The 57671-nt window shown below is 60.8% G+C and carries 52 protein-coding genes and 1 riboswitch (2 of these 53 cut by a window edge); of the genes, 33 read left to right on the forward strand and 19 right to left on the reverse strand.

Annotation, left to right across the window (positions count from 1 at the left end; genetic code table 11):
* The 5 genes in view from JNB91_RS12790 to JNB91_RS12810 are tightly spaced (at most 9 nt apart) and all read right to left on the reverse strand, a layout consistent with a single transcriptional unit that may run on beyond the window.
* A protein-coding gene (locus JNB91_RS12790) for an ABC transporter permease (RefSeq protein WP_220325899.1) crosses the window boundary here: on the reverse strand, positions 1-775 show its 5' portion. The gene continues 170 nt to the left of window position 1, outside the view; only the first 775 of its 945 coding nucleotides appear in the window; its start codon is at positions 773-775; its stop codon lies beyond the left edge, outside the window.
* Positions 772-1821: an ABC transporter permease gene (locus JNB91_RS12795; protein WP_220325900.1), complete on the reverse strand. Its 1050-nt coding sequence runs from the start codon at positions 1819-1821 to the stop codon at positions 772-774. Before JNB91_RS12795 ends, JNB91_RS12790 begins: the two co-directional genes overlap by 4 nt.
* Positions 1811-3328 (reverse strand): ABC transporter ATP-binding protein, encoded by a 1518-nt coding sequence (locus JNB91_RS12800; RefSeq protein WP_220325901.1) that lies wholly within the window; start codon positions 3326-3328, stop codon positions 1811-1813. Before JNB91_RS12800 ends, JNB91_RS12795 begins: the two co-directional genes overlap by 11 nt.
* A complete protein-coding gene (locus JNB91_RS12805; protein ID WP_220325902.1) occupies positions 3325-4728 on the reverse strand; it encodes an amidase in 1404 nt (467 codons plus the stop codon). Before JNB91_RS12805 ends, JNB91_RS12800 begins: the two co-directional genes overlap by 4 nt.
* Positions 4729-4737: 9 nt before the next feature.
* The gene (locus JNB91_RS12810) at positions 4738-5724 is read right to left on the reverse strand and encodes a BMP family protein (RefSeq protein ID WP_220325903.1); all 987 of its coding nucleotides are present in this window, start codon (positions 5722-5724) and stop codon (positions 4738-4740) included.
* A 576-nt stretch (positions 5725-6300) separates the two neighbouring features.
* On the opposite strand from JNB91_RS12810, the gene proV reads away from it, so the two are divergent.
* From proV to JNB91_RS12835, 5 genes are all read left to right on the forward strand, one after another.
* Positions 6301-7533, forward strand: a complete 1233-nt coding sequence (gene proV, locus JNB91_RS12815) for a glycine betaine/L-proline ABC transporter ATP-binding protein ProV (RefSeq protein WP_220325904.1) — start codon at positions 6301-6303, stop codon at positions 7531-7533.
* 44 nt (positions 7534-7577) lie between these two features.
* Positions 7578-8459, forward strand: a complete 882-nt coding sequence (locus tag JNB91_RS12820; protein ID WP_220325905.1) for an ABC transporter permease — start codon at positions 7578-7580, stop codon at positions 8457-8459.
* A 66-nt stretch (positions 8460-8525) separates the two neighbouring features.
* Positions 8526-9425 carry a glycine betaine ABC transporter substrate-binding protein gene (locus tag JNB91_RS12825; protein WP_220325906.1) on the forward strand — a complete coding sequence of 300 codons (900 nt, stop codon included), beginning with the start codon at positions 8526-8528 and terminating at the stop codon, positions 9423-9425.
* Between the two features lie 160 nt (positions 9426-9585).
* A complete protein-coding gene (locus tag JNB91_RS12830; protein ID WP_346269320.1) occupies positions 9586-10491 on the forward strand; it encodes a glycine betaine ABC transporter substrate-binding protein in 906 nt (301 codons plus the stop codon).
* Between the two features lie 64 nt (positions 10492-10555).
* Positions 10556-10813: a helix-turn-helix domain-containing protein gene (locus JNB91_RS12835; RefSeq protein ID WP_220325907.1), complete on the forward strand. Its 258-nt coding sequence runs from the start codon at positions 10556-10558 to the stop codon at positions 10811-10813.
* An 86-nt stretch (positions 10814-10899) separates the two neighbouring features.
* On the opposite strand, the gene JNB91_RS12840 is transcribed toward JNB91_RS12835, so the two are convergent.
* The 3 genes from JNB91_RS12840 to JNB91_RS12850 all read right to left on the reverse strand — a co-directional run bounded on the left by JNB91_RS12840 (position 10900) and on the right by JNB91_RS12850 (position 15980).
* Complete coding sequence (locus tag JNB91_RS12840) at positions 10900-11526, reverse strand: TetR family transcriptional regulator (protein WP_220325908.1); 627 nt, start codon at positions 11524-11526, stop codon at positions 10900-10902.
* Between the two features lie 92 nt (positions 11527-11618).
* Positions 11619-14765 (reverse strand): efflux RND transporter permease subunit, encoded by a 3147-nt coding sequence (locus JNB91_RS12845; protein ID WP_220325909.1) that lies wholly within the window; start codon positions 14763-14765, stop codon positions 11619-11621.
* Positions 14766-14777: 12 nt separating this feature from the next.
* Complete coding sequence (locus tag JNB91_RS12850) at positions 14778-15980, reverse strand: efflux RND transporter periplasmic adaptor subunit (RefSeq protein ID WP_220325910.1); 1203 nt, start codon at positions 15978-15980, stop codon at positions 14778-14780.
* Between the two features lie 487 nt (positions 15981-16467).
* On the opposite strand from JNB91_RS12850, the gene JNB91_RS12855 reads away from it, so the two are divergent.
* From JNB91_RS12855 to JNB91_RS12880, 6 genes are all read left to right on the forward strand, one after another.
* Complete coding sequence (locus JNB91_RS12855) at positions 16468-17679, forward strand: efflux RND transporter periplasmic adaptor subunit (protein ID WP_220325911.1); 1212 nt, start codon at positions 16468-16470, stop codon at positions 17677-17679.
* Positions 17680-17693: 14 nt separating this feature from the next.
* Entirely contained in the window at positions 17694-19643 is a 1950-nt protein-coding gene (locus JNB91_RS12860) for a MacB family efflux pump subunit (protein WP_220325912.1), read from the forward strand.
* Positions 19636-20262 carry a TetR/AcrR family transcriptional regulator gene (locus JNB91_RS12865; RefSeq protein WP_430736273.1) on the forward strand — a complete coding sequence of 209 codons (627 nt, stop codon included), beginning with the start codon at positions 19636-19638 and terminating at the stop codon, positions 20260-20262. The genes JNB91_RS12860 and JNB91_RS12865 overlap by 8 nt, the downstream gene beginning before the upstream one ends.
* Before the next feature lie 105 nt (positions 20263-20367).
* The gene (locus JNB91_RS12870; RefSeq protein WP_220325914.1) at positions 20368-21438 is read left to right on the forward strand and encodes an HlyD family secretion protein; all 1071 of its coding nucleotides are present in this window, start codon (positions 20368-20370) and stop codon (positions 21436-21438) included.
* A gap of 10 nt (positions 21439-21448) precedes the next feature.
* The gene (rbbA, locus tag JNB91_RS12875; RefSeq protein WP_220325915.1) at positions 21449-24232 is read left to right on the forward strand and encodes a ribosome-associated ATPase/putative transporter RbbA; all 2784 of its coding nucleotides are present in this window, start codon (positions 21449-21451) and stop codon (positions 24230-24232) included.
* A gap of 3 nt (positions 24233-24235) precedes the next feature.
* Positions 24236-25348: an ABC transporter permease gene (locus JNB91_RS12880; protein WP_220325916.1), complete on the forward strand. Its 1113-nt coding sequence runs from the start codon at positions 24236-24238 to the stop codon at positions 25346-25348.
* Positions 25349-25355: 7 nt separating this feature from the next.
* On the opposite strand, the gene JNB91_RS12885 is transcribed toward JNB91_RS12880, so the two are convergent.
* The gene (locus JNB91_RS12885; protein WP_220325917.1) at positions 25356-26201 is read right to left on the reverse strand and encodes a MurR/RpiR family transcriptional regulator; all 846 of its coding nucleotides are present in this window, start codon (positions 26199-26201) and stop codon (positions 25356-25358) included.
* A gap of 97 nt (positions 26202-26298) precedes the next feature.
* Here JNB91_RS12885 and JNB91_RS12890 point away from each other — a divergent pair, with 97 nt between their 5' ends.
* The 5 genes from JNB91_RS12890 to JNB91_RS12910 are packed head-to-tail and all read left to right on the forward strand — an operon-like array spanning position 26299 to position 31214.
* Complete coding sequence (locus JNB91_RS12890) at positions 26299-27039, forward strand: 5-formyltetrahydrofolate cyclo-ligase (RefSeq protein WP_223218165.1); 741 nt, start codon at positions 26299-26301, stop codon at positions 27037-27039.
* Positions 27040-27084: 45 nt separating this feature from the next.
* Positions 27085-28056, forward strand: coding sequence for an ABC transporter substrate-binding protein (locus JNB91_RS12895; protein ID WP_220325918.1), 972 nt, complete (start codon positions 27085-27087; stop codon positions 28054-28056).
* Complete coding sequence (locus JNB91_RS12900; RefSeq protein ID WP_220325919.1) at positions 28056-28826, forward strand: ABC transporter ATP-binding protein; 771 nt, start codon at positions 28056-28058, stop codon at positions 28824-28826. Before JNB91_RS12895 ends, JNB91_RS12900 begins: the two co-directional genes overlap by 1 nt.
* Positions 28816-30426: an ABC transporter permease gene (locus JNB91_RS12905; RefSeq protein WP_220325920.1), complete on the forward strand. Its 1611-nt coding sequence runs from the start codon at positions 28816-28818 to the stop codon at positions 30424-30426. Before JNB91_RS12900 ends, JNB91_RS12905 begins: the two co-directional genes overlap by 11 nt.
* A 20-nt stretch (positions 30427-30446) precedes the next feature.
* Positions 30447-31214 (forward strand): 5-formyltetrahydrofolate cyclo-ligase, encoded by a 768-nt coding sequence (locus tag JNB91_RS12910; protein ID WP_220325921.1) that lies wholly within the window; start codon positions 30447-30449, stop codon positions 31212-31214.
* A 37-nt stretch (positions 31215-31251) separates the two neighbouring features.
* Here JNB91_RS12910 and JNB91_RS12915 read toward each other — a convergent pair whose 3' ends face one another.
* Entirely contained in the window at positions 31252-31395 is a 144-nt protein-coding gene (locus JNB91_RS12915) for a hypothetical protein (protein ID WP_220325922.1), read from the reverse strand.
* On the opposite strand from JNB91_RS12915, the gene JNB91_RS12920 reads away from it, so the two are divergent.
* Positions 31394-32188 carry a MetQ/NlpA family ABC transporter substrate-binding protein gene (locus JNB91_RS12920; protein WP_220325923.1) on the forward strand — a complete coding sequence of 265 codons (795 nt, stop codon included), beginning with the start codon at positions 31394-31396 and terminating at the stop codon, positions 32186-32188. The genes JNB91_RS12915 and JNB91_RS12920 overlap by 2 nt on opposite strands.
* 44 nt (positions 32189-32232) lie before the next feature.
* Positions 32233-33282, forward strand: a complete 1050-nt coding sequence (locus tag JNB91_RS12925; RefSeq protein ID WP_220325924.1) for a lipoate-protein ligase LplAB — start codon at positions 32233-32235, stop codon at positions 33280-33282.
* A gap of 33 nt (positions 33283-33315) precedes the next feature.
* Here JNB91_RS12925 and JNB91_RS12930 read toward each other — a convergent pair whose 3' ends face one another.
* From JNB91_RS12930 to JNB91_RS12950, 5 genes are all read right to left on the reverse strand, one after another.
* Positions 33316-34044, reverse strand: a complete 729-nt coding sequence (locus JNB91_RS12930; RefSeq protein WP_220325925.1) for a GntR family transcriptional regulator — start codon at positions 34042-34044, stop codon at positions 33316-33318.
* A 117-nt stretch (positions 34045-34161) separates the two neighbouring features.
* The gene (locus tag JNB91_RS12935) at positions 34162-35286 is read right to left on the reverse strand and encodes an iron-containing alcohol dehydrogenase family protein (RefSeq protein WP_220325926.1); all 1125 of its coding nucleotides are present in this window, start codon (positions 35284-35286) and stop codon (positions 34162-34164) included.
* A gap of 183 nt (positions 35287-35469) precedes the next feature.
* Positions 35470-35859, reverse strand: a complete 390-nt coding sequence (locus JNB91_RS12940; protein ID WP_220325927.1) for a cupin domain-containing protein — start codon at positions 35857-35859, stop codon at positions 35470-35472.
* Between the two features lie 36 nt (positions 35860-35895).
* Positions 35896-37500 (reverse strand): L-lactate permease, encoded by a 1605-nt coding sequence (locus JNB91_RS12945; protein ID WP_220325928.1) that lies wholly within the window; start codon positions 37498-37500, stop codon positions 35896-35898.
* Positions 37501-37813: 313 nt separating this feature from the next.
* Entirely contained in the window at positions 37814-38326 is a 513-nt protein-coding gene (locus JNB91_RS12950) for a hypothetical protein (RefSeq protein ID WP_220325929.1), read from the reverse strand.
* Between the two features lie 269 nt (positions 38327-38595).
* On the opposite strand from JNB91_RS12950, the gene JNB91_RS31345 reads away from it, so the two are divergent.
* Positions 38596-39696 (forward strand): methyl-accepting chemotaxis protein, encoded by a 1101-nt coding sequence (locus JNB91_RS31345; protein ID WP_220325930.1) that lies wholly within the window; start codon positions 38596-38598, stop codon positions 39694-39696.
* Between the two features lie 15 nt (positions 39697-39711).
* Here JNB91_RS31345 and JNB91_RS12960 read toward each other — a convergent pair whose 3' ends face one another.
* Both JNB91_RS12960 and JNB91_RS12965 read right to left on the reverse strand, forming a co-directional pair.
* Positions 39712-40125, reverse strand: a complete 414-nt coding sequence (locus JNB91_RS12960; protein WP_220325931.1) for a type II toxin-antitoxin system VapC family toxin — start codon at positions 40123-40125, stop codon at positions 39712-39714.
* Entirely contained in the window at positions 40122-40382 is a 261-nt protein-coding gene (locus JNB91_RS12965; protein ID WP_220325932.1) for a type II toxin-antitoxin system VapB family antitoxin, read from the reverse strand. Before JNB91_RS12965 ends, JNB91_RS12960 begins: the two co-directional genes overlap by 4 nt.
* 126 nt (positions 40383-40508) lie before the next feature.
* On the opposite strand from JNB91_RS12965, the gene JNB91_RS12970 reads away from it, so the two are divergent.
* From JNB91_RS12970 to JNB91_RS12995, 6 genes are all read left to right on the forward strand, one after another.
* The gene (locus tag JNB91_RS12970) at positions 40509-40886 is read left to right on the forward strand and encodes a GFA family protein (RefSeq protein WP_220325933.1); all 378 of its coding nucleotides are present in this window, start codon (positions 40509-40511) and stop codon (positions 40884-40886) included.
* A 69-nt stretch (positions 40887-40955) separates the two neighbouring features.
* Positions 40956-41381: an HD domain-containing protein gene (locus tag JNB91_RS12975; protein ID WP_220325934.1), complete on the forward strand. Its 426-nt coding sequence runs from the start codon at positions 40956-40958 to the stop codon at positions 41379-41381.
* A gap of 71 nt (positions 41382-41452) precedes the next feature.
* Complete coding sequence (locus JNB91_RS12980) at positions 41453-42232, forward strand: SDR family oxidoreductase (RefSeq protein WP_220325935.1); 780 nt, start codon at positions 41453-41455, stop codon at positions 42230-42232.
* A gap of 212 nt (positions 42233-42444) precedes the next feature.
* The gene (locus JNB91_RS12985) at positions 42445-42903 is read left to right on the forward strand and encodes a MarR family winged helix-turn-helix transcriptional regulator (RefSeq protein WP_220325936.1); all 459 of its coding nucleotides are present in this window, start codon (positions 42445-42447) and stop codon (positions 42901-42903) included.
* Positions 42890-44590 carry an MFS transporter gene (locus tag JNB91_RS12990; protein ID WP_220325937.1) on the forward strand — a complete coding sequence of 567 codons (1701 nt, stop codon included), beginning with the start codon at positions 42890-42892 and terminating at the stop codon, positions 44588-44590. Before JNB91_RS12985 ends, JNB91_RS12990 begins: the two co-directional genes overlap by 14 nt.
* A 35-nt stretch (positions 44591-44625) precedes the next feature.
* Positions 44626-45693, forward strand: coding sequence for an HlyD family secretion protein (locus JNB91_RS12995; protein ID WP_220325938.1), 1068 nt, complete (start codon positions 44626-44628; stop codon positions 45691-45693).
* Between the two features lie 109 nt (positions 45694-45802).
* On the opposite strand, the gene JNB91_RS13000 is transcribed toward JNB91_RS12995, so the two are convergent.
* Positions 45803-46930, reverse strand: a complete 1128-nt coding sequence (locus JNB91_RS13000) for a glycoside hydrolase family 25 protein (protein WP_220325939.1) — start codon at positions 46928-46930, stop codon at positions 45803-45805.
* A 267-nt stretch (positions 46931-47197) separates the two neighbouring features.
* On the opposite strand from JNB91_RS13000, the gene JNB91_RS13005 reads away from it, so the two are divergent.
* From JNB91_RS13005 to JNB91_RS13020, 4 genes are all read left to right on the forward strand, one after another.
* Entirely contained in the window at positions 47198-48634 is a 1437-nt protein-coding gene (locus JNB91_RS13005) for a diguanylate cyclase domain-containing protein (RefSeq protein WP_220325940.1), read from the forward strand.
* Between the two features lie 224 nt (positions 48635-48858).
* Positions 48859-49071: riboswitch (cobalamin riboswitch) on the forward strand.
* A 103-nt stretch (positions 49072-49174) separates the two neighbouring features.
* Positions 49175-50152 (forward strand): DUF1852 domain-containing protein, encoded by a 978-nt coding sequence (locus tag JNB91_RS13010; RefSeq protein ID WP_220325941.1) that lies wholly within the window; start codon positions 49175-49177, stop codon positions 50150-50152.
* A 25-nt stretch (positions 50153-50177) separates the two neighbouring features.
* Positions 50178-51206, forward strand: coding sequence for a methionine synthase (locus tag JNB91_RS13015; RefSeq protein WP_220325942.1), 1029 nt, complete (start codon positions 50178-50180; stop codon positions 51204-51206).
* A gap of 26 nt (positions 51207-51232) precedes the next feature.
* Positions 51233-51733, forward strand: coding sequence for a flavin reductase (locus JNB91_RS13020; RefSeq protein ID WP_220325943.1), 501 nt, complete (start codon positions 51233-51235; stop codon positions 51731-51733).
* A gap of 182 nt (positions 51734-51915) precedes the next feature.
* On the opposite strand, the gene JNB91_RS13025 is transcribed toward JNB91_RS13020, so the two are convergent.
* Positions 51916-54255 (reverse strand): heavy metal translocating P-type ATPase, encoded by a 2340-nt coding sequence (locus JNB91_RS13025; RefSeq protein WP_220325944.1) that lies wholly within the window; start codon positions 54253-54255, stop codon positions 51916-51918.
* 229 nt (positions 54256-54484) lie between these two features.
* Between JNB91_RS13025 and JNB91_RS13030 the strand changes: the two genes are divergently transcribed.
* The 4 genes from JNB91_RS13030 to JNB91_RS13045 form a co-directional block, all read left to right on the forward strand.
* The gene (locus JNB91_RS13030) at positions 54485-55525 is read left to right on the forward strand and encodes an ABC transporter substrate-binding protein (RefSeq protein ID WP_220325945.1); all 1041 of its coding nucleotides are present in this window, start codon (positions 54485-54487) and stop codon (positions 55523-55525) included.
* A 230-nt stretch (positions 55526-55755) separates the two neighbouring features.
* Positions 55756-56580, forward strand: coding sequence for an ABC transporter permease (locus tag JNB91_RS13035; protein WP_220325946.1), 825 nt, complete (start codon positions 55756-55758; stop codon positions 56578-56580).
* Positions 56581-56585: 5 nt separating this feature from the next.
* Complete coding sequence (locus tag JNB91_RS13040) at positions 56586-57374, forward strand: ABC transporter permease (protein WP_220325947.1); 789 nt, start codon at positions 56586-56588, stop codon at positions 57372-57374.
* A gap of 18 nt (positions 57375-57392) precedes the next feature.
* Positions 57393-57671 carry the 5' end (the start) of an ABC transporter ATP-binding protein gene (locus tag JNB91_RS13045; RefSeq protein WP_220325948.1) on the forward strand. The gene runs 780 nt beyond the window's last position, so 279 of the gene's 1059 nt are visible here — the first part of the coding sequence; the start codon lies at positions 57393-57395; the stop codon falls past the right edge of the window.

Genomic DNA, 57671 nt, shown 5'->3' on the forward strand with positions numbered 1-57671 from the left:
GCGCAAACAGGATCGCGCCGAGCAGCGCCCGCTCCGGCTTCCAGGAGGCGAAGACCACGAGCGCGATGCAGATCCAGCCGCGTCCCTGCACCATGGTCGGGAAGAAGCTGTTGAAGGCGGAAAGCGTCAGGAAGGCACCACCGACGCCCATCAACGCGCTGCCGAAAATTACGGCGCCATAACGGATCGCCATCGGGTTCAGCCCCTGCGCTTCTGCCGCATGCGGATTTTCACCCGTCATGCGGATCGCCAGCCCGACAGGCGTGCGGGCGATCAGATAGGCAAGTGCAATCGCCAGCCCGATCGCCAGATAGGTCGGCGCCGTCTGGGTAAAGAATGCCGGGCCGAAGAAAGGCAGATCGGAAAGACCCGGAATATCGAGCGGCTGGAATGGCACAATCGTCGGCGGCGTGCCCGCCACCGGCACCATCAGCCGGAAAACGTAATAGGCGAAGCTCGAGGCAAACAGCGTCACGCCGAGACCCGAGACATGTTGCGACAGGCCAAGCGTCACCGTCAGCACCGAATGCAACAGCCCGAACATCGCCCCACCGAGAGCCGCGACCAGCAGTCCAACCCACAGGTCCGCGCCGTTATAGACCGCCAGCCAGCCGACCATCGCGCCAAACGTCATGATCCCCTCGATGCCGAGGTTGAGCACGCCCGCGCGTTCGGAAATCAGCGCGCCGAGTGTCGCAAGGATCAGCGGCGTGGCAATGCGCAGCACGGCGGCCCAGAGACCGGCAGAGGCAAGGATGTCGAAAAGCGCGCTCATCGGCGTATCCTGTATTGGGTGAAGAACACCGCCACCAGCATGGACAGCAGCGACAACGCCACCGTCACGTCGGCAATATAGGTCGGAATGCCCATGCTGCGGCTCATCCCGTCCGCACCGACAAACATCGTGGCGGTAAACAGCGCCGCCAGCACCACCCCGAGCGGATTGAGGTTTGCGAGCATCGCAACCACGATGCCGGAATAGCCGTAACCGGGCGACAGATCGGTCGTCACATAACCCTTGACGCCCAGAACCTCGATCGTGCCGGCGAGACCTGCCAGACCACCGGAAATCATCGCAACGATCACCAGCGTCCGCCCCAGTGGCACACCGGCGAACACGGCACCGGACGGATTGAGGCCCGCGGCGCGCGACTGCACGCCGAACACCGTGCGCGTCTGGACGAAATAGATCAGGAAGGCGATCACCACCGCAATGCCGAGGCCAATATGCAACCGCGAGCGGGCGAGCAGCTTCGGCAGGCGGGCGGCGGCATCCACCGCTTCCGACTGCGGCCAGCCGAATGCCGCCGGGTCTTTCAGCACGCCGTCGATCAGCATCGAGACGAACAGAAGTGCGACGAAATTCAAAAGCAGCGTCGTCACCACTTCATCGACGGAAAAGCGCAGGCGCAGCCAAAGCGGCACAAGCAGCAGAACCATGCCGGCAAACGCGCCGACGATGAAAAGCAGCGGAATCTGCAAGAGCGACGGCAGGCCGGCGAACAGATGCGCGCTGGCCGCCGCGGCCGCAATCGCACCGAGATAGAACTGCCCCTCCCCGCCGATATTCCAGAGCCGCGCACGGAAGGCGACGGCGGCGGCAAGTCCGGTCAGGATCAGCGGCGAAGCGCGTGTCAAAGTCTCGGTGGCGGAAAGCCGCGAGCCGAAGGCGCTGGTCAAAATCTTCCAATAAGCCTCGAAAACCGGCGCACCGGCAGCGGCGATCAGCAGGCCTGCAATGGCAAGCGCCGCAATCACGGCGAGGATCGGCGTTGCGATGACCAGCAATGTCGAGCGATGTTCGCGCCTCTCAAACCGCATCGGCTGAGCCTCCCCATTCCCCGGCCATCATCAGCCCGAGCCTTCGTGCATCGACATCCTCGGCATTGACGGAAGGAGACAGCCGTCCACCGACAATCGCCTGGATACGGTCGGCCAGCGCCATCACCTCATCGAGATCCTCGGAAATCAGCAGCACGGCAGTGCCCGCCTTGCGCGCCTCGAGAATACGTTCATGCACGGCCGCCACAGCCCCTTCGTCCAATCCGCGCGCCGGCTGCGCCGCAAGCAGGATTCTTGGGTGTTCGATCAGGTTGCGGCCAAGGATCAGCTTCTGCATGTTGCCGCCGGATAAGAGCCGGATACGGCTGGTCGGCGAACCACCGCGCACGTCAAACGCTGAAATGATCTTCGTCGCAAAGGCGATCCCCGCCTTGCGATCGACCAGCCCGGCCTTGGAAAATTCCGGCAGCCGTTCCAGCACCGCATTTTCCCAGATCGCCATCTCGCCGATCGCGCCGTCGCGGTTACGATCCTCGGGAATGCGCCCGATACCGGAAGACACGGCATCCGCCACCGTCAGGTCGCCGGCACCCTTGCCGAACAGCACCAGATCGCCGGCGCTGCGGCCGATCGTACCGCTCAAAAGCTGCGCCAGCACCGCCTGCCCGTTGCCGGAAACGCCGATAATGCCGAGCACTTCACCGGCCCTCAGCCGAAAATCGACGGATTTCAACCGGTCCACGCCACCCGAGCGCACGGTGATGCCCGCCGCCTCCAGGACGATTTCACCCGGCGTCGAAGCCTCCCGCACCGGCCGCGTCACCTTGCGGCCCACCATCAGCTCGGCAAGTTCGGCCTTGCTGGTCTCGCCGACGTTACGCTCGGCCACCAGCTTGCCGCCGCGCAGCACGACGATGCGGTCGGCCGTCGCCATCACCTCGTCCAGCTTGTGGGAAATGAAGATCAGCGACAGCCCCTGCCGCGCCATATCCTTCAAGGTCGAAAACAGCGTCTCGGCTTCCAGCTTGGTCAGAACAGCCGTCGGCTCGTCGAGCACCAGAATGCGCGCATCGTTATAAAGCGCCTTGAGGATTTCCACCCGTTGCTGCTCTCCGACCGAAAGATCGCCGAGCCGCGCATCCGGATCGACCTTCAGCCCGAAACGCTGCGAAATCTCGATCAGCTTTTTCCGCCCGGCAGAGACATTCGAACCGAGAGACCAGAGGCTTTCCGTCCCGGTCATGACGTTTTCGAGCACAGTCAGGTTCGGCGCCAGCGAAAAATGCTGGTGCACCATGCCGACACCGGCGCGGATCGCGGCACGCGGTTTGCCCGGCGGCAGCATCTGCCTCATCACCGAAACCGACCCCGTATCCGGCACATAATGGCCGAAGAGAATGCTCATCAGGGTCGTCTTGCCGGCGCCGTTTTCACCGAGCAGCGCGACGATCTCGCCTTTTGCGAGCGACAGTGAAATATCGTCATTCGCGAGGTTATCGCCAAAGCGCTTGCTGACATTTCTGATGTCGAGAACGGTATCCGTCATCGGTCGAGGCCTGTGATTGGGAAAGGGTGCGACCAGCGCTCTTCACCCTCAAGCCTTGCGGCAAGGGCCAGAAGCAGCGCCTCATGCCCCATAGGAGCTATCATCTGCACCGGCAAGGGCAGACCGGCCTTATCCACCCCGAAAGGCAAGGTAATCGCCGGAAAGCCGGAAATATTGGCGATCGCCGCAAGCGGGGCGAAAGAGCCCATGCGGGCAAAATGCAGGTCGGTATCGCGGCGATCGCTCGGGAAAGATCCGATCGGCCTTGGCGCTGAAGTGAGCATCGGCGTCAGCAGCACGTCAAAACGGTCGAACAGCGCATGCAGATCGCGGCTGACATAAACCATCGCCTGCACGAGGTCCCAGACCGCAACGCCGCTCATCAGCCCGCCTTCATCCGCAACCGCCTGCGTCATCGGCTCCCAACGAGACGCATCGATACCTGGCAAATTCGCCAGCCTTGCAAGATTGATGGCAATCACATCGCGAAACGCCTTGCCCGAAGCTTCGATGATCGCGCGGATATCGCTCCAGCCAAGCGAAACGATCTCATGTCCCTCCGCATCCAAGGTACGGGCAGCATCCGCAACGGCCTCGGCACGAACCGGATCGATCGCATAATCCGATCCAAGATGCGTCAGCAGCCCTATCTTAAGCCTACCGGCCTTGACTGCGGCCTGCTCGACCGGCGGATAAGGCCCGCGCGCCGAGCCGGAGAGCACCGAAAACACCCGCTCCGCATCGCGCACCGAGCGGCAGACGGCAAGTTCGCTGGCAATCCCGCCGAGATGGTTGGTAAACAGCGGCCCCGCCGCCATCGCCCCGCGTCCGGGTTTCAGCCCCACCAGACCGCAGCAGGCGGCCGGAACACGGATCGACCCACCGGCATCGGTCGCGTGCGCGATCGAAACGATGCCGGCCGCAACAGCTGCCGCTGCCCCACCGGAAGACCCGCCGGATGTCAGCGATGGATCGAGCGGATTTTTCGATATCGGGCCGATCAGCGGCTCGCTTGCCAACGACAGGCCGAATTCCGGTGTCGTTGTAATCCCGAAAAGACAGAAACCGGCATCGCGATAACGGACTGCCAGATCGGAATCCGCCTCGCCGCGCTGCCTCGGCAGGGACTTCGATCCGGCGCTGACCGGAAATCCCTTGAACGGCCCGCCAAGATCCTTGGCAAGCGTCGGCACGCCGCCGAACGGCATGGATTTGCGCTGGGCTTCAGGCAATGCGTCAAACGCATCGGCCGAGACCAGCCCCTGTTGCGCATCCAGATAACATATGGCGCCTAGCGCCTCGTGTGTTTCGGCTGCGGCAAGCGATCTTTCCATCGCCTGCCGCGCCGTCATTTCTCCGCAGCCGATCGCTTCGGCAAGTGCTGTCGCGTCGGCATGCATCGTTTCGGCTTACTTCGGCTCGTTCATGTTGCGCGGCACTTCGAACGTGCCGGCCTTGATCTCGGCGCGCTTGGCTTCCATTGCAGCTTCGGCTTCCGCAGGCGCTACGCCCTTGACGAAGGCGATATCGCTGCCGCCTTCTTTCAGTAGACCGAAGGCCGTATAATCCTTGCCGACCGGCTTGCCGGCCGCAACATCGGCAATCGCCGCATTGAGGATCGGGCGGAAGCCCCAGAGTGCGTTAGCGAATACGGTTTCCGGATAACGCGGCGTGTAGTCGATCAGCGAGCCGACGGCCTTGATGCCGCGTTCCTTGGCAGCGTCCGCCGTGCCGATACGCTCGCCGAACAGGATGTCCGCGCCGGCATCGATCTGGGCAAGACCTGCCTCGCGTGCCTTCGGCGGATCGAAGAAGGTGCCGATGAAGGAGACGAGAACTTTCGCGTTCGGGTTAACGGCCTTCACGCCTTCGCCGAAGGCGTTGATCAGCATGTTGACTTCCGGGATCGGCATGGCGCCGACGGCACCGACCGTATTGCTCTTGGTCATTTTGCCGGCCAGCATGCCGGCCAGATAGGCGCCGTCGTGGTTCCAGGTGCCGAAGACACCAAAGTTGTCGCCGGCTTCCTTGCCGCTGGAGCCGAGAACGAAGGCGGTTTCCGGATATTCGCCAGCCACTTCACGGGCTTCGCTTTCCACCGCATAGGCTTCGCCGATGATAAGCTTGTTGCCCTGCTCAGCATATTCGCGCATCGCACGGCCGTAATCGGTGCCCGAAACGCCTTCCGAGAAGACATATTCGATCACGCCTTCCTTGGCGGCTTCCTGCAAGGCGGCATGAAGAACCGAGTTCCATGCGTTCTCGACCGGCGAGCCGTGAATACCGGCAACCTTCAGCGGCGCAGCGCGCGCGATTGACGGAAGAAACGCGCTTGCGCCAACGGCTGCAGCCGATGCGATCAGCGTGCGGCGGGACAGCTTGAATTCATGTGTCATGGATGAAAATCCCCTCTTTTCGTATGGTCAATTCTGTAGGCAGCGCACAAAACAGTGTCAAGCAAACTGACTGCCCATCAAATGGGCATCCCTGACTTTATTCGTTATCGCGCCGCAGGGACGCTTAGTCCGGGAAGCCCCCGATTGCCATGCGACCAAGGGAGGCTGGAAGACCGGATCACGGCTTCGTGATTGGCAATTTCCGCAGTTCCGCCCGTCGCCGCAAGCCCCTGTCAGCCAAGGGGATCGCAACAGGAAAGAAGAGCAATGCGAAGGCCGCGTCATAATAGAATTGTGTTTTTTTATGGACATCCACACCCCTCCTCCCTACCTTCCCAAGCGTAACCGGGCGATCGGACGTATTACCGAGAGTAGATTTCGAACGATCCGGCCAACATGTTTCTCGCGGCCTTCCTGATGCGTTTTCCGCATCGGCCGCGGCCCATATCCACGGCGGCGATATTGTTTCGCCGCTTTTTGTTGTCTTGATATCCTTAGCGCCGACCAGCGGGCGCTGCATTTAGGGAAATCACAAAAGGAGAACGCCCGCGCTATCGAGCCCGGGCCCAAGATTGAATGGCTTTTGCAACTGAAAATGACGCGTCGGCTGAGCCGACTTCGACCAAGATCAGTCTCAACAATGTCTACAAGGTTTTCGGCGAGCGGCCTGACAAGGCTCTGGAAATGGTCCGCGCCGGCAAGACAAAATCGGAAATCCACGCCCAGACCGGTTGTTCGGTGGGCGTCAACAATGCGAGCTTCGACATCAAGGCCGGCGAAATCTTCGTCATCATGGGCCTGTCGGGTTCCGGCAAATCCACCCTGCTGCGCCTGCTCAACCGACTGATCGAGCCGACCGCCGGCTCCATCGAGATCGATGGCAAGGACATCACGAAAATGTCCCGCCGCGAGCTTATCGATGTCCGCCGCCGCGATATCAGCATGGTCTTCCAGTCTTTCGCGCTGCTGCCCAATCGTACGGTGCTGAACAACGCCGCCTTCGGTCTCGAAGTCGCAGGCGTCGGCGAGGCCGAACGCAAGGAAAAGGCGCTTGCTGCTTTGAAGGCCGTCGGCCTCGATGGTTACGCAGACAGCATGCCCGACCAGCTTTCCGGCGGCATGAAGCAGCGCGTCGGCCTTGCCCGCGCGCTCGCCAGCGAGCCGACCATCCTCCTCATGGACGAAGCTTTTTCCGCACTCGACCCGCTGATCCGTACGGAAATGCAGGACGAACTCGTCCGCCTGCAAGCAGAGCACAGCCGCACCATCGTCTTCGTCAGCCACGACCTCGATGAAGCGATGCGCATCGGCGATCGTATCTGCATCATGCAGAACGGCAATGTCATCCAGGTCGGCACGCCGGACGAGATCGTCATGAGCCCGGCCAATGATTATGTCCGCTCCTTCTTCCGCAATGTCGACGTCTCGCAGGTCTTCAAGGCCGGTGACGTGGCGCGCAAGACGCAGATCACCATCATCGAGCGTCAGGGCACCACGGCGGCGGCTGCATTGGAGCGGATGAAGAATTTCGACCGCGAATACGCCATCATTCTCGGTCGCGACAAGACCTACCACGGCGTGGTCAGCCAGACCTCGCTGATCGAAAAGATGCGCGCCAAGGCTGCCGATCCCTATCGCGGCGCCTTTCTCTCCGAGATCGAGCCGATCCCGGCGGATGAGCCGCTATCGAACGTGCTGGGCAAGGTCGCTGCAAGCCCCTGGCCCGTTCCCGTAGTCGACGACAGCAAACGTTATCTCGGCTCCATCAGCAAGTCGATGCTGCTCGAAACACTCGACCGCGCCAGCTGATCTGAAGCCCTTCCCATAACCGGCCAACCACCGGAGACAGACTTATGAATTTCGATATCGGAGACGGCATCGACGCCGCCGTCAATTACGTTCTGGACAACTTTTCGCCCGTTCTGGACTTCATCGCCACCATGATCGGTTTCGTGACCGGCACCATCCAGGATGCACTCGTCGCCATCCCCATGCCGCTCGGCATCGCCATCTTTGTCGCCCTATCGCTGTGGCGGGTCAGCCTCGGCTTCGGCATCCTCACCGGCGTCGCGCTTTGGCTTGTCGATCACATGGGCCTGTGGAGCGCGATGATGGAAACCCTGTCACTGGTCATCGCCTCGACATTCATGGCCATGCTCATCGGCCTGCCGCTCGGCATCGCCATGGCCCGCAAGGATTCCGTCGCAGCCATCGTGCGTCCGATCCTCGACCTAATGCAGACCATGCCGGCCTTCGTCTATCTGATCCCGGCCGCGATGTTCTTCGGCCTCGGCGCCGTGCCCGGCGCGATCGCCACCGTCATCTTCGCCATGCCGCCGGTCGTGCGCCTTACCAATCTCGGCATCCGCCAGGTCCATGCGGAATTCATCGAGGCCGGCAACGCCTTCGGCTGCACCTCGTCGCAGCTTCTTTTCAAGGTTCAGCTGCCCAATGCCATGCCGTCGATCATGGCCGGCATCAACCAGACGATCATGCTGTCGCTGTCGATGGTGGTCATAGCATCGATGATCGGCGCAGGCGGCATCGGCAACACCGTTCTGACCGGCATTCAGCGCCTTGACGTCGGCACCGGTTTCGAGGGCGGCCTTGCCGTCGTCATCCTGGCGGTCATCCTAGATCGCCTCACCCAATCCCTCGGAAAGCCGCGGGCCGCCTTCTGGTCCGCACTTTTCAAGCGACAGGAGCGCGAGGAGCTGGCGACGGCAACCGCCTGAGCCTTCACCGCGCCGAACCATGCGGGTGCTGAACCCGCGAAATCAAACTCCCAAGAAGGAGCTTCCATGTTCAAGACTTTCTCCTCCACCCGCCGCGCAACGCTTGCGGCAGCCGTCGGTCTCGCCGCCTCGGTCTTCGCCGGTTCGGCGCTGCCGACCATGGCGCAGGACGCCAAGCCTGTAAAACTCGGCTTCGCACCCTGGTCCGATGCGGAATTCGTCACCAAGCTTGCAGCCAAGCTGATCAAGGATGAACTCGGCAACGAGGTGGAACTGGTGCAGACCGACGTGGCACCGCTCTACCAGGGCGTCAGCCGCGGCGATATCGACGCGATGATGATGGCCTGGCTGCCGGCCACCCATGCGGATTACTTTGCCAAGGTGAAGGATAAGGTAGAGACGCTTGGCACCGTTTATGACGGCGCGAAGCTCGGGTGGGTCGTTCCCGCCTATATCCCGGAAAGCGAAATTGCCTCGATCGAGGATCTGAAGAAGCCGGAAGTGCAGGAAAAGCTCTCCGCTACCATTCAGGGGATTGACCCAGGCGCGGGCCTCACCCGCCTCTCGCAGCAGGCCGTCAAAGACTATGCGCTGGACGACTACAAGCTGCAGATCTCCAGCGAGGCCGGCATGCTGACCACGGTCGATCGCGCCATGCGCGGCGAAAAATGGTTCGTCGCCACATCCTGGAGCCCCCACTGGATGTTCGGCAAGTACAAGCTGCGCTACATCGAAGATCCGAAGAAGTCACTCGGTGAAGCCGAACATGTCGACATTCTCGCCCGCAAGGACCTGAAGACCGACAATCCCAAGGTCGCCGAGTTCCTGTCGCGCATGAAGCTGCCGCTCGCGGACCTCGAAGCCGCGATGTTTGACGCGCAGGAAACCTCCTATGACGAGGCCGTGGCGAAATACATCACGGACCATCCGGACCAGATCAAGACCTGGGTCGGCGAAGAGGGCTGATTGTTTCCGTTCATGGCCGTGCGTCTCAAGCACGGCCATCAACAGCCCTCGGCCCCCTACCGCGCCGCAACCAGCCGCCGGACACCTCTTCCGGCCTGCGGCGATGCCTCATGCAGGCGCTGATGAAGCGCTTGCGGACCTCCCAAAAGGAGAGCTTGCTTTGAAGACTTATTCCACCAATGGCTGGACGCGCCGCGCAGCCCTTGGCGTCACGCTCAGCCTCACGGCAGCACTATTCACCACCTCGGCACTACCGGTCATGGCGCAGGATGCAGAGACTGTAAAACTCGGCTATGCGCCGTGGTCGGATGCCGAGTTCGTCACCAAACTTGCTGCCAGCGTCCTGACCGACAAGCTCGGTCAGAAGGTCGAGCTCATCCAGACCGATGTCGCACCGCTCTACCAGGGCGTCAGCCGCGGCGATCTGGACGCCATCCTGATGGCCTGGCTGCCGATTACGCATGCCGACTATTACAGCAAGGTGAAAGACCGCGTAGAAACCCTTGGCACCATCTATGACGGCGCCCGCCAGGGTTGGGTCGTACCGGCCTATGTCCCGGAAAGCGACATCGCCTCTTTCGAGGATCTGAAGAAGCCCGATGTGCAGGAAAAGCTGGCCGGCAAGGTTCAGGGTACCGAACCCGGCGCCGGCCTGACCCGCCTGTCGCAGCAGGCGCTGAAGGACTACGCGCTGGACGATTACACCCTGCAGATATCAAGCGAGGCCGGCATGCTGTCGGCGCTCGACCGGAGCTACCGTAGCGAAAAATGGTTCGTTGCCACCGCCTGGAGTCCGCATTGGATGTTCGGCAAGTATAAGCTCCGCTACATCGCCGATCCGAAGAAAACACTTGGAGGCTCGGAACATGTCGACATCCTTTCCCGCAAGGATTTCAAGTCCGACAATCCGAAGGCAGCGGCACTTCTGTCACGGATGAAGATACCTCTCGAAGACCTTGAGGCCGGCATGTCCGACGCTCAGGAGACCTCTTACGACGAGGCCGTCGCCAAATACATGAAGGATCACCCCGACCAGATCAAAGCCTGGGTCGGCGAAGAAGGCTAATAGCCGAACAAGAATGGCCGCTTGCCACGCAAGCGGCCACCTTTCCAACTGAGGGGACATTTCGATGAGTAACCGGAAATTCCAACCCGTCTACGGTATCGACGACACGCTGGGCGGCCGCATCTCCCTGGCACGCGATGCCCGTGATATATCCGTCGATGAGGCCGCACACATTCTCGGCGTCGAGCCCGGCACCTGGTCTGCCTGGGAAAACGACCGCGCCGAACCGCGCTCCAATCGCCTCGATATGATGGCGGGCGTCCTGCAGGTCAGCGTCACCTGGCTGATGAGCGGCCGCGGAACTGGTCCACGCTGGCACTAACCATACTGCCAGCGGCGGCGTTCCGCACACAGGTTCCTCACCACCAGCAGCAAGAGCCCTTCAACCGGACACCGCTCAGGCGCGGTTCATTCCCGAACCGGCAGCTGGCGAAAACTCGCCAGCAAACGCTTCACCCTGTCGCTGCCCTCTACGGCCAGATCGAATTTCTGGCCGAACAGAAGCCAATCCCAGCACATCCCCTTGAGCATCCACTTGAAGGCCTTGCTTGCAGATTGCGGTGTCCACACTTCCGCAAGACGACCGTTGCGCTGCGCCTTTGCGAGCAGGTTTTCCATATGCGAGGTATGTTCCCGGTCGAGCTTCTCGAGCTCCGCCATCACCGGCTGAAATTCCTCGGTAAAATTCGTCCTCAACAGAATGGACAGAAGGCGCTGACGCTGTGGATCTGAGGCCAGTTCGTTCAGCCAGTCGCACGCCATATTCTCGATCGTTCGCAGCGCATCCTCTTCATCGACATCGACGTCATCGACGTCTGCCATATTGACGCGCGGAAGCTGCGCCGCATTGTAGAGTTCGAGGAAAAGGTCACTCTTGCTGGCGAAGTGCCAGTAAATCGCGCCGCGGGTAACGCCTGCCGTAGCGGCAATTTCGTCAAGCGCGCTGTTGGCGACGCCCTTTTCGAAAAACAGCTTCTCGGCTGCGCAGAGGATCGAGCACCGTGTTTCGGCGGCCTCCGCCTTTGTCCGTCTCATCCCTCCTCCTTTCCATCGAGCCCAGACACTCCACACGTCCGGACCAAAGTGGTCGTTGCCCCCGGAAGCCGTAGCCTCCGGGGGATAATCGATTAATGTCCCGACGAGCCGTTCTTGGCTTCGTACTTGCCGCCCATCGGTTCGGCACGGGCGCTCTTGCTGAACAGCCTCATGATGAACATGAAGAAGGCCGGCACGAAGAAGATCGCAAGCACCGTGGCCGAGATCATTCCGCCGAGAACGCCGGTACCGATGGCGTTCTGGCTGGCGGCGCTGGCGCCGGTGGCAATCGCCATCGGCACGACGCCGAGCGTGAACGCCATGGACGTCATCAGGATCGGACGGAAACGCAGATGCGCTGCCTCCACGGTCGCCTCATAGGTCGTGCGGCCCTCCGCCCGCAGGTCCTTGGCGAACTCGATGATCAGGATCGCGTTCTTGGCCGAGAGGCCGACGATCGCAATCAACCCGACGAGGAAGTACACGTCATTAGGCATGTCGCGTATCATCACCGCAGCCACGCACCCGATCACGCCGAGCGGCACCACGAGCATAACCGAGAGCGGGATCGACCAGCTTTCGTAAAGCGCTGCCAGAAGCAGGAAGACGAACAGGATCGACAGTGCGATCAGGGCCGGTGCCTGGCTGCCCGACTGAATTTCCTGCAGCGACTGGCCGGTCCATTCGTAACCGAAACCACCCGGCAACTGGCCTGCAAGGCGCTCCATTTCGGCAATTGCGTCACCCGACGAATAACCCGGCGCTGCCTGACCCGCGATACGGACCGAGGGATAACCGTTGTAACCGACGACCTGTGCCGGCCCGCGCATCCAGTCGATGCTCGCGAAGGAGGACATCGGCACCATGCCGCCGCTCGCGTTGCGGACGTTGAGCTTCAGGAGATCGGCTGTCTGCATGCGCTGATTGCCGTCCGCCTGCACCGTCACGCGCTGCATGCGCCCCGCATTCGGGAAGTCGTTGACATAGGTCGAGCCGAGATTGGCGGTGATCGTCGAGTTGATGTCGCTGAACGTGACACCAAACGTGTTGGCCTTCTCGCGATCGATCAACAGGTTGACCTGAGCCGCATCCGGCATGCCTTCGATACGAAGACCAGCCAGGATCGGACTCTTTCCAGCCTCCGCCATCATCTGGTCGCGGGCGGCGGCAAGTGCCGTCTGCCCGACGCCTGCACGGTCCTGCAGACGGAAGGTGAAGCCCGACGAGTTGCCGAGACCCTGGATCGGCGGCGGCGACAGCGAAAACGCGATCGCATCACGAATGCCGAAGATCTGGCCGTTGATGCGCTGCGCCAGCGCATTGGCACTGTCTTCCGGCCCGCGTTCGCTCCAGTCCTTCAGGGTGATGAAGGCGAGGCCCGCGTTCTGGCCGGAGCCGGAGAAGGAGAAGCCGTTGATGGCGATAATGCGGTCGACGGCCCTCTCCGCCATCGCGATCTTCTCGATCTGCGAGATGACCTCGATCGTACGATCGGTGCTGGCTTCTGCCGGCGCCTGTACGTCGACGATCAGAAAACCCTGGTCTTCGTTCGGCAGGAACGACGTCGGCAGCTGGATATAGGCCCAGCCGAGACCGGCAACCAGCGCGAGATAGATGATCATGAAGCGACCGGAGCGCTTGATGATGCTTCCGACCGTGCTGGAATACCCGTGCGACGCCTTGTCGAAACCGCGATTGAACAGGCCAAAAAAGCCCTTCTTCTCGTGATGTTCCCCGGTGATCGGCTTGAGGAACGATGCGCAGAGCGCAGGCGTCAGCGAAAGCGCCAGGAAGCCGGAAAACAGGATCGACACGACCATCGTCAGCGAGAACTGCTGGTAGATGATGCCGACAGCACCCGGGAAAAAGGCCATCGGCACGAACACGGCCGTCAGGACGAGCGTGATGCCGATGATGGCGCCGGAAATCTGCCCCATCGCCTTGCGCGTCGCATCCTTCGGCGACAGCTTTTCCTCCGCCATGATGCGTTCGACGTTTTCGACGACGACGATCGCGTCGTCGACGAGAATGCCGATCGCCAGAACCATGGCGAACATCGTCAGCACGTTGATCGAGAAACCGGACGCATACATGACGGCACAGGTGCCAAGCAGCGCGACCGGTACGACGAGCGCCGGAATGACGGTGTAGCGGATGTTCTGCAGGAAGATGAACATCACCACGAAGACGAGGATCATCGCCTCGATCAGCGTATGGATGACCTTCTCGATCGACACCGCCACGAATGGGCTGGTGTCATACGGGATTTCATACTGGACGCCGGCCGGGAAATACCGGGCCAGTTCCTCCATGACCTCCTTCACGCCTTCAGACGTCGCAAGCGCATTGCCGGTCGGCGACAGCTGGATGCCGATCGCGGCACTCGGCTGACCATTCAGGCGGCTGGAGAAGTTGTAGCTTTCGCCACCGACCTCGATACGGGCAACGTCGCGAAGACGCACGGACGAACCGTCCGGATTAGCACGCAGCACGATTGCGCCGAACTGTTCCGGCGAGGTCAACTGTCCCTGGACATTGACGGTCGCCGAAATCTGCTGGCCGATCGGGTTCGGCGTTGCGCCGATGCGACCACCTGCGACCTGCGCGTTCTGCGCCGAGATCGCATTGACGATATCGGTGGAGGTCAGGCTGAGACCGACCATCTTGTCGGGATCCATCCAGATACGCATGGAGCGCTGGGTGGCAAAGAGCTGGGCACTGCCGACGCCGTCGACACGACGGATTTCGCCGATGACATTGCGCTGCAGATAGTCACCGAGACCGATCGCGTCGGTATTGCCGTCCGTAGAGGTCAGTGACACGACCATGAGGAACGACGTACCGGCACGCTCGACGCGGATACCCTGCGAGGTCACGGCCTGCGGCAGGCGCGGCTCGGCGCGGGCGATACGGTTCTGCACCTCGACCTGCGCTTCACCGATATTGGCGCCGGGCGCGAAGGTGACGTTGATCGAGATACGACCGGAGGATTCCGACGTGGACTCGAAATAGATAAGGCCCGGAACACCGTTCAGCTCGTCCTCGATCGGACGCGTGACGCTCTGGTAGATGTTTTCAGGCGATGCGCCGGGATAGCTCGTGGAGATCGAGATCTGCGGCGGAGCGACGTTTGGATACTGCGCGATCGGCAGCATCGGGATCGCAAGCACACCCGCCAGCATGATGAAAATCGCGACGACCCACGCAAAGATGGGCCGATCGATGAAGAAACTTGCCATACGACCCGATCCTTACTTCTGCTCTGCTGCGGCTGCCGGCGTGGACTGGCCGGCGGCTTCTGCTTCTGCTGCCGGCTTTTCCGGGCTCCACGGCTGCGGATTGACGGTGGCGCCCGGTGCAGTCTTCTGGAAGCCGTCGGCGATAACCTTGTCACCAGCCTTCAGGCCCTGCGAGATGACCCAGCGATCGCCCAGTGCACGACCGACATTGACGCGGCGCTGCTCGACCTTGTTGCCTTCACCGACGACAAGCACGCTTGCCTGACCGCCCGGATCACGCTGCACGGCCTGCTGCGGCACGGCAAAGGCCTGCTTTTCGACGCCCTGCTGGATCTGCACGCGGACATACATGCCCGGCAGAAGATCACCGTCCGGATTGGGGAATTCGCCACGCAGAACCACCTGGCCGGTCGTCTCGTCGACGGCCGCTTCGGAAAACAGCAGGCGGCCCGTCTGGGCGTAAGGCGTGCCGTCATCGAGGAGCAGCTTCACCTCGGCCTCATCGTCGCCGGTCATCAGCTGACCGTCTTCCAGCGCCTTGCGAAGACGAATGAGATCTGCTGCCGGCTGTGTAAAGTCGGCGTAGATAGGGTCGAGCTGCTGGATGGTCGCGAGGTTTTCGGTGCTGTTGGCGCTCACAAGCGCGCCTTCGGTGATCAGCGCACGACCGATACGGCCGCTGATCGGCGCAGTAACCTGCGAATATTGAAGGTTCAGATTGGCTTCGGCCAGACCCGCTTCTGCGACAGCGACTTCGGCATCGGCCTGCGCCAACTGCGAGATCGCGTTATCGAATTCCTGCTGCGACGCGACATTCGAGCGGCGAAGCTGCTGCTGGCGATCGGATGTCTGGCGCGCCTGAAGCTGTGCCGCCTTGGCGCGGGCAACGGTTGCCTTGGCGCTGTCAACCTGAACCTGGAACGGCGCCGGATCGATCCGGTAGAGAACGTCGCCACGGTTGACCTGCGAACCCTGCTCGAAAACCTGCTCGACGACGATACCGGCGACACGCGGACGCACTTCGGCAAGCCGTGTCGGAGAAATACGACCCGGCAGCTCGTTGATGATCGGCAGCGATTCCGCTGCGATCGTCACCACGCCAACCGGGCTCGGTGGCGGCGCCTGCTGGGCTTGCCCCTGCTGCTCCTGCTGGCAACCAGCCAGAAATGCGAGACCAGACAAAAGTGCGAGAGCGCGCAGCGGCGTCTTTTGCATCGAAGAACTCCAACGGAAAGGGGAGAAAATTTACATACAAACTAATACGTATATAAATTTCCGCAAGCTTGTTTTGAACATCATACTGGTTGAATGGCCAATACGCCACTTCCCGCCACATGTAAGGCGGAGATGGTTGAATGGGTCCTTATTCGAGACACCCACCGGCAGCTAGGGCGCAATCGAAATCATAGTAAATCATATAGAAATCATAACATTAGACGGCTTCTTAAATCTCCGGCCAAGGCTGTATTTCCGAATTTGCGACCGAAAGGAACATCGGACCGGCAGGCTGTAAACTATCGCCGATCTAACGCGATTTTGATAATTGCCTGGTCCAGTCGGTAGCGGAACGAGCAACTACCAACGGCCCTCAAGCAGCCGTCCGAACCGAGTCTAACCATCATTTAATGTTCTGCGCATTGACACAAAACAGTCGCCAAACAATATCGGTACCCATCGGTTTCAAAAAGATTGAGTATTCAGAATGCGTCTCAAGACGGCCCTTCCGCCACTTCTTATCACCCTCGCCCTGATCGGCGGCGGGGCCGCATTCACCTTTTCATCCTCGGCCTCCACGCCAGCAACGCTGACCACGCCGGTCAAGCGCGGTGATGTGGAATCGACAGTTCTTGCCACGGGCACGCTGAAGCCGTCGCGACTGGTGGCGGTCGGCTCGCAGGCATCCGGGCGCATCACCTCGCTGAAAGTCGCCGTCGGCGACAAGGTGAAGGCAGGCGACCTCATCGCGCTGATCGATTCCACCACCCAGGACAATGCGCTGAAGACAGCCAAGGCGTCGCTCGCCAATGTCCAGGCCCAGCGCAACGAACGCCTGGCCGAACTGGAAAACGCCAACCTGACACTGCAGCGCCAGCAGGCGATCTATGAAAAGCAGGCAGGCTCCCGCGCCGATCTACAATCCGCCGAAGCCGAAGTGAAGGTCGTCACGGCCCAGATCGAGGCGCTCGATGCGCAGATCACCGAGGCCGAGGTCGCCGTCGAGACGGCGCAGGCCGATGTCGGTTACACCCGCATCAGCGCGCCGATGGACGGCACGGTTTTGGCCATCGTCAACCAGGAAGGCCGCACCGTCAACGCCACCCAATCGGCCCCGACAATCGTCGCACTTGGCGACCTGACCCGGATGACGGTCCGCGCCGAAATTTCCGAAGCCGACATCACCCGCGTCGAGGCAGGTCAGAAGGTTCGCTTCAACGTCATCGGCGACCGGGCAAAATCCTATGACGCGACGCTTTCGGCCATCGAGCCGGCCCCTGAATCGATCGTCGACGACAGCAGCGTCGCCTCATCCAGCACGGGCTCCTCGTCTTCTTCATCGTCGAGCTCGTCTTCCGCGATCTACTATATCGGCGTCTTCGACATCCCCAATGATGACGGTCGTTTCCGCACCTACATGTCCGCCGAGGTCAACATCATCCTCGGCTCGGCCGCCGACGTCCTGACAATCCCTTCCTCCGCCCTGCCGGAAACAGCGGCAACCGGCGCATCGCAGGTGCGCGTCGAGAAGGACGGCAAAATAGAAACCCGCAAGGTCGAGATCGGCCTCAACAACAAGATCACCGCCGAAGTGAAATCCGGCCTCGATGAGGGCGAGCGTGTCGTCATCGGCGAAGGTTCCGCCACGGCCTCCACATCCGGCAGCAGCCGTCGCGGCGGCCCGCCGCCGATGTTCTGATCGGAGGCGAGAACATGACAGAACCCTTGATTTCCCTGAAGGGCCTTCGCCGCGACTATGCCTCGGGTGATGGCACGATCACCGTCCTGAAAGACGTCGACCTGACGATCGAGAAGGGTGAGATGGTCGCCATCATCGGTGCATCCGGTTCCGGCAAGTCAACCCTGATGAACATTCTGGGCCTGCTGGACCGGCCGACATCCGGCACCTATTCGATTTCCGGCCGTGAGACGTCGGCCCTCGACAATGACGATCGCTCCGCGCTCAGGCGCGAACATTTCGGCTTCATCTTCCAGCGCTACCACCTGCTCGACGAGATCTCGGCGCTCTCCAATGTCGAGATCCCTGCGGTCTATGCCGGCCGCGACCGCAGCCAGCGCCGCGAGCGGGCAGCCGCCCTTCTCGGCCGCCTCGGCATGGCAGACCGCACCGAGCATCGTCCCGGCCATCTCTCCGGCGGCCAGCAGCAGCGCGTCTCGATTGCTCGTGCGCTGATGAACGATGCCGATGTCATCCTCGCCGACGAACCGACCGGCGCGCTCGACAAGGCGAGCGGCGAGGAAGTTTTACGCATCCTGGACGAATTGCATGCCGAAGGCCGCACCATCATCATCGTCACTCATGACGCGACGGTGGCAGCAAGAGCCGAACGCATCATCGAGATTTCAGACGGCCGGATCATTTCCGATACGCGCTCCAAAGAGCTCCCTGCTCAGGCGAAGGAAACAACACAGCGAGCGGCCACACCCGCCAACCGCGTCGGCGCCGGTCTCGACCGGTTCCGCGAAGCCTTCCTGATGGCCTGCAAGGCCCTCAAGGCGCATCGCATGCGCTCCTTCCTGACCATGCTCGGCATCATCATTGGCATCGCCTCGGTGATCTCCGTCGTGGCACTCGGCACCGGCAGCCAGCAGAAGGTGCTGGCTAATATCAGCAGCCTCGGCACCAATACGCTGGAAGTCTTCCCCGGCAGCGGTTTTGGCGATATGCGCTCGGGCCGTGTCAAGACGCTCGTCGTCTCCGATGCCGATGCCCTGGCAAAACTCCCTTATGTCGCAGCCGCCACACCCACGGTTTCGACAAGCACCACCGCCCGCTTCGGCGCCACCGAAGCCAACGCCCTGGTCAACGGCGTCGGCAGCAGATATTTCGAGGTGAAAGGCTCCAAGCTCGTCGCCGGCCGCTTTTTCGACGATACCGGTGTCATGGCTATGGAACAGGATGCGGTGATCGACGAAAACACCGCCAAAACCCTGTTCGGCGGCAATGCCGCCGCAGCAATAGGCGAGGTCATCCTTGTCGGCAGCGTGCCGTCGCGGGTAATCGGCGTGATCTCGTCGCAACAGGGCGGTTTCGGCTCCAGCGACAACCTCTCCATCTACATGCCCTATACAAGCGTGCAGACGCGGTTCACCGGCGACCAGTCACTGCGCAGCGTCACGCTCAGGATCAGCGACGATGCCGATACCAGCGTCGCCGAGCAGGCGGTCACCACTTTCCTCACCGGTCGCCACGGCACGAAGGATTTCTTCGTCCTCAACACCGACGATATCCGTCAGACAATCACCAGCACGACGCAGACGATGACGCTTCTGATCGGTGCCATCGCCGTCATCTCGCTGATCGTCGGCGGCATTGGCGTGATGAACATCATGCTCGTCTCGGTATCGGAACGGGTGAGCGAAATCGGCGTGCGCATGGCGGTCGGGGCCAGACGTCAGGATATCCTGCAGCAGTTCCTGATCGAGGCCGTGCTCGTCTGCCTGATCGGCGGCGTGCTCGGCGTGGCGCTGGCGCTGCTCTTCGGCGTCACCTTCAGCCTGTTCGGTTCGAGTTTTAGCCTTGTCTTCACCGCAAGCCCGATAGTGCTTGCCGTAGTCTCCTCCTGCCTGATCGGCATCGCCTTCGGTTATCTACCCGCCCGCAATGCCTCACGGCTCGATCCGGTGGCCGCCCTTGCGTGAGGTCAAGCGTTCGAGAGGCAGGCCGAAAACCCGGAGCGACGACGAGCGCCGCAAGGCGATCGTCGACGAGGCCCGGCGCACCTTCGTCGAACTTGGCTATCGCGGCACCACGACCGATATCGTTGCGGCGCGCTGTCATATCTCCAAGCAGACGCTTTACCGTGTCTTCGAAAGCAAGGCCGAGCTGTTTCTTGCTGTCGTCGGCTCGCACCGCCGCATGATGCTCGATCTTCCCCGGCCGGAGAAAGAAGATCGGCCAGTCGCTGACGTGCTGGAAGAGATCTTCATGATCGACATCGAGGAGGAGGCGGAACGGGAGCGGGAAGCCTTCATCTCCTTCGTTATACAGGAATCGCAGCAGGTGCCTGAACTGGTCGATATCCTGCACCGCGAGGGTGTCGACCGATCCCGAAGGCTTCTCGCGGAATGGCTCGACCTTCAGGTGGCCCGCAAGACGCTTGCGATGGACAACACATTGAGCGGCGCCCGAATGCTGATGGATCTGCTGTTTGGAGGCATGGCCGGGCCGGGCAGCCGTGACTGGAAGGACCGGGCGGATCGCAACCGCCATCTGCGGCGCTGCATCAGTGTCTTTGTCCGAGGAAACCAGCCTTACTGAAATCCCGCACCGGGTTTCAGCAAAAAATTGCATTGACCGTGGTCAATTCCCCGGAACGCCATAAGTCTATCTTCACGGGAACATTGGCACTTGCTGGGGGTCGTTATGGCGAAGTCCATAAAGGGATGGGTCTGGGGCGTTATCGCCGTCGTGTTGGTCGCTGTCGGCTATTACGCCTGGACGGTTTTCCGTGGTGACAGCTTAGCCGCGGGCTTCACCTCCAGCAATGGTCGCATCGAGGCCGTGGAAATCGACATATCAACAAAAACCGCCGGCCGCCTGCAGGAACTGCTCGTGCGCGAAGGCGATTTCGTCAAGGCCGGCCAGGTTCTTGCGAAGATGGATACTGCCCAGCTGGAGGCCGGAAAACGTCAGGCGCAAGCCCAGCTTCGTCGCGCCGAAATCTCCGTCGATACCGCCCACAGCCTCGTCGCCCAGCGGGAGGCCGAGCGCAAATCGGCGCTTGCCGTGATCGAACAGCGCAAGGCCCAGCTCGACTCAGCGCAAAAGACCAATGCCCGCTCGCGGCAATTGCTTGCCAACAACACCATCTCGCAGCAGGTGGTGGACGACAACGAGGCGGCGGAACAGGCAGCCCGCGCCACACTTGCCTCGGCCGAAGCATCGCTTGCCGCATCCGATGCGGCGATCAACGCCGCCAAGGCGCAGATCGTCGATGCCGAAGCGGCCGTCGATGCGGCCAAGGCCGAAATCGACAGCGTCGATACCGATATCGCCGACAGCACGCTCACCTCGCCACGCGACGGTCGCATCCAGTATCGTGTTGCCCAGACCGGTGAAGTGCTGTCCGCCGGAGGCCGCGTCCTCAATCTCGTCGATCTCGGCGATGTCTACATGACCTTCTTCCTGCCGACCGGCGAGGCCGGCCGGACCTCGATCGGCTCCGATGTCCGCCTCGTGCTCGACGCCGCCCCGCAGCTCACCATCCCGGCAAAGGTCTCCTTCGTCGCCGATGTCGCGCAGTTCACCCCGAAGACGGTGGAAACCGAGGAAGAGCGCCAGAAACTGACGTTTCGCGTCCGTGCCCAGATCCCGCAGGAACTGCTCCAGAAATATATCCAGTACGTCAAGACCGGGCTTCCCGGCATGGCCTATGTCCGGCTTGACCCGCAAGCGGAATGGCCCGAACACATCGAACGCAACCTCGTGAAGTGACGGCGCCGAGATGGACGCCGTCGACAAAAACACCCCGAGCGACAGAACAGAGCCGGTGGTCCGGCTGCAGCAGGTCTCGCTCGCCTACAAGAAGACGATCGCCCTCGATGACGTGTCGATCGACATCCCGTCCGGCCGCATGGTCGGCCTGATCGGCCCGGATGGCGTCGGCAAGTCGAGCATGCTCTCGCTCGTCTCCGGCGCTCGCGCAATCCAGAAGGGCATGGTCGAAGTGCTTGGCGGAGACATGTCCGACGCCGGCCATCGCAACGCCACCTGCCCTCGAATTGCCTATATGCCGCAAGGGCTCGGCAAGAACCTCTATCCAACCCTATCCGTTTTCGAGAATGTCGATTTCTTCGCCCGCCTGTTTGGCCAGGACAAGGCGGAGCGAGAAGCCCGTATTAGCGAACTTCTGGAGAGTACCGGCCTCGGCCCCTTCGCCGACCGGCCCGCGGCTAAACTTTCCGGCGGCATGAAGCAGAAACTCGGCCTCTGCTGCGCCCTGATCCACGACCCGGATCTTTTGATCCTCGACGAGCCGACGACCGGCGTCGATCCGCTGTCGCGCCGGCAGTTCTGGGAGCTGATCGATACGATCCGCGCCGGGCGCCCCGGCATGAGCGTCATCGTCGCCACCGCCTATATGGAAGAGGCCGCCGGCTTCAACTGGCTGGTCGCCATGAATGGCGGCAAGGTGCTCGATACGGGCACGCCGCAGGAGCTGCTTTCCCGCACCCGCACCGACAATCTCGACGCAGCCTTCATCGCGCTTCTCCCCGAAGCCGAGCGTCGTGGCCATGTCGATGTCGTCATCCCGCCGCGCGAACAGGGCGGGGTGGAAAATTACGCCATCGAGGCCAGCCATCTCAGCATGCGCTTCGGCAGCTTTACCGCCGTCGATAATGTCAGCTTCCAGATTCCGCGCGGCGAAATTTTCGGCTTTCTCGGCTCCAACGGCTGCGGCAAGTCGACGACGATGAAGATGCTGACCGGGCTTCTCGCCGCCAGCGAAGGCGAGGCGAAGCTCTTCGGCCGCACGGTCGATGCCAGCGACATGGCCGTGCGCCGCCGCGTCGGTTACATGAGCCAGGCCTTTTCGCTCTATAGCGAACTCACGGTGCGCCAGAATCTCGATCTGCATGCCCGCCTGTTCAAGCTGCCGGAGGAAAAGATCCCGGCGCGGATCGACGAGATGGCCAGCCGCTTCGGCCTTGCCGACGTCATGGAAACGCTGCCCGACAACCTGCCGCTCGGCATCCGCCAGCGCTTATCGCTTGCGGTGGCGATGATCCACGGCCCCGACGTGTTGATCCTCGACGAACCCACTTCAGGCGTCGATCCCATCGCCCGTGATGGCTTCTGGCAGATCCTTGCCGATCTTTCCCGCAAGGATAACGTCACGATCTTCATCTCAACCCATTTCATGAACGAGGCGGAACGCTGCGACCGCATCTCGCTCATGCATGCCGGCAAGGTGCTGATCAGCGACACACCGGACGGGATCGCCAAAAGCCGCAATGCCGCCACGCTTGAAGAGGCTTTCATCGCCTATCTGGAAGAAGCGTCCGGCATCGCGCCATCCGAAAAGACTGAAAGGAAAGCCGATCCGACGCCAGCAAAGCCGATCCTGTCGCACGACACCCACGCCCCGAAAAAGCGCCGCTTCTTCGATTTCCGCCGCATGTTCAGTTATACGCGGCGAGAAACGCTGGAGCTGCAGCGCGACCCGATCCGCGCCACGCTCGCCGTGCTCGGCAGCGTCATCCTGATGTTCGTCATCGGCTACGGCATCAACATGGATGTCGAGGACCTCACCTTCGCCGTGCTCGACCGCGACGACTCAACGATCAGCCGCGACTATGTGCTCGACATCGCCGGCTCGCGCTATTTCATCGAGAAGGAGCCGATCCGCGATTATGCCGACATGGACAGGCGCATGCGCGAGGGCGAGATCAGTCTCGCAATCGAGATCCCGCCCGGCTTCGGCCGCAACGTGCTGCGCGGCGACACCGTCGAGGTCGGCGCCTGGATCGACGGCGCCATGCCGCAGCGGGCCGAAACCGTCAGCGGTTACGTCCAGGGCATGCACGCCAACTGGCTGAACCGCAAGGCGAAAGAGATCAACGGAGCTGCGGCGACGCAAGGCACCTTCTCCATAGAAACCCGCTTCCGCTATAATCCCGACGTCAAGAGCCTCGTCGCCATGGTGCCGGCGGTCATCCCGCTTCTTCTGATCCTTATCCCGGCCATGCTTGCCGCCCTCAGCGTCGTGCGCGAAAAGGAACTTGGCTCGATCATCAACCTCTATGTCACGCCAGTGACCCGGCTGGAATTCCTGTTCGGCAAGCAGCTGCCCTATATCATCCTCGGCATGCTGAATTTCCTGCTGCTGGTCGCCTTCGCCACGCTGATTTTTCGCGTGCCCTTCACCGGCAGTTTCATCACCTATGCGACGGCTGCCCTGCTCTACGTCATCATCGCCACCTCGATCGGCATATTGATGTCCACCTTCATGTCGAGCCAGATCGCCGCGATCTTCGGCACCGCGCTTCTGACGCTCATCCCGGCAACCCAATATTCCGGCATGACCGACCCGGTCTCTTCGCTTCAAGGCGCGGGCGCCCTGATTGGCCAGATCTACCCGACCAGCTATTTCATGACGATCTCGCGCGGCACATTCTCCAAGGCGCTGGATTTCGCCGGCCTTGCAGGTTCCTTCGTGCCGCTTCTGATCGCCATCCCCATTCTGGCCGCGCTCGGCGCGGTGCTTCTCAAGAAGCAGGAGAGCTGACCCATGTTCTCTTCCAACATTTTTCAACTCGGTCTCAAGGAATTACGCGGTCTCGCCCGCGACCCGATGCTGCTCCTTCTGATCGTCTACGCCTTCAGTCTGCAGATCTATACCGGCTCCAGCGCCATGCCGGAAACGCTCAACAATGCGGCGGTCGCCATCGTCGACGAGGACCAGTCGCCGCTGTCGGGCCGCATCGGCACAGCCTTCATGCCTCCCTATTTCGTGCCCCCGAAACAGATTTCGATCTCCGAGATGGACAGCCGCATGGATGCCGGCCTCGACACGTTCGCGCTCAATATCCCGCCGGATTTCCAGCGCGACGTGCTGGCGGGCCAGCAACCGGTCATCCAGCTCAATGTCGATGCGACCCGCATGAGCCAGGCCTTCAGCGGCAGCGGCTATATCCAGACGATCGTTTCAAACGAGGTGAGCGAGTTCCTCAACCGCTACCGCAGCCAGAGCAACGTCCCGGTCGATCTCACGCTGCGCGCACGTTTCAATCCATCGCTCGACAAGTCATGGTTCGGCTCGATCACCAACATCATCACCTCGATCACCCTTCTCTCCATAGTCCTGACGGGTGCCGCCCTTATCCGGGAGCGGGAACACGGCACGATCGAACATCTGCTGGTCATGCCGGTCACACCGGTCGAGATCATGCTCAGCAAGATCTGGTCGATGGGCCTCGTCGTACTGCTCGCCTCCAGCTTCGCATTGTTCATCATCGTCAAGGGGCTGTTGTCTATCCCGATTGAGGGATCGCCGGCAGTCTTTGTCGCTGGCACGGCATTGTTCCTCTTCGCCACCACCTCGATGGGCATATTTCTGGCGACGGTCGCCGGCTCCATGCCGCAATTCGGCCTGCTGCTGATCCTCGTACTGCTGCCGCTTCAGGTGCTTTCAGGCGCAATGACACCCCGCGAAAGCATGCCGGATATCATCCAGCACATCATGCTTCTCGCGCCCAACACGCATTTCGTCATCCTTGCGCAGGCAGTGCTGTTCCGCGGCGCGCAGATCGACGTCGTCTGGCCGCAGTTGCTCGCACTGCTGGTCATCGGGTCGGTGCTGTTCTGGCTGGCGTTGCGCCGTTTCCGGCGGTTCTTGCGATAGCGGGCAGTTAGAGGTCGCCCAGTTCCTCATGGATGGCGGAGATGATCTCGGCGCGCTGCTGCGCCGAGCGTCCCGCATGCGCCGCATAGGTCAGCGCCAGAAGCCTCACCGTGCTCAATATCGTCGTATGTGACGGCCCGAGCGCAAAGCTCGCCACATGGCAGGGCAAGACGACGTTCGAATAACGCTGCGCTTCCAGCATCGAGTTGCGGTCGGTGATGGTGATGATGTTGAGACGGCTCGTCGCCGCGTGGCTGAGGATCGGTTTGAGGATCGGCTGATGCGGCGGCAGGGTCACCAGCAGCAACACGTCCTTCGGCCCGGTCATCGCCAGATCTTCCGCCCACGATCCCTGATTAATACCGAGAATCATCACGCTGTGCCTCAACCGCGAAAAGACCAGCCGCGCATAACGCGCCACGCCCTCTTCCACGCCGAGCCCGAGAACCCACACCTTTGGCGCGGCCCCAATCAGTTCCGCCGCCTGCCGCACCTTGTCGGAGCGCATTTCCTCAAATGTCTTGGTGAGGTTCTTCAGTTCCAGTTCCAGATGCGCACCGATCGTGCGCCCCAGCGCCACCTGTTCCGACCGCGTAACCGAATAGCCGTAAGGCTCGGTACGATTGCGCTCTTCACGCGCCTGCAACTTGACTTCGTTAAAATCCGCATAGCCTAGATGCTGGAAGAAACGCGCGGCGGTTGCCTTGGAAACCCCGGCCATCTCGGCAATCTCGGTCGCCGAATGGGTCAGGATATCGTCCTGCCGGTCAAGGATCAGCTGGGCAAGCTTCTGCTCGCCGGCTGTCAGCCGCTGGTAGCGTTCCTGAATGCGCAAGACGAGACGCGAGGCCATGAATTCTCCGGTTTGCCGCTCTGCATAAAAAGACTAGCACCCCTCTTGCAACAATGAAACTATTGTTTCACAATTATGAAACATTGAAACAGAGGCCATGATGGCACAACCCCGCGTGATCCGGCAGAGAATTTGGGACAACCTCAAGGTTGTCGCGCGCCCCGATACGCGCTTTCACTTAAGTTTCAGCGAGTTCATTCCGGATTTCGAAGGCGTCGAACAGGCGACGGATCGCATCGCGGCGCTCCCGGCCTTCACCGGCTCGAAGCTGGCCTTCGTTACCCCCGACAATTCCATGACCGAGCTTCGCCGCCGGCTGATCGTCGAGGGTAAGGCCTTCGTCATGTCGACCTACAACATGCAGCGCGGCTTTCTCTACATGGCCCCCGGCGTCGTTCCGCCGGAGGCTGCCCCTTTCGCCGCATGGCTCGACGGAATGGAACATTTCGCCCGTGCTGTCAGCCTCGAGGAACTCACCTCGATCGGACGTTTCGACCTGTTGGCCACCGGTGCATCGGCGGTAACGAAGGACGGCATTCGTTTCGGCAAGGGCCATACGTTTTTCGATCTCGAATGGGGCATGTTCACCGATCTCGGCCTCCTCGATGAAAAGACGCCGGTCGCGGCGATCGTCCATGACGTCCAGGTCGTCGATGAACAGTTGAGCCCCAGCGAAACCGACATCCAGGTCGATTTCATCGCCACGCCCAGCCGCCTTGCAACGGTCGAGCGCCACAACCGGCGTCCCCGCGGCATAAAATGGGAGCGGCTGGCGCGCGACGAGATCGTCGATACGCCGCCGCTGAAAGAACTGGCCCGCATGCGCGGCATCGTCTGACAGACAGTTTTTAAGACTACACCCCGACAACCAAGGAACAGCCCGATGCATCTCTCCCTCAACCGCCGCCATTTCATGGGCCTGATGGGCGCTGCCGCGACCATGCCAATGATGGGCCGCATGGCCTCTGCCGCCACCCCGTTCAACTTCCAGGCCTCGTGGATCAACGACGCCGAATTCGCCGGTTATTTCCTCGCCGCCGACAAGGGCTATTACAAGGAAGCCGGGCTTGAGCTCGAATATCTCTCCGGCGGCCCGGACGTCATCCCGGAAAGCTCGATCATCGCCGGCAAGGCCGACTTGACACTGACCACCCCCGACACCACGATCAAGGCAATCGTCGAACAGGGCGCACCGTTCAAGATCATCGGCGCCCAGTACCAGAAGAACCCGATCGGCATCGTGTCGCTGGCGAAAAACCCGATCAAGGAACCGAAGGACCTGATCGGCAAGACGCTCGCCGTTCCGCCGGTCAACGTCATCTCGGTCGAAGCCATGCTGAAGATCTCCGGCGTCGACAAAAGCCAGGTCAACATCGTGCCCTACGCCTACGACCCGACCCCGCTGATCAAGGGCGAGATCGACGCCTCCGTCGACTTCACCACCAACGTCCCCTTCACCATCAAGCAGGCCGGCGAAGACGCCACTTCCTTCCTGCTCTATGATTTCGGCTTCACCATCTTCAACGACACCGTCGTCGTCACCGAAGAAACCTTGAAGGCCAAGCGCAAGGAAATCGTCGCCTTCCTCAAGGCCAGCCGCAAGGGCTGGGAAGAAAACCTCGCCGATCCGGCAGCCTTCCCGAAGACCTTTGCCGATACCTGGTTCAAGGGCACCGGCCGTTCGATCGAGAACGAAGTCTATTTCAACACCGCGCAGAAGCCGCTGATGGAAAACCCGAAGGGCATCTTCTTCATGAGCGAAGAGGCGATCGCCGCCAATATCGAGGCGCTTGCCGCCGTCGGCATCACCGCCAAGCGCGAACACTTCGACACCACCGTTCTCGAAGAAGTTTGATGACCTCTCAAACCGGCATTACGCTTGAAACCGTCTCGCGCTCCTTTCAGGGGCGCGGGACTGTCGTTCAGGCGCTCGACAACGTTTCGCTTGATTGTCCCGCAGGCTCGTTCACGGCGCTGATCGGCCCGTCCGGCTGCGGCAAGTCCACCATGCTGCGCCTGGCGCTCGGTCTCGATGACGCAACCGCAGGCGAGATCGGCATTGCCGGCATGAAACCGCAGCAGGCGGCAAAAGCTGGCCTCACCGGCGTCGCCTTCCAGGATGCCGCCCTGATGCCCTGGCGCAGCGTCGAAGACAACATCGCCCTGCCGCTCGACGTGCTCGGCCGCAAGCGCTCCGATTTCTCCGCCAAGATCGCCGAACTGATCGCCCTCGTCGGCTTGAAGGGTTTTGAAAAGGCGCTCCCCGGCGAGCTTTCCGGCGGCATGCGCCAGCGCGTCGCCATCGCCCGCGCCCTCGTCACCGATCCAAAAGTTCTCTTCCTCGACGAACCCTTCGGCGCGCTCGACCAGATCCTGCGTCGCCAGATGAATCTCGAACTGCAGCGCATCTGGATGGAAAGCCGCGCCACGACCCTACTCGTCACCCACGGCATAGACGAGGCCGTTTTCCTCGCCGACCGTGTCGTCGTCATGCAGAGCCGCCCGGGCCGTATCGGCAGAATAGTCGACATCCCGCTCGCCCGCCCGCGCCTGCCGGAAGTGTTTACGACACCGGAATTCCATGCGCTCGAAGATCAGGTCGCGGAGGCTCTGGATGGCCACTGAGACAGCGATTGGGGCTTCCTCCGGGACGACCAAAGGCGAAACCGGATTCCGCCATTGGACCGCGCTTCGCAATGCGGCGATCCTGCTCGTCCTCTGGGAGATCCTTGGCCGTTTCAAGCTCGTCGCCGGCGGCGCTCTGCCTGCCCCGACGGAAGTGCTCATCCGCTTCTGGTCGGATCGCGGTGATTATCCCGCCCATATCCTCGCCACCTTCCAGGGAGCCTCGCTCGGCTTCCTGATCGGCAACGGTCTCGCCATCCTCGCCGGCATCCTCTTCGCCGTCTCGCCGGTTGCGGCAAGGCTCGGCCGCGGCCTCAATGTGGCGATCTTCGCGCTACCCCCGATCGCCATCTCGCCGATCCTCGTGCTGACCTTTTCCGGCATGACGCCGCGCGTCGTGCTCGCCGCACTCGGCTGCTATTTCGTCACCATGAGCGCCACCGTCACCGGCATCAGCCAGACCGACCGGCGCATGCTCGACGTGGTGCGCGCCTATGGCGGCGGCCGCCTTGCTCTCCTGCGATTGGTCGAAATCCGCGCCGCCCTGCCCGCCATCCTCGCCGGTTTGCGGATCGCGGCCCCCGCCGCAGTCCTCGGCTCGATCCTGGCGGAATTCGGCGGTGGCGGTCGTTTCGGCCTCGGCGCCTATCTGATCGGCTCGCTCGGCCGCGCCGATCCCGCCCGCCTCTGGGGCATCGGCCTTGCTGCCACCGCCATGGCATTGATCGCCTATGGTATTTTCGCGCTTATCGAGGCTCGCCTCACCCGCTCCACCCGCGCCGTCACCGTCGCCGCCACCCCGCCCGGCATCCGCTCGGAAGGCCACTGGCTTTCCACAATCGCCATCACGCTCGCCTCGATCGCGCTCCCCTTCATCGTCTGGTGGCTGCTCTTAAAAGTTCTCGGCACGCCAGCCATGATCGCCAAAACCCCGGCAGGCGTCTTCGACTATCTCTTCCTCGCCCCCTCCGCGACCTCGGCGCAAACCCGGCTTCTCGCAGCGCTGGGCCAGACGCTGCCGATGACGCTGATCGGCATGGCCGCCGGCTTAGCCTTCGCCTTTGCGCTTGCCCTCGCCTCGGTCGTGCGCCCCGGCATCGTCCGCTCGTTCATGCCGGTGGCGCTGGTGACGCAGACCATGCCGCTCGTGGCGCTGACGCCGCTTCTCGTGCTGCTTCTCGGTCGCGGCCCGTCGGTCATCCTGTGGATCACCATCTCGGTCACCTTCTTCCCGGCTTTCGTCACGCTGGCGCAGGGGCTCGGCATGGTGTCGCGCGGCGCGCTCGATGTGGTGCGCGCCTATGGCGCCAGCCCGTTTGCGCAGCTTCGGCTCGTCTCCATCCCGGCATCCCTGCCCTATCTTTTCGCCGCCATGCGGCTTGCCGTTCCGCGCGCGCTTTTGGGCGTGATGATCGCCGAATGGCTCGCCACCGGCACCGGGCTCGGCAATCTGTTGAACCAATCGCGAGGTTATCTCGACTACGGCATGATCTGGACAGTCGCCGTGGTCTCGGTCCTCATCTCGGTTCTCTTCTATCAAATCGTCATCGTCATCGAACGGCAGATGCTGCGCAAACGCGGCATGCAGCCGGCCGCCTAAGGTTTACAAGGAGCACCCCCATGTCCCCTCAAACGTCCAATTACGCTGAAATCGCAGATCACAAGTCGTCCGTGCGCGAACGCGTCTGGACCGAACTGCGCAAGGTCGCCGTCGCCGACAGCCGTTTCCATTTCGATTTCGGCGAATTCATCGCCGATTTCGAAGGCGGTGAAGCGGCTGTCGACCGTCTGATCGACAACCCCTATTACCGCGACGCCCGCCTGATCTTCATCACGCCGGACAACTGCCTTGACCGCCTGCGCCTGCAGGCGCTGAAGGATGGCAAGCTGGTGCTGATGACGACCTATTCGATCAAGCGCGGATTCTGGCTGCTCGATCCGAAGAAGATCGACCCGGAAACCTATCTCTACGCCTCGACCCTCGACGGCATGGAACGCGTCGGCCAGCATATGACGCTTGCCGATATCCAGACCAAGCTTCCGAATGTCGATTACATGGTCACCGGCACCGGCGCGATCAATCTCGACGGCGTGCGCTTCGGCAAGGGCCACGGTTTCTTCGATGCCGAATGGGGCATGCTCTACCAGCTCGGCAAGATCTCCGTCGAAACCCCCTGCGCCGCCGTCGTCCACGATTGCCAGGTCCTGTCGGAAAAGCTCAACCCCGATGTCTATGACACGGTCGTCGACGTCATCTTCACGCCGACGCGCGCGATCAACGTTTCCGGCCCGCACAAGCCGACCTGCGGCATCATCTGGGACCGTCTCGACCAGCACATGTTCGACACCATCCCGCCGCTGCAGGAACTGAAGGCCATGGGCCTCTGATCCCTTATCTTGTGACTACCGGCAACACTGCCGGTAGTCACTCTCCATTCCATAAACTTGACTCAATAAGTATATTTTTCATTTCCCCCATGGATTGCATCGCCAAACAGGGGTAAAGCACCACAAAAATGCGGTGCAGTGACAGTGCCGCCGCGCCTACTCCATTTGCGAGCACGTCCATGGTCTCTCTCAGGCATATCCTCCAGATCGCAATCCTGATCGCATCCTCCCTCATCGCCTCCGCCGGCATGGCGCAGGACGAGGCCCCATTGCGCATCGCGCTTGCCACCAGCATTTCCAATCAGGCAGCCGAAGTTGCCGTCGAAGAGGCAAAAGCCCAGGGCCTCAACGTTGAACTCACCGAGTTCAACGACTGGAACACGCCGAACATGGCGGTGGCCGATCGGGAAATGGACGCCAACCTCTTCCAGCACATCCCCTATCTCGAATTCACCAACCAGGCCGGCGGGCGCAATCTCGTCGCCGTGGCGCCTGCCTACGCCACGCCCTTCGGCCTCTATTCGAAGAAGTACAAGTCGCTGGAAGAGCTGCCCGACAACGCGCAGATCGCGTTTTCCGGTGACGCGGTCAATACCGGCCGTTCGCTGCTCCTCCTCCAGCAGGCAAAGTTTGTCGAGCTGAAACCCGGTGTCGGCCATCGCGCCACGCTCGAAGATATCGTCCAGTGGCTGAAGCCCCTGCAGATCACCCAGCTCGACGGCCCTCAGATCGCCCGTGCGCTCGATGATGTCGATGCCGCCGCCACCTACCCGACCTTCGCAAAACTTGCCGGCCTCGACCCGGCATCCGGCCTGATCTTCGAGAACGATCCGATCTACGCCTTCCAGTTCGTCACCCGGCCCGATATGCGCGACGATCCGCGCCTGCGCAAATTCATTGACATCTACCGCGGTTCTGACGCTGTAAAGGCAAAGCTCCGTTCGCTTTACGGAGACCTCGTCTCGTTCCCGTGAATGCGCGGAAGTCAGCAGGGTAAATTCAGGTAGGAAGCCAGACTATGCACGGTGAATACAAGGTTCAGGGCGGAAAGCTCGTTGTCGTCGATCTCGAAGTCCGCGATGGCGTTCTCGCGGATGTCCAGGTCTCTGGCGATTTCTTCCTCGAACCGGCTGAAGCGCTTGACGATATCCGCTCTTCTCTCGAAGGCCTGTCCGCCGCTTCCACGGTAGAAGACATTATCGCCGCCGTGCGCGCAGGCCTGCGCCCGGGCGCGGAAATGATCGGTTTCAGCCCGGAAGCAGTGGCGATCGCCGTTCGCCGCGCACTCGGCGTCACCGGCACATGGCGCGATTACGAGTGGCAGATCATCGAAACCCCGGCGCTCACCCCTGCCCTGCATGTCGCCATGGATGAGGTTTTGGCTAAGGAAGTGGCGTCCGGCCGTCGCGGCCCCTGCCTACGTTTCTGGGAATGGGAACGTCCGGCCATCATTCTCGGCGGTTTCCAGTCGCTCCGCAACGAGGTGGATATGGAGGCAGCCGCGGAATTCGGCATCGAAACCGTCCGCCGCATCACCGGCGGCGGCGCAATGCTGGTCGAACCCGGAAACAGCGTGACCTATTCGCTCTACGTACCGGGCGAACTGGTTCGGGACATGAGCTTTGCCGATTCCTACGCCTTCCTCGACGACTGGGTATTGAAGGCGCTGATCTCGCTCGGTATCGACGCCTTCTACAAGCCGCTCAACGACATCTCCAGCTCAAAGGGCAAGATCGGTGGCGCGGCGCAGAAGCGCTTCTCTTCCGGCGCGGTCCTCCACCACGTCACCATGGCCTATGACATGGACGCGGAAAAAATGGTCAAGGTCCTGCGCATCGGCCGCGAAAAGCTGAGCGACAAGGGCACGACCAGCGCGGTAAAGCGCGTCGATCCGCTGCGCAGCCAGACCGGTCTTCCGCGTGCCGAAATCATCCGCCGCATGAAGGAAACTTTTGTTTCGCTGAACGGCGGTACGCCCGGGTCGATCACTGACGAAGAATATGCGGCAGCCGAAAAGCTCGCAGCCGAAAAATTCGCCAGCGAAGAGTGGCTGCGCCACATCCCGTGAGATGACAGCCCGGCGTTGAAGCGCCGGGTCATTTCACCGCGTGACGGTAAAGACCGCCAGATTTTCCGGCATCTCGACACCCGTCATGATGGCGTCGAGATGGGCGTGGATCGCCTCGGCTGCGCGATCTGGCTCGTGGTCGCGTATGGCATTGAAGATCGCCGTATGTTCTTTTATCAGCCGCGCGATCCGGCCCGGTTTCGGCAGGCTCAGGTGGCAGTAACGGTCGACCTTGATCTTCACCGACTTGATGATCTCCCAGATGCCGGGATAACCGGCGGCTTCGGCGATCAACGTGTGAAACGTGTCATCGGTCCGGCGAAACCCTTCGTAATCGGCCTCCGCCGCCTGCACTTTCTGCAATTCGAGATTGGCGCGCAAAGTCGCGATCTGCGTCCGGCTGGCTTTCACCGCCGCCGCCCTGACCGTAACATCCTCCAGTGCCTTTCTGACAACGATCGCCTCCGGCAGCGTATCGAGCGCGATACGCGCCACGAAAGTTCCCGATTGCGGCAGGATCTCGATCAGCTTCTCGTTCGAAAGCCGCAGGATCGCCTCGCGCACCGGCGTGCGGCTCACGCCGAACTGCGCGGCGATCTCCTTCTCCAGGATCGGATCGCCCGGATAACGGCGCAGCGACACGATATCGTTCCACAGGACCTGATAGATCAGCGCCGAGGTGCTGGCACTGCGCAGGTCCAGTTCGTCGCGTATGCTCGCCAGGTTTTTTCTCTGCTCCTGCGGGGGATTATTATCCTCCATATCCACTTTCTCACGGCTTGTTCTTGGCATTCGGGACCGCATTCGCGAATCCACCCCTCTTTGCTGCCGAGCATGGCCCGGCAGCAATCGGCTTGTCAAAGGTGCGGTGCCCTCAGGTCACAGCATGGTTTCGAGGATTTCGACCATGGTTTCCGGGGTCAGCTTGCGCGGATTGAAATCCGTCGAACGACCGACGCCATTCTTGACGATCTGCGGGATCGCTTCGCGGGTGACACCGAGCGCAGAAAGACGTGTCGGCGCACCGAGCCTTTCCATCTTGGCTTCGAAAGCCGAAGCGAACTCCTCGACCGAACCGAACCCCAGAACCGTCAGAAGATCATCGAACCAGAGGCCGAGTTCTGACCTGTTGAAACGCAGGAAGGCCGGAACATAGATCGCGCAGGCCAACCCATGGCGAAGATCGTAATCCAGCGTCAGCGGATAGGAAAGCGGATGCAGCGCCGTATTGCCGATCATCGCCATCTGCGTGCCGCCGATCACGCTGCCGAGCGTTACTTGCTCGATCGCATCGCGATCCTTGTCGAGGCAGGCGGCCTCGATATTGCGGAAGATCAGCACGATCGCACGAAAAGCCATCGCCCGCGTCATGTCATTGGCGCGCGTCGACCAGAACCCTTCCAGCGCCTGCGTCATCGCATCGAGCGCGGTTGAAACCGCAACCGCCGTCGGCATGCTGAGCGTCAGCGCCGGGTCGACGATCGCGTGATCCGGAAAGCACTCGGGATAGGCAATCGCCGGCTTGGCATTCTTGTCCTTGTCGGTGATCACGGCAAAAGGCGTCACCTCGCTGCCGGTCCCGGCCGTCGTCGGCACGGCAATCAGCGGCAGGCCGCGGCCTGCGGGCTTGCGTTCCCGATAGAGATAGTCCCGGATCGAACCTTCATTCTTCTGCAGCAGCGCCACGCATTTAGCCGCATCCAGCACACTGCCGCCACCGATCGCAACGATGATGTCCGCACCGCTCCCCCGGCAACGGGCTGCGGCCGTATCGACCGTATCGATCGACGGGTTTTCCTCGATATCGGTAAAGATCGTCAGCCCTGCAGAGCCGACCAGCTCTTTCAATCCTGCCTCGCCGACGCGGTCGAGAAAGCTGCGTCCAATCATCGCAAACACATGACGACCACCCAAATTCGAAATCATATCGGGTAGGGTCGACAATCGATCCCAACCGAAATGGACCGCAGTCGGCAATCTGAAATCCCAATTTGAACCCGTCATTATCGTCACTCCAATATGTCTATTACGTTCTTCAAAAACCGATAGGCCGCCGGCAATTCCGCTTCTCCGACAAGGCAAAGGAGCGGAGTTGGAGAGGTGATCAGCCCCGCCCTTTTCCGCTCCTCCGATCAAGCCACCAAAGCGATTAGGGGTCGCAAAGACAGCCTATTGAATTTTAATATATCACTTGGAGCCTTCAATTGGAAGGCCATGCTTGGCCATCAGCTGCAGGTAGTCTTCACGCGGCGGAACGAAGATGTCGATACCACGGAAACCGGTCGTCGTGCGGCCGCCATGCGGCACGTTCGACGGATGGACGCAGACATCGCCGGCTTCCATCAGGAAGGTTTCATCACCGCAGGTATGCTCTTCCGTACCTTCCAGAATGACCAGGATCTGCACGGCCTCATGGCTGTGGATCGGGAATACGCATCCGGGAGGATTGGTGATGAAGCTGAGCAGGGCGGGGCCTGCCGCGACGAAGCGCGTGCTGGACTGTTCCGTCAGCGGTACCAGCGGAATATCCTCGATCGTGTAGCAGTATTTCGACTTGTTGGTTGCTTTGTAGACCATTGGTAGTTCTCCTATTTCACAGTCATTTCCGAGGCTTTATGGAAGCATCCACGAAAGCACGGGCGTCGTTTGAAGGAAGACGATCGCGCAAAGGACGAGCGTCAGTGCGATGCTCCAGGGAAGCGTCTTGCGGAAGATGTCCCCTTCGCGTCCGATGATGCCGACCGCAGCGGCGCCGATTGTCAGGCTTTGCGGTGAGATCATCTTGCCGAGCACGCCACCGGAACTATTGGCTGCAGCCAGAAGCGAGGGTGACAGGCCGGTTTCATGCGCCGCCGCGACCTGCAGAGCACCGAAGAGCGCGTTGGCGGAATTGTCGGATCCGGTAATCGCCACGCCGATCCAGCCGATGGCAGGCGACAGGAATGCGAACGCATGTCCGGTCGTGGCGAGCCAGCGCCCGAGCGTGATGGTCTGTCCGGAAAAATTCATGACGAATGCGACGGCAAGCACACAGAGAACCGTCGGAATGGCCCATTTCAGCTGCTTCAGAGTTGCCCCATAGGTCTCGACGGCGGCACCGGCGGACACCTTCAGGAAAGGCATCGAGAACATGCCGGCAATGGCCAGAAGCGTTGCGGTACCCGGCAGCCAGGGCAGCGATAGCGACGTGCCGATCGCACCACCTGTCGGATTGGTGATGGCAAGGCCCGGCCAGGCGAATTTGCTGACACCGGCAGAAAGAGCCTGGGCAATCGGCCCGATCTGCGACAGCGTAAAGATCACGATGATTGCGATATAGGGCAGAAAGGCGATCGAAACGCTGCGGCTGTTGAACGGGATTTTCGAATTTTCCCCTTCGCTGACGATGGCGCATTCGATGGTTTCCTTCGGCTTCCAGACCTGCAGGAAGGCGACGAGTGCGGCAGCCCCGGCAAGCGCGCCGAGAACGTCGGTCAACGGCACCGAAATCCAGGACGAGCTGATGAACTGCGTCACGGCATAGGCAAAACCGGCGATTAATGCAGGCAGCCATGTCTGGCGAAGCCCCCTGCCGCCGTCGACGATCCAGACGAGGATCAGCGGAATGAACAGCGCAAGGATCGGCGTCTGGCGACCGATGATTGCACCCAGTTCGTCATAGGGTAAACCAGTTACGGCAGCCAGTGTCGTGATCGGCACGCCAAGTGCGCCGAAGGCGACCGGCGCGGTATCGGCCACAAGCGCGCAAAGTGCGGCTTTCAGCGGATCCATGCCGATTGCGACCATCATCACCCCGGCAATCGCGATCGGCGTACCGGCGCCGGCAAGCGCCTCGAGCAGGCCGCCGAAGCAGAAGGCGATGATGATCGACTGCACGCGAAGGTCGGTGCTGATCACCCCGAAACTGCGCCGCAGGATATCGAAATATCCCGACTTCACCATCATGTTGTGGATCCAGATGGCGTTGATGATGATCAGGATGATCGGAAGAATACTGAACGCCGCGCCGTAGAGCGCGGAATTGGCGGCGACCGAGACCGGCATGCCGTAGATGATGATGGCGACCCCCATCGCCACGATAAGCGAGCATAGGCCGGAAAGCTGCGGCGACAGCCTGAACCCTCCGAGCATGATGAACATCGTCAGAAGCGGCAGGGCCGCAAAGATCGAACTCAGTCCGAGCGACTGAGCGACCGGATCGTAAACCTGTTGAAACATTTTCGGCGCGTCTCCCCACGCTGCCCGCAAAGGCGGGCACAAACCCAAAGCCTTGCACCCGCCAAAATCGCCTCCCCTAAAAGCGGTCCAGGTCGATGAGAAAACTCATCTCGCGCAAGATGTGTATACTTATATATCAGTTGGATTTGACCGAAAGTGCTCAAGCCGCCGCAGCCATGAGGCAAGTTGACGCTGGGAGAAGGTTCGGGGGGAACAGCGCATCGGGCACAGGACCGTCGGCGTTAAAGGCTCGTCGGTCACGCGGCGACTTGCTCTGATCAGCCGTCGGGGCGGAGCTGAAGCTTGAGATGCTTTACTGGCGCAGATCGATACTGCTCGTGACAACCGACTTGCCGCTGGCCGGATCATTATCGATCGTCTGTAGCCGCAGCCGGTTTTCGCCAAGCTTGGCGATCGTCATCGTCGCATTGCGATCGCCGTTGATATCCCTCGCCCAGCGCACAGCCAGATTGATGGATTGCCCCTGGCGGTTTCCGGAAAGCGAGGATGGTTGGCCGGAAGGGCCGGTGTAGGTTCCGCTATATCGCGTGCCGGAAGCTTTGAGCGCCGCGGAAATGGACCGGCTGACGATGGCCAGCGCTCGGCATGACCCCTGCATCGCAAGGTCCGTCGCACCCGCCGAGAAGTCGACATTACAGCGCACATTGACGGATTTACCACCGATCCTGGTCAGAACTTTTCCGCTGCCCGACCATTTTCCATCCATCGATTTCAAAAAATCGCCCTCGGCGGCCAAAGCGGCCCCAGCGGTCACAATCGGCAAGCACAAAGCTGCGGCGAAAGTCGTGAGGAACTGCGCATGCATGGCAACCTCCATCAGATGATGCAGGCCTAACGTCTAGTTTCAGTACAAGTTCCAGAAGCACAACGGTTCACCAGCTCACGGCGGATATCTCCTGCACTCAGGTCTTTAGCTAACGACCCTCCCACTTGGATTTCGTCGAGGCTTCAAGAAACCGAAGAACAATTGCATTTCCCATCGACAAACGCGTGCACATTAACCAAGCAAAAACCAGAACGTGCAAAATATAGACATATTGTCACATTTACTTTTCACAGATCAGGATCTGCAAAATGATACCGGCACAGGCAGAAAAGCAGCAGCATGCAGCAACGCCCCGCTCGATGCAGGTCATCACCGACGGCATCGGCAGGGATCTTGAGCGCTTCAGCGCCGACAATACCCATGTCGTCAAGCAGATAAGGCTTCTGGCAATCAATGCATTGATCGAGGCGGCGCGCGCCGGCGAAACGGGCAAGGGCTTTGCCGTGGTTGCCAACGAGGTGCAACGGCTGGCGCAGGTCGCCTCCGATATCGCCGCAAAATTCGAAAGCAACGTACTTGGCCGTATCGGGATGACACGCAGCATGGCGGATCAGTTGGTGCACGAAATGGAGGGCATCAGGCTCACCGATCTCGCTCAGACGCTGGTTCAGTTGATCGTCCGCAACCTTTTCGAGCGCACCGCCGATGTCCGCTGGTGGGCCACCGATACCGCCCTCTGGCAGGCGCTTGCCGATCCGTCGACAGAGCGCCGCAGCTTCGCGTCCGAGCGCCTCGGCGTCATCAACCGCTTCTACACCGTCTATCTCGATCTCGTCATGACCGATCTTTCCGGCAAAGTGATCGCCTCGGCCAATCCGAAATTCCAACGCAAGCTCACCGGCCTGTCGCTGGCGGAAGAACCCTGGTTTGCCGCCGCGAGCCGCAGCAAGTCAGGCGACGATTATGTCGTTGACGAAGTCAAACGCTCCGGCCCGCACGACAACCGCACGGCCCTTGTCTATGCGACCGGCATCCGCGAAGGCGGAAAACTCGACGGCGCGCTTCTGGGCACGCTCGGCGTCTATTTCGACTGGCAAAACCAGGGGCAATCGATCGTCGAGAAAGAGGCCAACCTCGCGCCGCACGTAGCGGAAAAGACCACCGTCCTTCTGCTTGATGGGAACAGCCGCGTCATCGCCACGACGAACCCCGCCCTGCTTTTCACCCATTTCGCCCTCGCCAATCCGAGCGGTCAGCCTTCCGGCAGCTATTACGACAACAACGGCTCGATCGTCGCCTATGCCAAAACCCTCGGCTACGAGGATTACGACGGCCTCGGCTGGTATGGCGTGGTGATCCAGAAGCTGGAAAACGAGGATGAAATCCGGTTGGCGCTGAATATCCGGTAACCTCGGGGCTGCTCGTCAGAAATTCCAGGGCGAAATAAGGTCGAGCCCGCAGGTCTGGAAATCCTTGATATTGCGGGTAGCCAATCTTCCACCATTGACAAGCGCAATGGCGGCGATCAACCCGTCCGGCACGGACATCGGGCGTCCCTTCCGTACGGCGTGCCCCATAAGTTCACCATAGGCCAAGGCAGCCTGTTCGGTGACAGGGAATATCCGGTCTGCGAAACGGAGACGCCAATCCGACAGCGCCAGTTCCAATCGGTTGGCCCGCTCCTGCGGCCGGATTTTACAAATACCGAAGGCGATCTCTGCTATTGCAACCGTCGAAAGAGCCAGCTCGGCATCATACCTTTCCAGCCATGCAAGGACGTTCCTGTCCGGATCTCGCTTCAGCGTTTCGGAAATAACGTTGGTATCGACGAAGATCACAGATCTATACCTAAATGAGGCTTTCTGTTTTCGTTGATGATCACATCCAGATCGGCATCGTCACCGGAGAAAGCTGCCGTATATTCGGAAATTCGCGCATAGAATGCTGATGCGGGTTCCCGCCCAGCCTCCCGCATTTCATACGCTTCAAGCGCGCGCTCGACGATATCGGCGATAGACCGGTTTTCACGGCGAGCAAGCCTATGGGCTAGGTCCTTCGCGCGAGCGCTTCGAACGGAGAGCTGCGGTTCTGCCATATCACACTCCCTTTCCATCATCAGCTGCCATCAAGATAGCTATTGATGGCTAGATGGCAACAGAAAAGGCGCTGGCCGTTGATGGGATAGGCCCTATTTCAAACATCTCAGGTTGGAGGAGCCATAATGATCATTCGTTCCGGAAGCTGCCTGTGCGGAAACGTCCGCTACAAGGTCAAATCAGATCCCATCCGTATCGGCCTTTGCCATTGCATGGACTGCCGCAAGGAAAGCGGGTCGGTCTTCGCCACCTTCGGCATCTGGCCGGCTCATGCCTTCGAGGCATCGGGAGAGGTCCACTATTACGAAGGACGCGGTTTTTGCGTGACCTGCGGCGCACGCGTTTTTTCCGAACCGGTCGAGGATGAAGTCGAAATCCGGGTCGGCACGCTCGATATGGCTCCAACCGATGTCCAGCCTACTTACGAGTTATGGGTCAAGCGTCGGGAAGACTGGCTGGCGCCCATTGAGGACGCGGAGCAGTTCGAGGAAAACCGTCTCTGATCCATATCGCCAGCCGTGCGTCGCTTTGATATTCCTCCTTACCAGCAAACATGGCACGGTGAGATCCCGATGACCTATGAGTTACAGCTGAAAAAGGCGATCGATATCGCCACCAGGGCGCATGAGGGACAATCCAGCAGGACGGGCGGCCCCTTTATCGACCACGTCCGGCGCGTGGCCGAACATGTGACGGGCAAGGATGAGACACTGGTCGCCTGGCTTCACGATGTCGTCGAAAAAGGCCACGACTGGACATTCGAGCGGCTACGCGAAGAGGGATTTTCGCAATCAGTCATCGATGCTGTCGACGCCATGAGCAAACGTAGCGGCGAGGACTATTTCGATTTCATCCGTCGCTCGATCGTCGATCCCTTGGCCCGCCCCGTCAAACGGGCAGACCTGACCGACAATCTCGCGCAGATGCGCCAGATGGGCGGCGATGGCGGCAAATTCGCCGAAGGCCTGCGTATCCTGAACGAAACCTATCCCGATTGATTTGATCGGAACCTTGGCTTTTCTCTTTCGTTGCGGCCGTTGAAACACCGTCAGAACAAAGAGGATAGCCGATGAAACTTCAATCACGGGTCGCTCTGGTCACTGGTGCGGGGTCAGGTATAGGTCGAGCTTCGGCGCTCAAGCTGGCGGAGGCCGGGGCGATCGTCGGCATTCTCGGTCATACCGTAAGCGAACTTGAGGACACCGCGGAAATGATCGGGTCGGCGAACGGCAAGGCCATCGTTCTTGATGCAGATGTGGCCGACGAAACCGACATGCGCAAGGCGATCGATACGCTGATCGATCAAACGGGCAGGCTCGATATCGTCGTCGCCAATGCCGGCATTAACGGGGTCTGGGCGCCGATCGATGATCTGCAGCCCGATGAATGGGACCAGACGATCCGCGTCAATCTGCGCGGCACCTATCTGACCCTGAATACCAGCGTCCCGCACCTGAAGAAACAGGGCGGGTCGGTGATCGTCGTATCCTCGATCAACGGCAACCGCAGCTTCAACACGCCGGGTGCTACCGCCTATGCCGCAACCAAGGCGGCGCAGGTAGCGATGGTCCAGCAACTCGCGCTCGAACTCGGCCAGCATCGGATCCGCATCAACGCCGTATGCCCTGGCGCCATCGAAACCAGCATAAACGACAACACCGAAATTCGCGGGGCCGATAAGACTGCAGTACCCGTTGAGTTCCCGGCTGGCGATATCCCCGTCACCGGCGGCAAGTCCGGCCAGAGCGAGGACGTCGCTTCGGCTGTCCTGTTTCTCGCGTCCGACCTGTCGCGGCATATCACAGGAACCCCCGTCTATGTCGATGGCGGACAAGGATTGTTGCGTTAAAGCAATTCCAGCAAAAGCGGAAAGCGGTTTTCGCGACCGGGATTGCGTCGCACCAGATCGACAGCGCCTCTCCGCCTTTGGCGGCTCGTGGAGGCGCGGCCATCTGTGACCCATGCAAAAAACGGACCTCTGACTTGCGCATGGTCAAGGATTGAAATCCGATACTTTGGGTGCTAACTAATGCAGCAGACAATCTTAGTGTGCTAACTATTATGCCTTACATCGATCAAACAGCCTCGGAATTCCTTGAGGAGCTGACCAAGGTCAGCCGCAAGATCCGCACGACCTTCAACAAGAAGGTCACGGCCCACGGCCTGACCTATCCCCGTGCACGTGCGCTTTTCCGCCTGGCCAAGAAACAGAACATGACGCAGACCGAACTTGCCTGTGAGCTGGAGCTTGAACAGGCAACCCTCGTACGCCTGCTCGACCGCATGGAAGAAAACGGCCTGATCGAACGCCGGCCCGATGCACATGACCGGCGCGTCAAGCTGATCGCGCTCACCGAACATGGAGAAGAACAGGCCGCCTTCGTGCGCGCGCTGGCCGACCAGATTCGTCATCAGTTCTTCGAAGGCATCGAACAGGAAGAGTTGAAACAGGCCATCGCGCTCATGCAGCGGATCTCCGACAACGTCTCCAATGTGGAGGTCGATGATGTCCGCGCGTGATGCAGTCCTCAAGCAGGAAGACCAGGTGGTCGAGCGGACGGGCGTGGAAACTCCAGCCGTTCAGCAGCCGGTTGAGCCTGCCCCTGTCACCCCGGCCGCCCCGCCGCCTTTCGTCCCGAAACCGCTGCCGATTGCCCTTCTTTATGCGCTGACCTCAGTCACCGCCTTCATCATGCAGGGTCTCGGCACGGCGATGATCTCGACCAACTTGCCGCTGATCGCCGGGCCGCTGGAAGCGACGCAGAACGAAGCCGCATGGCTGCTGGCAGCCTATCTCTTTCCCAATGCCAGCCTTGGCCTGTTCCTGTTCAAGGTCCGCACGCAATACGGCATCCGCCAGTTCTGTGAACTGGCGATCATCCCTTACGTGGTCATCAGTCTCGCGCATCTGTGGGTGAACGATCTCAGCCTCAGCATCGCGCTGCGTTTCTTCGCCGGCGCCGCCGCCGCTCCGATCTCGTCCATGGGCTTTCTCTACATGCTCGAGATCTTTCCACCGGCGCAAAAGCTTCGCTGGGGTCAGTGCCTGGCGCTCGTCGGCCTCTCACTCGCAACGCCGCTTGCGGGCCTGATATCGCCCTCGCTCCTCGACCTGCATGACCTGCGCGGTCTCTATCTCGTGGAACTGGCGCTGGCGCTCATCGTCTTCGGCCTGATCTACATCCTGCCGCTGACATCGCCGCCCCGCGCCAAGGTCATCTCGTCGATGGACTACCTGAGTTACGGCCTTCTTGCCACCTCGATGGGCAGTCTTGCCGTCTTCTTCACCATGGGCCGGCTTTACTGGTGGCTCGAGGCCGACTGGCTGGCCTGGGTACTGATCACCGGTATTGTCAGCGGCACGCTCTGCATCATGCTGGAGCTCAACCGCAAGAACAATCTCATCGATGTGCGCTGGATCGGTTCAAGGGAAATCCTGCATTTCGCCGGTGTTCTCCTCGTCTTCCGCATGCTGTTGACCGAGCAGTCGACCGGCGCCATCAACTTCTTCCGCCAGCTCGGCCTGTTCAACGAACAGATGGCGCATCTCTACTGGGCGATCCTGATTGCCAGCGTCATCTCGGGCCTGTTCTGCGGCTTGATCATGAAGCCGGGCCGAGAACCCTATATCCATCTTCTGTCGCTCATCCTGATCGCCGCCGGCACGCTGATGGACAGCTATTCGACCGCGCTGACGCGTCCCGACCAGATGCTGGTCAGCCAGTCGCTGATCGCTTTCGGCTCGGGCCTCTTCCTGCCGCCTGCCATGGCCGTCGGCTTCGCTGCCGCGCTGAAGAAGGGGCTGACTTATATCATCAGCTTCATCGCCGTATTTCTCTTCACCCAGAAGGTCGGCGCCTTCATCGGCAGCGCCCTGTTCGGCACATTCGTCACCTGGCGCGAGCAATATCACTCCGCCATCCTGACGGCCCGCCTCCTGCCCACCGATCCGCTGGTGATCCAGCGTATCAACCAGTATGTCGCCGCCTACAGCCGCACCGGCTCGGACGCCGCGCAACACACGATCCAGGGCACCAGCGCCTTTGCCAAGCAGGTGCAGCAGCAGGCCTATGTGCTTGCCTATGACGACGCCTTCTTTGCGACATTCCTTCTCGCGTTAGTGGCCATCACGCTGCTCTCGCTCCACATCCTCTGGAACAATCGCCATCGCTTCTCGCGCAGCGCGGACACCCCACAGATTGCCTGACGCCCGAACCTGGCCAAGAAAACAAGTCAAAGACCATGAAAACCGTATTCAGATCACTCGCAACCTATCTCGCGGCCGCCGTCGGCATTATCGGCGTGCTGATCATCCTCTATGTCTGGAACCTGCCGCCTTTCAAAGGCTCGATCGAGACAACCAATGACGCCTATGTGCGCGGCCAGGTGACCCTGCTCAGCCCGCAGCTTGCCGGCTATATCGTCGAAGTTCCGGTACAGGACTACCAGAAGGTCAAGAAGGGCGATCTGATCGCCCAGATCGACAATCGGATCTATGCCCAGAAGCTCGAGCAGGCGAAGGCCACGCTCGCATCCGCTGAGGCCTCGCTTGCCAATTCAGAGCAGAGCCGCAAGTCGGCCGAAGCCAAGATCGTCTCCGCCAAGGCAGCCGTCGAAAGCGCCAACGCCGCCTTCGACGCCGCAAAAACCGCCTATAACCGCACCCAGTCGCTGCTGAAGAGCAATGTCTCGACCCAGAGCGATTTCGAAAAGGCGCAGGCCACCTACGATCAGGCCCAGGCATCCGTGCATCAGGCAGACGCGGCGGTTCTCGTCGCCGAACAGGATTTGAACACGATCGTCGTCAACCGTCGCACGCTGGAAGCCACCGTCGAAGGCGCCAAGGCTTCGGTCGAACTTGCCGATATCGATCTGCAGAACACTCGCATCACCGCCCCGCAGGACGGCGAGCTCGGCGAAGTCACCGGGCGTCTCGGCCAGTATGTCTCCACCGGCACGCAGATCGCCTCGCTCGTGCCCAATCACGTCTGGGTCGTTGCCAACTACAAGGAAACCCAGCTTGAAGGCATGAAGCCCGGCCAGGAAGTCACCTTCACGGTCGATGCCCTCGGCCACCAGAGCCTCAAGGGTCGCATCGAGCGCTTCGCGCCCGCCACCGGCTCGGAATTCTCCGTCATCAAGTCCGACAATGCGACCGGCAATTTCACCAAGGTCGCCCAGCGCATTCCCGTCCGGATCGCGATAGAGCCGAACCAACCACTCGCCGACAGCCTTGTTCCCGGCATGTCGGTCGTCGCCAGCGTTGACCTCGCGCAGCAAAGTGGACCAGCTCTGGCGCAGACGAACTGACACCCCCGCCAGGTTCGTTTGCACCCTTTCCGGACAAAAAAAAGCCCCGCGCCATGTTCAGCTTTTTGGCGCGGGGCTTTTCTATATTTGAGACTGAAGCGTGATCGGGTCAGCGTCGCGCGACGGCCTGTCCCGACCCTGTGTTGCGCGCCACCCAGTCATGCCAGCCTTCCTCGCCGCCATTGAAGACATTGAGGTCGATCTTGCCCTCGACGCCTTTCGAAAGGCCCGAGCCGGAATATTGCCAGAACGCCCATTTGCGATCCGGATAGATTTTTGACGGATGCGCCGCCACCGAGCGCAGCCAGAACGGATAGTCGCGGAACTGGCCCCTCAGGTGATCTTTGTAGAAATCCGGCGCCGTATAGATGACCGGCCGCTGGCCGTAATGCCGCTCCAGCTTGTCCATGAAGACCTGCATCTTTTCGAGCACGCGCTCGGTCGAAAGACGCATCTTGCAGCCGGACTGGTGATTATATTCGACATCGATCACCGGCGGCAGCGCATCGGGATCGCGCGGCACGTTGCGGATGAACCAGTCTGCCTGCTCGCCGGCGGTCCGGCACCAGTAGAAGAAATGGTACGCGCCGCGGCGAATACCCGCCTGATGCGCCCCGCGCCAGTTGGTCTTGAACATCGGATCCAGATGGTCGCCGCCGTCCGTCGCCTTGATATAGGCGAAGTTGGCGCCCTGCGTGCGCAGTTTCGCCCAGTCGATATCGGCCTGCCAGCGGGAAACATCGACGCCGTGAACTGCGAAATGGCGAGGCGCGACCCTGCCGAAATTCATCGGCTTCACATCGCCGAAGCGCTGACCGTAGACCCGCAGGCGCTGATGGCCGCTGGAACGCGGCATTGAGGGCGGCATGGGCTGCTCAAGAACCGGGTTGAGCGCCGGGCGCAGCGAAGCCACCGGCCGATCGGCCGGAACAGGCATGCCGACCGTCCGTGCCATGCCGTCAAAGGCGTGTGTCTGCTCGGCCCCGCCGTTCCAGGCGAGTTCGTGTGGATCGTTGACGCCGGCAGGCGGGGTGATCGCGGCAACCGGCGTCGGATCGATCGAGGGTACGGATGCGGCCGGCATGACCGGCGGGACGATCGCCTGCGAGGGCGCCAGCCGCGCGGTCTTCACCGAAGACGGCGGCACGGTCAATGCTGTCTCAGGATTGGACGAGGTGCAGCCGGAAAGGCCGATACAGGCGGCAACGATGACCGATGTGGCAGCAGAAAAACGCATGAGAACCCGTACGCAATACACCGATCCCGCCCTTGGATGCCCCATTCTCGGACGCAATACGGGATTTCACTAACGGGACCTTACTGAAAAATCCTAAATGCAATCTTTACGAGTCATTCACGTTGCCGGCATTTGCAAACGGCATGCTAATAAAACGATCGTTGATTCTCCAACTTACGTGGCCGGCGATAATCCCATTATTAAGAACTTGCGTCCGATAGTCGCTATTATTGACATAAGCCAAATCTCAAGAGCATTCCCACTCTCATGCGCTTCATCCATTTCAGGCTCGTCGGTCCGGCCATCATCGCGGTTGCGGTATTGATCGCCGGCATGGCGACCATCCCCTATATCGGCATCGCCCAGATCGATGCGGACCTTCGCCAGCGGCAGGAAAGCCTTGTGAAGCACAATATCGACCTGTGGATCAGCGATATCGAATTCTCGCTGACAGCATGGACGATATGGGATGAATCCATCGCCAAGATCGATAACAGCTTCGATTTCGAATGGACGGACCGCAATATCGGCGCATCGCTGATCGGAACATCCCGCACACGGTTTGTCGCCGTCGTCGATCACGGCGACAGGCTGATTTATTCGCGCACCGACGACAGCGTGAAGGATCGCGGATTTTTCACCCGGGGCATTCCTACCGTTATCGAGGACGCAGCGGCTCTGGTGGCAAATGTTCGCGCACGAGAAACCGGGCGCGTTATCGAAGGCATTCCAAAGCCTGTCAGCATCAGCCGCATCGAAGTTCTGGGGGATGACGCCGTGCTGATGACGGCTTCACTGTTCCAACCGGATTTCGGTACCGCAAAACCGAAAGGCGAGCGCGCCCCGATCCTGATCACCGCGATGCCGATCACCGGCACGATCCAGGAGTTTTTCGGCACCCGCTTCCTGCTCGATGACGCGCGGATCGCCCCGCAAACGGATATCCTGCCGGACAGGGCGCATGTGGAGATCGCCGTTGGTCCACGCGGAGAAGTGCAGGTCCTCTCCTGGCGGCCTCCGAGCCCCGCAGCGGATCTCCTCTATCGCTCGCTGCCGCTGCTCGTCACCGTGTGCATCCTACTGCTCGCCATCGGCATTTTCACCATCCGCATGTCGCGCGACGCCGCCCGCCTGCTGGTCGCCCGCGAAAAGCAGATGCGCCATGCCGCAACCCACGACTTCCTCACCGGCCTGCCAAACCGCGCAAGGCTCGAACAGGAGTTTCGGAAACTGAGCGAAAACGGCCCGGTCGCCGTCATCTGCCTCGATCTCGACGGTTTCAAACAGGTCAACGATACCCATGGGCATGCAGCGGGCGACGAGTTGCGCAAGGCTGTTGCGATGCGACTTCGCGCCGGCACTCGCGGTGTCGACCGCCTGTTTCGTCTCGGAGGCGATGAGTTCACCATCCTCATGCCGACGGTTTCGGAAAGCCAGGCGGAAGAGACCTGTCGGCGGCTTTCCCTGTCATTGGCAGAACCGGTCACCCTGTCGAAAGGCCTCGTCACGATCGGTGCGTCCTTCGGCATCAGACGGGTGGAGAAGGACGAAATTTCCTGCGACGCCGCCATCAGCGCCGCCGACGCGGCACTCTACCACGCCAAGGCCTCAGCCCGCGGCAGCACGATCCTTTCAAGCAAGATCTCGCCCGCAGCGCCAGTCGACACAACGCCCACCGCATCAATCACCCGTCGCAGCGCCTGACGGCGCGTCTGTAATCAGCGGGCTAAGGCGAAGCTGCTTTAATTGCCCTCGCCGACAGAGAGAATTTGATCGATCGTCGGCTTGCCACGGCTCAGGCCTGCGCGTGCTAAAATCCTCTGTCAACGCGCGATTTAGTCCAATGGGTCAAGCATCTCCGATCGCAGCATAGACTTAACGATATAAAGATATCGTTATATGACATTGACCGGCCGTTTGACTTTTGATATGGTCATAGTGCTTAAGGTTCCTCGGCCGTTGCATGCAACACGCCGGGGCTAAGAGGGAAGTCGGTGCTCCTTGTTATACGGAAAAGCCGACGCTGCCCCCGCAACTGTAAGCGGCGAGCTGAAGTCCATTATGTCACTGGTTTACCCCGGGAAGACGGACGGAAGCGATGACCTGTGAGCCAGGAGACCTGCCTTTGGCGAAATAACGTCCACGGGCGGGGTGTCCCAGTGTGCCGTAGCAAAGGCTGCTTTGTCGCGGCCTGCCTTGCTATGCGTCCGCAGACCCATGCCCCCAACTCCATAGGGGCACAACATGTCTCAGACCTGCAGTTTCACGATCACAAGCGTACCCTTCGACGAGAATTATCGTCCTTCGGAACATACGCGCATCACCACCAATTTCGCCAATCTGGCCAGGGGCGAAAAGCGGCAGGAAAACCTGCGCAATGTCTTGGCGATGATCGATAGCCGCTTCAACGCCCTCGCGCACTGGGACAATCCCAAAGCGGACCGATACTCGGTAGAGTTGGAGATCATTTCAGTCGAAATGAGCCTGGATGTTGATGGCGAGACATTTCCTCTCATCGAGATACTGAAGACGACGATCATCGATCACAAAACCGGTGAACGTATCGACGGTATTGTGGGAAACAACTTCTCCTCCTATGTGCGCGACTACGACTTTAGCGTGGTGCTGCCGGAGTATAACAAGAGCCTGCCTGCCTTCAGTGTTCCGGCCGATTTCGGCGACCTGCATGGGAACCTGTTCAAGTCCTTTCTGCGGTCGGATGCCTACCGGTCGCACTTTCGCAAGCCGCCGGTCATTTGCATCAGCGCCTCCACCAGCAAGACCTATTACCGGACCGAAAATCATCACCCAATTATGGGCGTCGAGTACCGGCAGCATGAGTTCTCGCCCACCGATGAGTATTTCGGGAAAATGGGATTGCAGGTTCGCTACTTCATGCCTGCGGGCAGCGTTGCGCCGCTGGCCTTCTATTTCGTCGGCGACTTGCTCGGCGATTATTCCAATATCGAGCTGATCGGCATCATCAGCACGATGGAAACGTTTCAGCGGATTTATCGCCCTGAAATCTACAATGCGAACGCAGCGGCCGGGACATTTTACCAGCCCAACCTGCAGCACAAGGACTATTCCCTGACCCGGATCGCCTACGACCGCGACGAACGAAGTCGCCTGGCGGTGGATCAGGGCAAGTTCACCGAAGAACACTTCATCAAGCCATACCGCGCTGCCGTTGAGCAACTCCTGGCTCACTGCGCCGCCTGATCAACACCACAAGCAGGTCATCATCATGAAGAAGCTTCTCCCCACATCGACCGCCGGCAGTCTGCCAAAACCCTCCTGGCTTGCGCAGCCCGAAAAACTGTGGTCGCCCTGGAAACTGGAGGATGAGGAATTGCTGGAAGGCAAGAGAGACGCCCTGCGCCTTTCACTGGACGATCAGCGGCAGGCCGGCATCGATATCGTCAGCGATGGCGAGCAGACACGCCAACATTTCGTCACGACTTTCATCGAACACCTCGACGGCGTCGATTTTGCAAAACGCGAAACCGTCAGAATTCGCGATCGCTACGATGCAAGTGTCCCGACAGTCGTCGGCGCCGTTTCTCGCCAGAAGCCCGTTTTTGTGGAGGACGCCAAATTCCTGCGTCAGCAGACCAAACAGCCGATCAAATGGGCGTTGCCGGGTCCGATGACGATGATCGATACGCTCTTTGACAGCCACTATAAAAGCCGGGAAAAGCTCGCCTGGGAATTTGCCGGGATACTCAATGAGGAAGCAAGGGAGCTGGAGGCTGCCGGTGTCGATATCATCCAGTTCGACGAGCCTGCCTTCAACGTCTTCTTTGACGAGGTGAATGACTGGGGCGTTGCCACCTTGGAGAGGGCAATCGAAGGGCTGAAGTGCGAAACCGCCGTCCATATCTGCTACGGTTACGGCATAAAGGCCAATACGGATTGGAAAAAGACCCTCGGCTCAGAGTGGCGGCAGTATGAAGAAACTCTCCCCAAACTGCAGAAATCCAGTATCGGCATGATCTCCCTCGAATGCCACAATTCTCATGTTCCCATGGATCTTCTGGAACTTGTTCGAGGGAAGAAGGTGATGGTCGGAGCCATCGACGTGGCAAGCGACACAATCGAAACTCCGGAGGAAGTCGCGGCAACGCTGCGCAAGGCGCTCAAGTTTGTCGACGCGGATAACCTTTGCCCCTGCACCAATTGCGGCATGGCACCACTGTCTCGCCGTGTAGCGAGAGGCAAGCTGAGTGCCTTGAGTGCAGGAGCCGAGATCGTCAGGAGAGAGCTCTCGGCGTAGCGCCGGCTGAGTGGCAGGAGGCCGACATGAACATGATGAATCACGGCGTCGACAATGTGGACAAAGCCACGTTTCGCAGTGGTATGTCGCGCCTCGGCTCGGCTGTGAACGTCGTTACCACCAGACACGACGGGAAGCGTTACGGCTTCACAGCCTCGGCGGTCTGCAGCGTCAGCGATACCCCAGCAACGCTTCTCGTCTGCATCAATCGCGCGAGCTCGTGTTTTCATGCTTTTGAAAATGCGAGCTGTTTCTGCGTCAATACGCTTATGCCGGGCCAAGAGAACATTTCGAACCTCTTTGGAGGAAAGACCCGGGTGGACGATCGATTTGCTCTCGGCGATTGGAGGGAAGGCCTAACTGGTGTCCCCGTGCTGGCCGACGCTTCGGCCAGCTTTGAGTGCGAATTGACCAATGCCGTAGACGAGGCAACCCACCGCATCCTCTTCGGGCGCGTAATCAGAATTCGTGAGAACGAAGAACGGGCAACGTTGCTCTATTGCATGCGTCGCTATCTTAACGGCTAGCTTCACGAGCGAATCTCGGGAATGACCGCAATGGCGCAAAGCGGCCGAAATGCTTGCTCGACAAAATCCGTCCTGGTTCATACGGCTGGCCCATGTAACATCGAACGTTCGCAGTCCGCACTTCTCTCCCGGATCGGCCTCGGCCATCCCATGAAGGGTTTAAGTCGATGATGTGGTCCAAGTTATGCCGACCTGCCATCACCCGGCGCGCGCAGCAGTCTCAGCGCATTGATCGTCACCAGCACGGTGGCACCGGTATCGGCGAGGATCGCCGGCCACAGCCCCGTCACGCCGATGATCGTCGTCACCAGAAACACCGCCTTCAGGCCGAGCGCGATGGTGATGTTTTGCCAGATATTGCGCATCGTCCGCTTCGACAGGTCGATCATGCCGGCAATGTCGGACACGCGTCCATGCAGCACCGCCGCATCCGCCGTTTCCAGCGCCACATCCGTGCCGCCGCCCATGGCGATGCCGATATCGGCGGCTGCCAGCGCCGGCGCATCATTGATCCCGTCGCCCACCTTGCCGACGACAAATCCGTCGCGCTGCAACTCGCCGACGATGCGGCTCTTGTCTTGCGGCATCAGTTCCGCGCGTACCTCGATGCCGAGATCCTTGCCGATCGCGTCTGCCGTGCGGGCATTGTCGCCGGTCAGCATCACCGTTTTGACGCCATGATCAGCCAGCAGCTTCAACCCGGCCCTGGCATCGGCGCGTGGTTCGTCACGCATCGCAATCGCGCCAGCCAGCACACCGCCGACGATCAGCACGGAGACCGTCTTTCCCTCATCGTTGAGCGCCGCAATCCGCCGCGAATGCGCCATCGGCAGCGAAACCCGCTCCACCGCCGCCTTCGGTGATCCGAAAAATACCTCTTCACCGTCAACCAGCGCCGTCACACCCCGGCCAGCCAGCGCCTTCGCCTCGCTTGCCGCCGGAACGTCCAGTTCGTATTCGGCAGTTTTAGCCAGGATCGCGACGGCCAGCGGATGGCTGGAACCGGCCTCAAGCGCCGCCGAGATGCGCAAGACATCATCGGCATTGCGGCCGAAGGCGATCACATCGGTCACCTGCGGCTTGCCGGATGTCAGCGTTCCTGTCTTGTCGAAGGCAACCGCCGTCAGCTTGCCGAGCGTTTCCAAAACCGCGCCGCCCTTCAGGAGCAGACCGCGGCGCGCGCCGGAAGAAAGCGAGGCCGCGATTGCGGCAGGCGTCGAAATGACCAGCGCACAGGGGCAACCGATCAGCAGAATGGCAAGCCCCTTGTAAACCCATTCGCCCCATTCCCCACCTGCAACAAGCGGCGGCAGGATGGCGACGAGGGCCGCCACCACGACCACGCCGGGCGTGTAATAACGCGAAAACCGGTCGATAAAGCGCTCGGTCGGCGCCTTCTTTTCCTGCGCCTCCTCCACCAGCCGCACGACACGGGCAATGGTATTATCCTCGGCCGCAGCGGTCACGCGCACCCACAAGGCAGCATTGCCATTGATCGTCCCGGCAAACACCTGTTCGCCCTCGCCCTTTTCAACCGGCGTGCTTTCGCCCGTCACCGGCGCCTCGTCGATGGCGCTTGTCCCTGCGACAATGATGCCATCGGCAGAAATCCGATCGCCCGGCCGCACCAGAATGACGGCGCCGACCGCCAAGGTTTCCGCCGGCACTTCCCGCGTCTTACCGTCTTTTTCGACAAGCGCCGTCTTCGGCACCAGTGCGGTCAGGCTCTGGATGCTGGAGCGCGCCTTGCCGGCCGCAACCCCTTCCAGAAGTTCGCCGACGAGAAACAGGAAAACGACGGCTGCCGCTTCTTCCGATGCATTGATGATGACGGCGCCGACCGCGGCAATCGTCATCAGCATCTCGATCGAAAACGGCGTGCCGGCAAATGCCGCCATGATCGCCCTGCGCGCGATCGGCACGAGCCCGATCAGCATCGCGGCGGTAAAGATATAGCTGTCATAAGCGGGAACGAAATGGCCGAAACCATAGGCGACAACAAGCGCCAGCCCGACAAGAATGGTCAACCGTCCCTTCTTCGATTTCCACCACGGCCCATCCATCGGCGCATGATCGTGACCATGCAGCCCCTCGATCTCGTCAGGGTCATGCCCGTGATCCGCATGATCGTGCCCGCCGCCGTGATGGTGTGCATGGTCGCCCCCATGATGATCATGATTGCAGTCGGGGCCATGCTCGTGGTGGTCATGCGACTGGCTGATCTCCCCCCTTGCGGGGGAGATGCCCGGCAGGGCAGAGGGGGGTGTCCCGCCCTGCTCCGTCCCCTTTCTCCCCAGCGCCCTCAGCGAATAGCCCAGCCCGGCGACCTTCTTCTCCATCGCGGCAAGATCCGCGCTGCCATTGTGACTGACCGTCATCGTGCCGGCGGCAACCGAAACGGAGACATCCTCCACGCCCGGCACCCGCCGCACCGCCGTATCGATCTTCGTCGCGCAACTGGCGCAATCCATGCCGCCAACCTTGTAACGGGCCTGGTTCGGTGCGTGATTTTCCGCGGTCATGTCGCTCTCCACATTGCTTCGAGCACCATGTCTAGAACCTCTAGTCACTAGAGCTGCAAGAGGCAATTTTGAAAATCGCCGGCCCGCCGGTGCAGATTGCTGCCGTACAGGCCTTGAAAAACGTGGACTGCCCGCCAAACAGGCTTGCGGCTGGATCGCTCAAAAAATAGAATTACCCCCAAAGTCCGGGGGGTCCCGGTCAACCGGTTTTCCGAAAGGTCTTCATCCAGTGAACGTCTCCCGCCTTCTCCGCGCGTCGGCTGTCGCCGTTTTTGCCTCCCTCGCCGGCGCATCCGTCGCCAGCGCCCAGTCGAAGACGCTGACCATTTCATGGTGGGGCTATAACGGCGAGAAGATGAACGCCAACATCATCGAGCCGTTCAAGAAGATCTGCGGCTGCGATATCGTCTTCGAAACCGGCAACAATGCCGACCGCCTGAACAAGCTGCGCCTGCGCGACAACAAGGGCGTCGACGTCATCTATCTCTCCGACAGTTTCTCGCAGCTCGGCATCGAACAGGGCCAGTTCCTCGAAATCGACCCGGCAAAGATCCCCAACCTGTCGGAAATCTACGAACTCGGCCGCCAGCCGCAGGGCAATTACGGCCCGGCCTACACGATCGGCCGCGTCGGCATCGTGTATGACAGCGCCAAGGTCAATCCGCCGATCACCTCGTGGAACGATCTGTGGCGCGCCGATCTCGAAAAGTCGATCTCGCTTCCGGGCATCACCACCACGGCCGGCCCGATGGTCGTGCTGCAGGCCGGCAAGCATGCCGGCACCGAAGCGTTCGAGGATAGCGAAGGCGCTTTCTCGGCCATCGAGGAACTGAAGCCGAACGTGGTGAAGAACTACAATACCGGCTCGGAATTGGTGAACCTCATTTCCACCGGCGAAGTCCGCGTCGCCATCGCCCAGGATTTCACGCTCGCTTCCATGCAGGCCGCCGTGCCGACGATGAAATGGGCCGAACTGACCGACGGCGACATCGCCACCGTCAACACGATCAACATTCCCAAGGGTTCGGAAAACGTCGAGCTTGCCTACCAGTTCATCAACTTCGCGCTGTCCAAGGAAGTCCAGCAGAAGGAAGCCGAACAGGGCGTCGATGCCCCGATCAACACCAAGGTCGAGCTGACGCCGGAACAGGCGAAAATGTGGACCTACGGCGCCGAAAAGGTCGCGAGCCTCGCCCGCATCGACTACGCCAAGATGAACGAAGCCAAGACCGACTGGATCGACCAGTGGAACGAGCTGTTCGCGCAGTAAAAGGCGAAGGTTTCGCGTAAAGATCCCTCTCGGCCGTGACTACCACCTCCCCACAAGGGCCGCTTTGAATACGAAAAAGACCCCTCCAAACCCTCCCCACAAGGGGAGGGCTTAATCCGGCCGCACCGCAGAGACTCAAGTGGGTCTTGAGGTTGCGGCGAGTCTTCTCCCCCCTTGTGGGGGAGATGGTCGGCAGACCAGAGGGGGAAAATGCGGTTGGAACTAGATAGATGAACAAATTCGCCAAATGGGGCCTGACATTGCCTGCGACGATCCTCGTCGTGGCACTTCTCGTCGTCCCGGTCCTCGCCACCATCGCCACCACATTCGGCGAGCCGAAGGGCATTTTCTCCACCTATACCGCCTTCTTCAACAGCGGTTTCCGCACCGGCATCCTTTACCGCACGCTCCGCATCGCGCTGATCACCACGGCGATCTCGCTCGTCATCGGCTTCCTCACGGCCTATGTGATTGCCCAGATGCCCGGAAGACTGAAATCGATCGCCATCATCGCAGCCGTCTTCCCGCTTCTGACCGGCGTCGTCGTGCGCTCCTTCGCCTGGCTGATCATTCTGGGCAAGAACGGCATCGTCAACAGCTCGCTTCTGTCGCTCGGCATCATCTCCGATCCGCTGTCGATGCTCTATACCGAAGGCTCGGTCATCGTCGCGATGGTCTATCTCTTCGTGCCGCTGATGATCCTGACCTTGACCGGCGTGCTCGAAGGCATTCCGCGCGATGTGGTCGAGGCCTCCGCCTCGCTCGGCGCAAAACCGATCGCCACATTCTTCCAGGTCATCCTGCCGCTGGCGGTCCCCGGCCTCATCGTCGGCGCGGTCCTCGTCTTCACCGGCAGCTTCACCTCCTATGCCACACCGCAGCTCCTGGGCGGCGAGCAGATGATGATGATGGGCACGCTTCTCTACCAACGCGCCATGGTCACCTTCGACTGGGTCGGCGCCTCCACCATCGCGGCAATCATGGTGGTCATCACCATCGCCGTCGTCTCGATCATGAGCCGCATCGCGCGGCGTCTCAACCCAATGGCGGTGTAAAGACCATGGCAGCCCGTATCCACCCGCTTCTCGGCGCCTTCGCCATCCTGGTCTTCCTGTTCCTGCTAGCGCCGCTCGTCATCATCGTCGGCGCATCCTTGAGCGACACGACCTATCTCACCTTCCCGCCGCAGGGCCTGACCTTGCGCTGGTTCACCAACATTTTCGAGATCTCGGCCTTCCGCAACACCGCGATCACCAGTTTTCAGGTGGCGATCCTCGGCACCGGCCTGTCTCTCCTGATCGGCATTCCCGCGGCATACGCTCTCAACCGCTACCGCGTCGGCCTGCCGAAATGGCTCGGCACGCTCTTCATCCTGCCGATCCTCGTGCCGGAAATCGTCTTCGGCTTCTCGCTTTTGAAGTCGGTTACGATCGGTATGGGCCTGCCCATCTATCCGAGCCTGATCATCGGCCATGCCCTGCTCGTGCTCCCCTATTCGGTGCGCGTCGTCGGCGCCTCGCTCGCCTCCTTCGATTTCTCCGTCGAGGAAGCTGCCATCAGCCTCGGCTGCCCGCCGTGGAAGACGTTCTTGACCGTTGTCCTGCCGAATATCCGCGCCGGCGTCATCGCCGCCTTCATCCTCGCCTTCATCACCTCGATCAACGACGTGTCGATCTCGGTGTTTCTGACCGGCCCCGGCATCTCCACCCTGCCGATCCAGATTCTCGCCCATATGGAACAGTTCTTCGATCCGACCATCGCCTCCGTTTCCGTGCTCCTGATGCTGGTGACCGTCGGCGTCATGGCCATCGTCGAGGCGACCCTCGGCCTCACCTTCCTGACCAAGTAAACAAGATCGCCCGCACCCATGACCGTATCGCTGACCATCGAAAAACTCTCCGCCCATTACGGCCAGACCCAGGTCCTGAAAGACCTGTCGATCTCTGTCGCGGCCGGCGAACTCGTCTCGCTTCTCGGCTCGTCCGGCTGCGGCAAGACCACGACGCTGCGCATCGTAGCCGGCTTCCTGCAACCCACCTCCGGCCATGTAAAACTCGGCGATCGTGACCTGACGACGCTGCCCGCCCACGCCCGCGATATCGGCCTCGTCTTCCAGAACTACGCGCTCTTCCCGCATCTGACGGTG

This window comes from Aliirhizobium wenxiniae (genome assembly GCF_019511445.1).
Taxonomy (GTDB): domain Bacteria; phylum Pseudomonadota; class Alphaproteobacteria; order Rhizobiales; family Rhizobiaceae; genus Neorhizobium; species Neorhizobium wenxiniae_A.

Excerpts from the sequence above, each read along its gene's own strand:
- JNB91_RS12795 (WP_220325900.1), bottom strand. The coding sequence starts at position 1,821 with ATGCGGTTTGAGAGGCGCGAACATCGCTCGACATTGCTGGTCATCGCA.
- JNB91_RS12800 (WP_220325901.1), bottom strand. The coding sequence starts at position 3,328 with ATGACGGATACCGTTCTCGACATCAGAAATGTCAGCAAGCGCTTTGGC.
- JNB91_RS12805 (WP_220325902.1), bottom strand. The coding sequence starts at position 4,728 with ATGCATGCCGACGCGACAGCACTTGCCGAAGCGATCGGCTGCGGAGAA.
- JNB91_RS12810 (WP_220325903.1), bottom strand. The coding sequence starts at position 5,724 with ATGACACATGAATTCAAGCTGTCCCGCCGCACGCTGATCGCATCGGCT.
- proV (WP_220325904.1), top strand. The coding sequence starts at position 6,301 with ATGGCTTTTGCAACTGAAAATGACGCGTCGGCTGAGCCGACTTCGACC.
- JNB91_RS12820 (WP_220325905.1), top strand. The coding sequence starts at position 7,578 with ATGAATTTCGATATCGGAGACGGCATCGACGCCGCCGTCAATTACGTT.
- JNB91_RS12825 (WP_220325906.1), top strand. The coding sequence starts at position 8,526 with ATGTTCAAGACTTTCTCCTCCACCCGCCGCGCAACGCTTGCGGCAGCC.
- JNB91_RS12835 (WP_220325907.1), top strand. The coding sequence starts at position 10,556 with ATGAGTAACCGGAAATTCCAACCCGTCTACGGTATCGACGACACGCTG.
- JNB91_RS12840 (WP_220325908.1), bottom strand. The coding sequence starts at position 11,526 with ATGAGACGGACAAAGGCGGAGGCCGCCGAAACACGGTGCTCGATCCTC.
- JNB91_RS12845 (WP_220325909.1), bottom strand. The coding sequence starts at position 14,765 with ATGGCAAGTTTCTTCATCGATCGGCCCATCTTTGCGTGGGTCGTCGCG.
- JNB91_RS12850 (WP_220325910.1), bottom strand. The coding sequence starts at position 15,980 with ATGCAAAAGACGCCGCTGCGCGCTCTCGCACTTTTGTCTGGTCTCGCA.
- JNB91_RS12855 (WP_220325911.1), top strand. The coding sequence starts at position 16,468 with ATGCGTCTCAAGACGGCCCTTCCGCCACTTCTTATCACCCTCGCCCTG.
- JNB91_RS12860 (WP_220325912.1), top strand. The coding sequence starts at position 17,694 with ATGACAGAACCCTTGATTTCCCTGAAGGGCCTTCGCCGCGACTATGCC.
- JNB91_RS12870 (WP_220325914.1), top strand. The coding sequence starts at position 20,368 with ATGGCGAAGTCCATAAAGGGATGGGTCTGGGGCGTTATCGCCGTCGTG.
- rbbA (WP_220325915.1), top strand. The coding sequence starts at position 21,449 with ATGGACGCCGTCGACAAAAACACCCCGAGCGACAGAACAGAGCCGGTG.
- JNB91_RS12880 (WP_220325916.1), top strand. The coding sequence starts at position 24,236 with ATGTTCTCTTCCAACATTTTTCAACTCGGTCTCAAGGAATTACGCGGT.
- JNB91_RS12885 (WP_220325917.1), bottom strand. The coding sequence starts at position 26,201 with ATGGCCTCGCGTCTCGTCTTGCGCATTCAGGAACGCTACCAGCGGCTG.
- JNB91_RS12890 (WP_223218165.1), top strand. The coding sequence starts at position 26,299 with ATGATGGCACAACCCCGCGTGATCCGGCAGAGAATTTGGGACAACCTC.
- JNB91_RS12895 (WP_220325918.1), top strand. The coding sequence starts at position 27,085 with ATGCATCTCTCCCTCAACCGCCGCCATTTCATGGGCCTGATGGGCGCT.
- JNB91_RS12900 (WP_220325919.1), top strand. The coding sequence starts at position 28,056 with ATGACCTCTCAAACCGGCATTACGCTTGAAACCGTCTCGCGCTCCTTT.
- JNB91_RS12905 (WP_220325920.1), top strand. The coding sequence starts at position 28,816 with ATGGCCACTGAGACAGCGATTGGGGCTTCCTCCGGGACGACCAAAGGC.
- JNB91_RS12910 (WP_220325921.1), top strand. The coding sequence starts at position 30,447 with ATGTCCCCTCAAACGTCCAATTACGCTGAAATCGCAGATCACAAGTCG.
- JNB91_RS12920 (WP_220325923.1), top strand. The coding sequence starts at position 31,394 with ATGGTCTCTCTCAGGCATATCCTCCAGATCGCAATCCTGATCGCATCC.
- JNB91_RS12915 (WP_220325922.1), bottom strand. The coding sequence starts at position 31,395 with ATGGACGTGCTCGCAAATGGAGTAGGCGCGGCGGCACTGTCACTGCAC.
- JNB91_RS12925 (WP_220325924.1), top strand. The coding sequence starts at position 32,233 with ATGCACGGTGAATACAAGGTTCAGGGCGGAAAGCTCGTTGTCGTCGAT.
- JNB91_RS12930 (WP_220325925.1), bottom strand. The coding sequence starts at position 34,044 with ATGGAGGATAATAATCCCCCGCAGGAGCAGAGAAAAAACCTGGCGAGC.
- JNB91_RS12935 (WP_220325926.1), bottom strand. The coding sequence starts at position 35,286 with ATGACGGGTTCAAATTGGGATTTCAGATTGCCGACTGCGGTCCATTTC.
- JNB91_RS12940 (WP_220325927.1), bottom strand. The coding sequence starts at position 35,859 with ATGGTCTACAAAGCAACCAACAAGTCGAAATACTGCTACACGATCGAG.
- JNB91_RS12945 (WP_220325928.1), bottom strand. The coding sequence starts at position 37,500 with ATGTTTCAACAGGTTTACGATCCGGTCGCTCAGTCGCTCGGACTGAGT.
- JNB91_RS12950 (WP_220325929.1), bottom strand. The coding sequence starts at position 38,326 with ATGCATGCGCAGTTCCTCACGACTTTCGCCGCAGCTTTGTGCTTGCCG.
- JNB91_RS31345 (WP_220325930.1), top strand. The coding sequence starts at position 38,596 with ATGATACCGGCACAGGCAGAAAAGCAGCAGCATGCAGCAACGCCCCGC.
- JNB91_RS12965 (WP_220325932.1), bottom strand. The coding sequence starts at position 40,382 with ATGGCAGAACCGCAGCTCTCCGTTCGAAGCGCTCGCGCGAAGGACCTA.
- JNB91_RS12970 (WP_220325933.1), top strand. The coding sequence starts at position 40,509 with ATGATCATTCGTTCCGGAAGCTGCCTGTGCGGAAACGTCCGCTACAAG.
- JNB91_RS12975 (WP_220325934.1), top strand. The coding sequence starts at position 40,956 with ATGACCTATGAGTTACAGCTGAAAAAGGCGATCGATATCGCCACCAGG.
- JNB91_RS12980 (WP_220325935.1), top strand. The coding sequence starts at position 41,453 with ATGAAACTTCAATCACGGGTCGCTCTGGTCACTGGTGCGGGGTCAGGT.
- JNB91_RS12985 (WP_220325936.1), top strand. The coding sequence starts at position 42,445 with ATGCCTTACATCGATCAAACAGCCTCGGAATTCCTTGAGGAGCTGACC.
- JNB91_RS12990 (WP_220325937.1), top strand. The coding sequence starts at position 42,890 with ATGTCCGCGCGTGATGCAGTCCTCAAGCAGGAAGACCAGGTGGTCGAG.
- JNB91_RS12995 (WP_220325938.1), top strand. The coding sequence starts at position 44,626 with ATGAAAACCGTATTCAGATCACTCGCAACCTATCTCGCGGCCGCCGTC.
- JNB91_RS13000 (WP_220325939.1), bottom strand. The coding sequence starts at position 46,930 with ATGCGTTTTTCTGCTGCCACATCGGTCATCGTTGCCGCCTGTATCGGC.
- JNB91_RS13005 (WP_220325940.1), top strand. The coding sequence starts at position 47,198 with ATGCGCTTCATCCATTTCAGGCTCGTCGGTCCGGCCATCATCGCGGTT.
- JNB91_RS13010 (WP_220325941.1), top strand. The coding sequence starts at position 49,175 with ATGTCTCAGACCTGCAGTTTCACGATCACAAGCGTACCCTTCGACGAG.
- JNB91_RS13015 (WP_220325942.1), top strand. The coding sequence starts at position 50,178 with ATGAAGAAGCTTCTCCCCACATCGACCGCCGGCAGTCTGCCAAAACCC.
- JNB91_RS13020 (WP_220325943.1), top strand. The coding sequence starts at position 51,233 with ATGAACATGATGAATCACGGCGTCGACAATGTGGACAAAGCCACGTTT.
- JNB91_RS13025 (WP_220325944.1), bottom strand. The coding sequence starts at position 54,255 with ATGACCGCGGAAAATCACGCACCGAACCAGGCCCGTTACAAGGTTGGC.
- JNB91_RS13035 (WP_220325946.1), top strand. The coding sequence starts at position 55,756 with ATGAACAAATTCGCCAAATGGGGCCTGACATTGCCTGCGACGATCCTC.
- JNB91_RS13040 (WP_220325947.1), top strand. The coding sequence starts at position 56,586 with ATGGCAGCCCGTATCCACCCGCTTCTCGGCGCCTTCGCCATCCTGGTC.